The organism is Anabaena sp. WFMT (assembly GCF_051781005.1).
GTDB lineage: Bacteria > Cyanobacteriota > Cyanobacteriia > Cyanobacteriales > Nostocaceae > Anabaena.
In genome coordinates, this window is record NZ_JBPWOA010000052.1 from 1 (window position 1) to 57,671 (window position 57,671).

Here is a 57,671-nt window from a genome sequence, read left to right on the forward strand (position 1 = left end):
CAAAGAACATTTAGGATAGGAAAAAATGACATAAAATGGAATCCAACACGTTTTACACATGACATCAGACTTGTTTTGGTAAATAATCAATACTCAAATTCTCCAATTGCTAAAGCTTTCAAAAAAGTCAGTATCTATGATTTTTCTCCAGGTGATATTTCTAGACAAATTTCAACAACTCCAATGATGAAGAGAACTGGAGAAGGAATAGCTTATATTTTACTTGATATTTTATTAGCTAATCGTGAAGGTTTTGATGAGTTAGAAGCAAGATTAACAAAACTTGTTCCTAATATTAAAAAAATTGTCTTACCCCGTGGCGGAAATAACACTTTTTCTCTAGAATTGGTTGATAAATATTCAGATCATCATATTCCTGCATCGGATATTTCAGATGGTACATTAAGACTTTTGGCTTTTCTAACTGCACTGTATCAAGAAAACACTCCCAGTATTATTTGCTTTGAAGAAATAGAAAATGGAGTTCATCCTTGGCTGCTGCACAAAATGATGGAGTTGCTAAAAATTGTTTCCACTGAAGGCATAACTGGTAAACCTGTGCAGGTTTTAATTACAACCCATTCTCCTGTGTTGTTAAATTATGTTGAACCATTTCAAGTCCGTGCTGTTGAATTAGATAAAGAAGGTAAAACTCAAGTTCATAAATTACCTATAGATTCTGTCAGGTTTCAAAAAGCTTTAGAAGCTTATGATGGGGCATTAGGTGAACTTTGGTTTACAAATGTGTTTGGAGGAAATCCAGAATGAGTCGTCGGATTCGGATTGGATTAATTGCTGAAGGGGAAGCAGAACTGGGTGCAAGTATTCCTTATATTAAACCAGAAGACGGTGGTAAAGTAATTGAAAGAAATAATGAAGGCGCACTTCATACTTTAATTAGACGAGAACTAGAAAATGCTGGATTTCCAGATTGTGATTTTGTCCAAAGACATCCATCAATTAAAGAAACTCAAAAACTTACTTTACGAACTGGACATTCTATTTTAGATCCAAAATATCTAGCACAGATCGTTATTTTATGGAAGCCAGAAGAGGTAGATATGATCCTCATTGTGGTTGATGCAGATGATAAACTAGAGCAAAGACAAATTGATTTGGAAAGAGCTTTAAATAAAATTCGTGATAATCATTTAGATATTAACGAACAACCAATTAACGATCGCAGTGCGGGAGGTTTAGCAATTAGAAATTTTGAGACGTGGTTACAGGCTGATACCCAAACTGTTGCAACTGTTTTGGGTGTAGAATTTCCATCTCTGGAAAATTTAGAGGATTTAGACAAAACTAAGGACATTTTGGAGAATGCAATACAGAAATCAACGTATTTTTCTGAAGACACTAGTAATCAGCGTCCGCTACAAATTCGCTGGAACTTGGCTTTTCAGATTGATCTAGGAATAATTAAAACGTTCTGTCCTGATGGATATGCTACTTTTGCAAAAGATTTACTGGTAGCGGCACAAGCCGTTATACAGATTATTGGTATAAATTGAAAATAGAGATATATACGGTTGATACGCTGGTAGTAATAATGTGCCTGAGAAATTAATCAGCAGAAATTAACTTACATCGGCAGTGAGGAATGGTATTATTCGGTTATTACAAAAAGTAAAGGGCAATTTTACTATGACCAAAGCACCTGTTGCTCCTGTGGTGCTAGTCATTTTAGACGGATGGGGCTACTGTGAGGACAAGCGAGGAAACGCAATTGTCGCTGCTAAAACTCCAATCATGGACAGTTTATGGGCAGCTTATCCCCACACCCTCATTCGCACATCAGGAAAAGCTGTAGGGTTGCCAGAAGGTCAAATGGGCAACTCGGAAGTTGGTCATTTGAATATTGGCGCTGGACGAGTGGTTCCCCAAGAACTGGTACGCATTTCAGATGCTGTTGAAGACGGTTCTTTAGCCGCCAATCCAGCACTTGTCAAAATTTGCCAGGAAGTTCGCTCTCGCAATGGCAAGTTGCATCTCATCGGGCTTTGTTCTGAGGGAGGGGTACATTCGCATATTACCCATCTATTTGGACTACTTGACTTAGCCAAAAAAGAGCAACTTCCACAAGTTTGTATTCACGCCATCACTGACGGGCGTGACACTGCCCCATCTGAGGGTATTAAAGCAATCCAGAAACTGCAAGACTACATAGATAGCATTGGCATCGGTCAGATAGCCACCATCAGCGGTCGTTATCATGCAATGGATCGCGATCATCGTTGGGATCGAGTCCAACGCGCCTATGATGTCATGACACAAAATGGTGCGGGAAATGGACTCACGGCGGTAGAGGTCTTAAAAGAATCCTACGCCAAAGGTGTAACTGATGAGTTTGTTCAGCCAGTTCGCATTACGCCTGGTGCAGTAGAACCAGGTGATGGGGTCATATTTTTCAATTTCCGCCCCGATCGCTCTAGACAATTAACTCAAGCCTTTGTCAGTAAGAAATTTGCAGGTTTTGAAAGACAGCAAATTACACCGTTGTCCTTTGTGACTTTTACCCAGTATGATCCTGAATTACCAGTATCAGTGGCTTTCACACCACAGAATCTGAATAATATTTTAGGGGAAGTCATCGCCAATCATGGTTTAAAGCAGTTTCGCACCGCCGAAACCGAAAAATATGCTCACGTCACCTATTTCTTTAATGGGGGACTTGAAGAACCTTGTGATGGTGAAGACCGGGAACTAGTCAGTAGTCCAATGGTGGCTACCTATGACACAGAACCTGCAATGTCAGCCCAAGCAGTGACAGAAGTTGCGATCGCAGCCATTAAAAAGGGCATCTACTCTCTAGTGGTCATGAATTATGCTAACCCAGACATGGTAGGGCATACGGGACAGATAGAAGCTACAATTACAGCCATTCAAACTGTAGATCGCTGTTTAGGTCTTCTCCTCGATACCATTGGCAAAGCTGGCGGCACAGCAATTATTACTGCTGACCACGGCAATGCTGAATATATGCTAGACGAAGAAGGTAATCCTTGGACAGCACACACTACTAACCCAGTTCCCTTAATTTTGGTAGAAGGCGAAAAAGTCAAAATACCAGGATATGGCACAAATGTGGAACTGCGAAATGATGGCAAGTTAGCCGATATTGCCCCGACTATTCTGGATATTTTACAGCTACCCCAGCCACCAGAAATGACAGGGATATCGCTGCTAAAACCCGCAGAATATGACTTGAAGCCTATTCGCACTCCTGCACAAATAGGTTTGTAAAATAGTGAAAGCTTAACAGTTAACGATGATCAAGTTAACTGTTTTCTTTCTGAATTTGGCAGTTTTGAGCGATGCTTTTGGCGGGTGTAAAAGAATATGGATTAAATGAACCGCGAAGACGCGTTCGCGCAGCGTTCCGCAGGAAAGGACGCGAAGGAAGAAGGAAGAAGATAAGAATCTTACGTTAGGAAGGGGATAATAGTCCTTAGCCGTTATAATTTATATTTGGTCTGATTATTTTTGTTTTTGAATTACTTATGACACTTACTAACATCGTGCAAGGTATTTGGGCTTTTTCTGCTTTAGGTTTAATCATTCTCGTTTTACTGCATAGTCCTAAAGGTGATGGTATTGGCGCAATTGGTGGACAAGCGCAATTGTTTAGCAGTACCAAGAGTGCAGAAAATACATTAAATCGAATTACTTGGGCGCTAGTAGTAATTTTTATGGGTTTAACAGTAGTTTTAAGTGCTAATTGGTTGCCTAAATAGGTGAAAATGGGCAAAATTACCCAAATATTGATATACAAAACCCGAAATAAAATATTTTGGCGGAGGTTATTAGCAGTCCTGACTTTAATAATAAGTACAGGGCTGTTAGTTATTTTTACTAACTTTATATCCAGCGCTGCGATGAATAAATCCACCCAAAAACCTTCATTTAGTAGGGATTTTACCTTGAGAGTCTCCAAAAATGAGGTTTTGGGCGCAAAGGAAGAATTAATACAAAAACCCCATCCGTTACCCCTGACTCTCAAAAATTGGCAAGATAAAACCAATAGTAGTGATTATTTTGACCAAATTACACCCACAAAAGTTGGTTATTTAATTTGGTCACGTTTTCCTGTGCAAGTGAAGATAGACAAACCGACAGGAATGAGTGAAAAACAGGCGCAAATATGGGTTAATAGCGTTTTAGAGGCTGTACAAGAGTGGAGTATTTATTTACCTTTGCAGGTAGTGGAACAGCCAGAAGCTGATATTACAATTGTCAGAAAAGCCCCACCGCTTCAGTTGTCACCTCAAAAAATTCCCCGTGCGCGTTCTGCTTTGACTACCTTTGAGTTATACACAAGTAATAATGTGTTATCCCACCGCTTTAGGATCTTGCTAAGTCCTAGCCAAGCAGGGGAATATGTGCAGGCATCCGCACGTCATGAACTTGGACACGCTTTAGGAATTTGGGGTCATAGTCCTCTGCAAACTGATGCCCTTTATTTTTCCCAAGTCCGCAACCCACCAACTATTTCTGCTAGAGATGTGAATACCTTAAAGCGCATTTATGAACAGCCTACTAATTTGGGTTGGTAATCGGTAATTGGTCTAATTTGATCTTTCACTCGGTACTCGTTACTCGTTACTCAGCACTGTTTTAGTGATAAAGTGGCTGTTTACCTAGAACATTAAAAACAATACATAGTAGGGTGAAGATTAGTAATGGGTAAGGCTATAGGAATTGATTTGGGGACGACTAACTCTGTCGCTGCTTTTAAGTTAGCAGAAGTGGAAGTAGTAACAGCAAACGATAACACGCCTCCAGACCGGAAACTCACTCGTTCTGTGGTTGCTTATGACCAAGGTAAATTTTTGGTAGGAGATCAAGCTTACAACCAGCTACGCCACGACCCAGAAAATGTCATTATTTCTATTAAGCGGTTAATGGGTAGGGGTTTTGGTGATTTAGCAGTTCAAAAACAAAAGTCGGAATTTGGTTACAAAATTGCCAAACCAACCCAGGGAACAGACAACAGTATTGCTGTGTGGTTAGGTGAACAAGAATTGCAACCTGAGGATATTTCGACGGAAATTCTCAAAAAATTGGTACAAAATACCCAAGCTTATCGCCAAGGAATTGGGAAAACTGGGGAAATCATTGATCAAGCTGTGATTACTATTCCTGCTTATTTCAACGATAAACAACGCTATGCTACCCGCACCGCAGCCCTCAAAGCCGGACTTACTCCTTTGGAACTGCTACCAGAACCGACAGCAGCGGCGATATCCTATGGTTTTTCACCTAATAGCGATGATGTCAAGACGATTTTGGTCTATGACTTTGGCGGTGGGACGTTTGACGCTTCAGTAATTACCGCAGCGGGAACTTCATTTATTGAACAGGGTAAAGCGGGTGATTTGTGGTTGGGAGGAGATGACATAGACTCACGCTTGGTTAAGTTTGTGACTCAACAAGTTGCTCAACAAGAAAAAATTGGTGATATTGACGGCTTAATTGCTACAATGCCTTATTATCAACGGGTACGATTTAAGGCTGATTTAAAGATAGCGGTAGAACGGGCAAAGGTGGAATTAAGTAATGCGCAGTCTGCTCAAATTAACCCTTCTACTCAATTACTTGATGAGTTAGGAATTGCGATTCCGGTTGAGGTGGAAATTACTCGTGAACAATTTGAGGAAATGATTGGGGAGTTGGTAGAGAAAACACTGCAAATTTGCCGCCAAGCTTTGGAATATGCTGAATATCACCTAGAAATGGTGGATGTAGTGCTGTTGGTGGGTGGTTCTTCCCAAATTCCCTTGGTACAAAGGAAACTTAAAGAGGCTTTTGGCGCTAATAAAGTGGTTTTACATCCCCGTCCGATGTACGCGGTGGCTGAGGGTGCAGCGATTGTTGCGGCTGGACAAACAGATAAAGTGACAACGGTATCCCGCGATTATGCCATTAAGTTAGCTGACGGTAAGTATATAAAAGTGATTAATCGGGGTGATATTTTACCCGTGACAACATCCCACACTTTGAAGACTGTGGCTGAAGGACAACGGTTGATTCATTTTCAATTTTTTAGTCCTGATGAAGATAATAATTATGAAAGAATTGGGGAAATATGGTTGGGTTTAGATGAAAAACATCCAGCCGGGACGGAAATTACAGTGTATTTAGAGTTGGATGAAAAAAATAGTGATTTGCGAATGACAGCGACTTTAAAAAATGATCCGACTGTGAAAGTTAGTTGTATTTTTTCCCGTGGTCGTGCTGATGAGAAAATATATAAAGAATTAGAGGAAGCGATCGCACAACTGAATCATCAAAACCTGACTGTATTCGGTGTGGAAGAAGCTTTGAAGTTAGCAGTACCTGTTGTGCAGTCGGCTAATCAAATTATTAATCCCATCACGGGAGAAGAACGCAGCGATTTACGGGAACGTGCGGGGGAAAATCTGCAAAAATTCCAGGTATCTATGTCTCCAACCCGTCTAGAAGCTGAGACTCAGATGAATGATTGCGATCGCATTATGAAATTTTGTGATTTTATGATTCCTGAACCACAGCAAGAACGACTCCAAAGGTTGAGTCAGGAATTAAAATCTGTGATTAACACCAATAATCTCTCGGCGATGGAATATTACAGTGAAGAAGTCAGACGTGAACTTAGCAACCTACCAGAAGCAGTACAGGTAATTCAAGCTTGTATTCTCGCTATCCAAAAAGCTAAACCCGTCGCCCCCACCCAAGCAAATGCTATGTCTGACAAACTCTCCCGACTACTGATGGCGATGGAAAATGGTGATAGCAATGAAGCCGAACATTTGTTAATTGAACTGCAACCAGATGTACAGAATTGGCTCAATCAAGACTTACCCAATAACAGCATTGTCACAGGACTCACAAGATGAATACTAAAATTAATTGTCCTGTCTGTGGATATCAAGATATTGAGAGCAATATTTGTCCTAACTGTGATAGCGACCTTTCCTTAATTCGCACACTCCAAGAATTACCACAGGTAGAAAAAAAATCCCTCAAAAGAAAATTGAGCGGTTGGACATTAGCAGTAGCTTTGTTAATGTTAATTATAGGTATGGGTCTGGGAGTGGGAAGTAGTTTTATAATCGTGCAATCTGGTCTATATAATGCAACTATTTTAAACCCTAATCCAACGGTAGCTAGTAGCATTAAATCACCAATAAATAAGCCTGTCACACAACCAAATACTTACACTGTTAAACCTGGAGATAACCTGAGTTTGATCGCCTTAAAATTATGTGGTCAAGGTGGTGCTTGGAAAACTATAGTTAAAGCTAATCCCGAAATAGAAAAACGGAAAAATTACTATATAGATCCGGGGGAGGAGTTGAAAATTCCTAACTGTCAGGAGCAAACTAAATGAGTATCTTTGACAGTGTAAAGGAAGCCAGCCAGAAAGCCGAAAAATTTGCTCTCAACAAGCAACTGCGAGAAGCTGTAACTACTGCGGAAACAGCCCTGAATATGTGGGCAGAAGAACCAAGTTTTTGGGAAATGTTAGTTGGTAAGATATTAATTGGTAATCTTGTAGAGAGGTTGCAAAAACAATTAGTAGAGTGGCGTAATCAAGTCGCAGAGGCAGATAAATTAGCTGCTAGGGCTAATTTGATTTTGAGGAATGATATCGGTGATCCTTTCGTCACTCAAGGCATATCTGATGCGATCGCTCTTTATCGACTATATAGTATCATTCTTGAAGATGAGCAAGTATTATACTCAATTCAGCAATGCCAACAGGAACTGCAAAAGCGTAAGCAATTTCAGGAGTTGGTGAAACAAGCCGAGTCACAGGCAGAAAATCGCTTCTTTAAAAATGCGATCGCTATTTACCAAGAAGCTGAAAAACTATACACCACTGAATCAGTCAAACAAGCCTTTACTGATGCTTTAACCCAAGTTCCCCACGAAGAAAGTTATAATTCTGCTCTCCGCAAGGCAAAGGAAGCGGAGTCGGAAGGTAATTTACAGGCAGCAATCATACTTTTAGATTCCGCTTTGACTAATTTTCCTCGCGCTGACGGACTTGATATACTTCAAAAACTCAAAGCTACAGTCAAAGGTAGAGAGCTATTTTGTCAAGGTTTAGCAGCAGAAAAAGCAGGTGATTTCCCAGCAGCTAAATCTCTATATGAAAATGCTTACACACTTTTACCAAATCTTCAAGAGTCCCAAATCCGCTTAGGTATAGTGGCAATTAAAATGCAAGATTGGGCAACTGCACTATCTTATTTACAAGGTTTATCAGGACAACAAGCTGCTTATCTGCGTGGTTTTGCACTAGCTCAACAAGCAAATTTACAGTTAGCTTATTGGGAATGGCAAAATGTATCTGCGACATCAATAAATGAGCAACGAAAAATTATTCAGGACGTTTTTCAGTATCAATATTCATTATCTTTACATAATATTGAAGAGTTAGTCAGGTCTAAACAATGGGAGAAAGCTAAAACAGCGAGTAGGGAATTTATTCAAAAATTCGGTGCTAACGCTTTAGTCGAAACTAATCTGAAAGAACATATCCAACCAAGTTTAGAAGCCGCTGTTTGGAAAGATTCAGATTGGAAAAATATTGCTCCTAAAATGGAAAATATCTGGATTGTTAATCCCAATATTACCACATTACATAACTGGACAGTAGCAACTTATTACCATGCCCAAAGCAATCCTGAAAAACTGATTGATTTAATTATTGCTTTATCTACTGCAATAGCTAATTTAAACTCTGATTCTAGCCTCCAAAATATTCCTTGGTTGGGAAACAAAGCTGTTGATTTTAATTTTATATCTTTAGAATTAAAACGCCGTTTAGAAGCAGCAATTGATAATATCAAAAATACCAATATTGAAAATTATTTAAATTTGCGCGATTACTTACGTTGGCAAATAGTTGCTCTCAGATTTATGGGAGAACCTGCCAACTCAGGAATGCAAATTAATGATGTATTTATCACACCTGGCTGTTATCACAAATTTAGTTCTCAATGGCAGAGTACCATAGTATATAAAATACATTCTAGTCAAAAAATTCTCCATTCCCTTTATACTCATTGGGGATTAGCTGTGGCTGCTTGTTTAGAAGGAGATAGGCAAAGAGCAATTCAACTTAAACCGACAAATAACCATACTATTGAAGTTGAACAATTTGCTCACAATTTCGTTGCTTATCATGAAGGTTGTTATCATCTACAGCAACAAAAATGGCAAGCAGCAATTACTCCTTGGCAGCAAGCTAAATTAGAAATTAAAGATCATCAAGATTGGCAACAAGAAATAGATAGACTGTGTAATTTACAGCGTCAAGTTATATCAGAGTTTCAAGAACATTTAGAATTTTCTCAATTTTGGTATGATATTATTGATACTCAATCTGCTATTAGTTATTTAGCTGAGTACCAAGCAGAAGAAATTAGACAACAACTTATTAATAAACAAATTTCTTTAAAACAAGCTCTGAAAAAACTTCAGAAACTTAAAAATATTGATAGTAATAATCCTGTTGTCAATGACATGATAGAAAACGTTGAATTTGACCAGGAAATAGAAGAAATTAACCGATTATTCAAAACTCGGAAGCATGAGGAAATGGTGAGAAAAGCCAGAAATTCAAAACGTGATAGAGTTCGCTATATTGTCGCTGAATTTTTTATAGATTTATTGATTAAGGGTATGGAAGAAGGTACTTTAAATGACCCCGAAGTAATGCTACAATTAGGACGTTGGGCTTACGAAGTCTGTCCAAATGAACCGGCATTTCAAGAAATTTACCGGGGACTGAAATTTTGTTAAAAACAGCATTTATACACTTTTACTTAAATTATGGAAAATAACCCCTATGATATTTTAGGTGTATCTCAAGCCGCATCGAAGGCAGAAATTACCAAAGCCGTAGCGGTGGCTATGAAGCGCAAGCAATATCCAGTAGATGTGATCGCTAAGGCACAAAAGAGCTTGATGAAGTCAGAAGAAAGAATTATTGCTGACTATCTGCGTCCAATATTGCCGACTATTAAGCGATTTAAGTATACTGATTTGACAGTTTTGACTAAACCTGCGCCTACTCTAGTATTATTATCAGAATTTGACGGCTTAGATGAAGCGATCGCTATGTCTGCCGTTCGTGGAGCGTCTCGTAGAGAAGGCATCCCACAAGCCACCCACCAAAACAATATCAAAAGACAACCTTTACCGATTCCCTTATCACAACTATTTACAGAAGGAGTGACAGCTTGTAAAGAGGGACGTTACCTCAAAGCGATAAAATATTTAGAAGACTACTGCCAAGGTAGTAGAAAACGCAATAGCCAAAATTATCTACAAGCTACAATGTGGCTGATTAAAGCCTATCAGATGGGTGGACAATTACAAAAAGCGATCGCACTTTGTGAGTCGTTGAGTAATCATGCCCACCCCCAAGTTAATACTTGGGCTAACAAAATCTTAGCTATTTTATCTAAAGAAATATCCCGTGTCTGACTTAAATCCAACCTATTTTATCAGCCAAGAATTGCGTGATTTACTCATGCAGCAAATTGGTGAAATCAAAAAAGAAAATGTTGTTTTACAGCAATCACTAAGAGAACAACAAACTCAAACCACAGCCCAAACTGAAGATTTATTTTTAGAACTTTTAGAAGTTGCTGATGCACTAGAAGCTTTATTAACCTATCTAGAAAATAATCCCAATCCTAGTCCAGAATTTATAGAACGTTTACCCCGTTCTGTAGCCGCAGTTAATCGGAAATTTCTGAGTGTATTAGGAAAACGTCAACTTATCCCTATAGAATTACAAGCAGGTACAGAACCAGATTTTAACTTATGTCGCGTAATTGATCGAGAAGAAAGAACTGATGTCCCAGACCAAACAATTACTAAAATAGTCCGTCGTGGCTTTTGTTGGGGTGAAAAAATTCTCCGTCCCACGGAAGTAATTACCGCTAAAGTAGAATCAAATTTAGATGGTAATATAGATGAAACTATAAATTAATTCGTAATTCGTAATTCGTAATTATTTCCTCTTCCCTCTTCCCTCTGCCCCCTGCTCCCGTTCGGCTACGCTCAGGGCAAGCCTGCCCCTTCCTACTGTCACCTTTTCCCTTCTTATTTGTATGGGTTCGTACAGAAGCAAAATTACTAATAATCCTACCTTTAAAGTCACAATACTCAAGATAGTTCCAAATTTAAACTAGCTGCAAAATTCTATGAATCCCCCTGAAAATAATATTAAAGAAACTTCCACATCTTCAAAAACATGGCGTGCTTGGCAGGAAAATCTCACGTTAGTAGCGATCGCACTAACTTTAGCACTTCTGATTAGGACATTTATCGCCGAACCCCGGTTAATTCCATCAGAATCAATGTACCCCACCTTACAAACAGGCGATCGCTTAGTAGTCGAAAAAGTATCCTATCGGTTTCATCCTCCCAAAACTGGTGATATCGTCGTTTTCAAATCACCGCCAGAACTGCAACGTCGGGGATATGAAGCAAACCAAGCCTTTATCAAACGGGTAATTGGGATGCCAGGAGAGGTAATTAGTGTAGCGAAGGGAAAAGTTTACCTCAACGGTGAACCCCTACAAGAAGAATACATCGCAGAACCACCAAATCAGCCATTTCCACCAGTGACAGTTCCAGAAAATGAATTTTTTGTCATGGGAGACAACCGAAACGATAGTAATGACTCTCGCTACTGGGGCTTTTTACCCCAAAAAAATCTCATCGGTCGTGCAACTTTTCGCTTCTGGCCTTTAGACCGCATTGGGTTAATTTAGGTATTGGGGACTTGGGTGATAAGAGGCAGGGGAGCAGGGAGCAGGGAGCAAGGAGGGAAATGAGGAGGAATATATCTTTCTCCTTCTGACTCCTGACTCCTGACTCCTGACTCCTTACCCTGAGCGAAGTCGAAGGGCTGCCTCCTGCCTAAAACCGCAGATAATACATTAATTGAGCGATCGCTTCCCCAGATAATTCTAGTCGTTGCTGAAAATCAACCAAATTACGGTAAGGCCCCGCAGTGAGACGATTTTGTATTACCGCTTGAGCTAAAGATAAATTTATAAAAGGAATTTTGCTTAGACTCTCTTCCGTTGCTGTATTTGGGTTAACCAAATAAGTCGGCTGATCTATAGATTCATCGTCATAATAACTAAAATTTAGCAATGGTTTCAGTGGTTGCAATCGCTGTACTGGCACACACAAAGCGGCTGCAATATCTTCAATACAATAAAACCTCACACCAGAACGAGAAAGTTCTACTAGCGATCGCCCTTGATGAATAGACAACCCCGGTAAACGTAGCCAATCATCAACAGTTGCTTGATTAGTATCAATACGCATTCCCAACTGTGCCGCCATTTGAATTTCTTCCCCAGATTGTAAACGATAGTAGGGATCATTCAGCAGCTTAACGCGGAGTTTTTGCAATTTTAGGTTTATAGGTAGCCAGTTATTCATGTTATTGCTTGCGTCAAGAAATCTGGTCTAGCATCTGGCGGCGTTTTTGCTCAAATTCATACTCAGAAATTAAACCATCTTGGCGGAGAGCATCTAACTCACGTAGAGCATTAGCTATTGATTCTACTTGATTACTTACCTGTTGTGAAACTTTAGCTGTTGACTTACCTAAATTAAAATTCCGGTCAAAAGCTTCTTCATCTTGAGCTAAATACCAAACTCCCTCAATAGCACTAGCTACCTTAGGAATTGGTGTCCAAGATAACAAAACATACAGAATTCCCCAGAATGGTTGTCCCAGGTAAAATTTATGTAATCCTGAGATTGTCAGTGTCCCAGAAAAGGCTAAAATAGCAGCAATGCTTCGGTTTTTATGTTTAGTTAACATTATCGTTATCAATCTCCAAATTCTATAATTTCTAAGATAAGACAGCTATATTAGCAAACCTCATTAATAAATTCAGTTTGGTGTAGTATAGATGCAAAATATATACAGCAGAATTCAGGAGTCAGGAGTCAGGAGTCAGGAATAAAACTAGCTTGGAGTCTGGCTTTGAATTTAGATTCTGTACCGTTCGGCTGACGCTCAACGGCGAAGCCTCGTTGATCTGCAACCCGCTATATCTAAATCTATTGTAGGCATTAATTGTGATCTCTATCAGCTATCCCTGACGTACTAGGCACATTAAAAATACCTAACTACAGATAGAATAATTAAACGCTTTGTAGTAATTCACCCAATTAACAAAAATTCTGCATTTAGCTTTGATGATACCTTAAAGCTCTTATTTGCAAATATTAAAATGATGTCACAGAACTCCCTGCCACGAGAAGTACTTGAATTACTGATTGACCCCTATGCTGTATTGGGAGTTTCTGTGAATGCCGATGAGCGTCAGATTCTTAAGCGCTATCATGCTTTGGCGAAACAGCTACACCCTGACAACTACATCAATAGAGATAATTCAGACCGCGAATTAGCCACAATAGTATTTACAAGATTGATTAACCCAGCTTATCAGCAATTAAAGCAGGTAAAAACAAGGTTCAAAATACTAGGGGAGTTGCGATTAAAAGCCGTATCTTTGGATCAGAAGACAATTTCAGAACTCCAAGCTGCCATCAATTTGCAAATCATGCCACTATCTCTACAAGAGACTAATGCTGTTTATGAACAAGCGATAACTTCTTGTGCAGAAAACCAATATAAATCACTTCAAAAAGTATATCAAGTAACTAAATATATCATTCAACTGAATTTAGTTTACTTATCATTGCATAAAAAAAATAGCTTCCAAGCGCCACCATTGCCAACAATATCAACATCCACCGCATCCGTCTCTATTGTCCCTCGACCACGCATTCAAAAGGTAGAACTAACATTACCTAAAACCAAAGAAAAAGATTCTAAACCTGTACCCATAAATTACGCTCAACGTCATTATGAACGAGCTGTTGAATATGGACAGCAGGCAAAATGGGCATTAGCTGTACAAGAACTGCGTGACGCTATCAAGCTAGAACCAAATAATAGTGATCATTACGCTTTACTAGGTGTAATACACTTCCAACAGAACTTCCCAGGCATGGCTAAAGTTTATATACGTCAATCCTTAAAACTAAACCCAAAGCAACCACTAGCTTTGAAATACGCTGGAATACTCAAAATTAAAACCACTGATGAAGAGACTAGCCCTAAATCAATCGGAAAAGCTTTGAGTCTTGCTGCTTTATTAAGTCGGTTTATATCCGGTGATCATTCATGATTGGAGGTACAAGGACAAAAGGAATTACAATTTATAATTAATACCTGAAAAGCAAGTAATATGATTCATATCTGAAGAGTATGGGATATAAGAGATTGCAGATTAATGAGATACAGAATCAAAATTGAAACCTAGACACCAAGCTAGTTTTACTCCTGACTCCTTGCCCTGAGCGTTCACGTAGTGTGTCGAAGACAAGCCATAGGGCTGACTCCTGAATTCTGCTGTAAGAGATTGCCGTTTGGCAAAATGAATCTATTTAGCACCAACAGGGATGGGAGTCAATTGAGTTCGACGTTTCCAGAATGGGGCTTCTATCCACCGCTTTTCCATCTCATAATACATCTGTCGCATTCTTAGATAACTTTCAAAATTACGCTCTAGTCCACTCTGATACTCTTTTAGTAATCCATCTTTGTGATTGTTAAGATGCTCAATCAGCGCAACAGCAGCATGGCTTCCTGAAGTCATAGCGTGTCCTATACCCATAGATGAAAGCGGATCAAAAGCTGCCGCAGCATCCCCCACTACTATCCAGTCGTCACCAACTGCGTGATCAAGAATGTGAGAGTGTGCAGGTTTGACTACAAGAGAATCATCCAACATTCCTCCCCTGGTACGGTTACTGGTATGGTAGGCTTTAGATAATAGGCAACTCCATTGATACTCTTTGTGAAGTTGTTGCTGTCGCATAATATCTACATCTGTTATTAATACGACGCTTAACTTTCCATTTGGTAGCCACGCAGAGTACCACCATCCTTCGGGAATGGACTCAATTAAAATTTCTTCAGTGTTTGGTTTATGCTTTCCAAAATCAAGAAAAGCAGTGATTCCGACAAGAGAATCAGAGATCAGAGATTTTGCTCCCAAACGCTTGGCAATTCTAGATTGTCTGCCCGTTGCGTCAACTAAATAACGCGATTCTAGCGAGAAAGATTGACCAGAACTATGATTGAGAAAAAGCCGCCACCCACCTCCTTCTAAATGCTCACCCTCCTGGCATTTAGTTTCTAAGAAAAGCTTACCTCCTTTGTGAACAACCTGTTTTGCTAACATACAATCAAATTGTCCACGATCAAGAAGATAACCTTCACCAAACTGGCTAAATAATGAAGCTCTAGAATTCAGTGAAGAATGCCCCCAAACAGCAGAGATATTATAAACAGGTTTATGATTATCAGCTAAAAAAGACTCTTTAATTTGCAAATAATCGAGTAAAGGCAGTAAACTTGCAGATACATTTTCCCCAACACGAATAGTTTCGTAAGTTGTTTGTTCAATAACTGCGACTGTGAGTTTTGAATAGAGACAAAGCGTTAACGCTAAAGTAGTTCCTGCTACTCCTCCACCAAGAATAGCAACATCAACATTTTTTATCTGTTTCATCTAAAATCTCCTGGTTAGTTCTTCTACTTGGCCATAGTTTCGCCTGATATTATGAGTAAAATCTCCTGTTAAGTTGTTACTGAATAACAGGAGACTATCAAAATCATTTAGAAGCGAACTCGCGTACCAGAACGAGGAGTTAGCTGCCGTTCTGCTTCGACAACTTCAATCTCCCTAAATTTATCAAACTCCTTCATTGCCTCTTGAACATCCAATCTCAGCATTCGCAGTCGGGAAGCCCGTACTTCTTTTTGATCGTCAAGAGTTTTGAGATAAAATACTTGAACATCTGTACCATTGTCATCTGGGCGCTCAGTAATTTGACTAATCGGTACAGATTGGTAACTAAACATATCATTGTTCCGTTCTGTTTCCACCAAATAAGGAAACATCTGTCCGTTTTGTCCGCTATTTTTGTTACGGACGAATGCTAAATACGACCATCCTTGGTTAACCATTTGTTTGTAACTGTTAACTCCCCGAATGAAATTAACCTGTAACCCAGCGGGAATACCTGATGTTGCTTGCGCCAAAGCAGTTTCATCACCACCAATTACATCCCAAGGAGCTTGTGGTGGCCACCAGTAAGAGTAATAGGTAGGTGGTTTAGGAGCCGCAGGACTACCATCTTTATTGGTGTCAGGATCTGTAAAGTTGATAAATTGAACTGAACAATTGAAGAAATCTGCTTGCCAGGGAATTGCCATGCGCTTGGTTAAATCACCAGGCTCACATCCACCTCCTTCACACTCATCACGGCTGGGAGTCAGTCCATAGGTGTCATCAACCTGCTTCTGTTGGATCTGGTAAGCCTCTTCATAGATCACTGGATTTTGTGTTGTCCAAGTCACTTCAATTCCTGGACATTGAGGGAGTCCAACAACATTGCCAGCACTGGCACTATTTCTCTCATCAACACCAGCATAAGGTTCATAGTTGGGGTCATTGTTGAACTTGCCATCGGCCCATTGTTGGAGAAGAAAATATTGTGTTTGGGTAAGTGCTAGGAATTTTTCAATATTGACATTACTAACGGAATTGCTACCAGAGTTAAGTGGCATCATTGGTACATGGTCGTCGCTAAATAAGGTGTATTGACGACTTCCGGGAAACGTTGCAGGATTGGGAAGCTCTGGTTGCCGAAAATAGGAAAAATACTGCTGTCGATTGACCTTATTGCCATTGGAGGGATCGGAAAAGTCAAAAATGTTGGAGGAAAAGGCAATCATAGATTGAACATTGGCTACCCAATGATAACCAGAAATTCTCTGAATAATCGGTAGAATATCGCGTTGATAGTTGGCATCAAAATTTTCATTCCATGTCCCATCTTGATACATATTTGGGACAAGATTAAAGTAACGCACACCAACATCAAACATGGTGTCATCCCAGGTGGAGATATTCGTAATTTCTGGAGCAAAATGCGGCGGTCCAGTTACAACCCAGGCTTTCAAAGTATAAACTTCTTGATTTTTCAATGTGATAGTGCAAATGACTGAACCATCTGAGATATCGTCGTACCAGGTATCAGCCCCTCCATAACTAGAAAGTGGTTCATCACCTCCAGATTTGCCAAATCCTCCCAACACTACTAAGCGTCCTTCATCGTCTGTTTTCAAGTCGCCAAGCTTGTCAATAGAATAACCATACTTTGGATCTGGGGGCGGGAAATTCCCATGTACATATCCAGCAGGAATGTTGTCACGACTAATTTCAATGCTCTCGTTAATACCTGAGATATTTCGTGGACCTGGATCGATGATTAGGGTCTGGCGATCTTCAGTGTTTTTGTTCCTGAAATCGACTCCTTGTGCCTGATAGCTATTATTTTCTCCAAACAGGAGATTTCCTTTATATTCTGAAAATTGGTACCAGGCAGCTTTTTTATTGGCTAAGTGTACTGTCCATTGAATGGATTCCACTTCTTCATGGACTAAGGTAAGTTCCTCTTCATGATGGGGAAATATTGAATCTTTGCGATAGATCCGAAATTTTTGCCCTTGCCGTTTTACCTTTCCAGTCTCATCTTTAAACTCGCTAAAAGGTTCTTGCCGTTCATTGCCATAAGCATCGCACTCGATAGGCAATCCCCCGATTTTATCTGGGGCGAGGAAAAAGTCAGTGTTACTATTACCAACTCGAGCAACTCCGACTGATGGATAAATCGAATAAGTGTAGCTCATTTTACTTCGTATGGCAGTACAATCTTAAGACGCTTGTCAGGGAACATTTCTGAATTTCCAGAATTAACAAAAGTCTCAACTAAACTATTTCTGACAAAGAAAAGGGATTTTGGAATACCTGAAGTGCTTTGGCATCGCGCTCTCTACGGCATTTAACAATGGGTTATTGGTGGCTTATTAGCTAGTTCTGGTTGAGGTTCAACAGTGATAGTAGAAGATATAAAAATTAACATTCCATAATTTGCAAATTCTAGATAAGGCTCCAAATTTATTGGAGGCTTGAGGCGCAGTAAATAGGGGCAATTTGAGCTTAAAGGCTGGCTCTATTCTCATGGACAACTTTGCTACCATTCTTGGTAATAGTCGCAGTAATACTACTGCATCTAATCAAGAACAGGCTAGTATTAACTTGAACTCTCAATCTTTGATTATGCGTAATTGCAGCAACATCACTACCAATGCTACTGGTAACAATGTTATCGGTGGCAATATCACTATACTGATGTTCTAGTCGTAACAGAAAATAGTGAGATTAGAGATTTTGGAAGGTTGTTGATGTTAAAGGTCAAGTTCACTTGGTTGCTGAAGTAGCAAATGCTATTCCTCATAGTTCTGTTTTACATCTGGCTTCTTGTTCTACACATTCATGCAGATATGATTATTAATAAGGTAATATTTAAATATTTTTGTTTAGCAATATTAGTTACTTTGCTGACTATATTACAAGTAAATAAAAGTGTTTCTTTCCAACTACCTGTAGTCACAGCAGTTTCTGTAGTCACTGCTTCCCCAACTTCATTAGTAGAAGCTGGAAAGCAAAGCTATCAATCGGAAAAGTTTACAGAAGCGATCGCACTTTGGCAACAAGCCACAGAGATATTTGCTAAAAAAGGTGATACCCTCAACCAAGCAATTGTACTCAGTAACTTAGCCTTGGCATACCAACAGTTAGGTAAGTTACAACCAGCAAACGAGGCTATATCTCAAAGTATAAATTTTCTCAGTAGGGGTGGGGTTTCCCCGTCTTCCCAGTCCTTCTCCCTCTTAGCACAAGCATTAAATATCCAGGGAAATCTGCAACTATCTCATGGAGAAGCAGAAACGGCACTTAGCACCTGGGAAAAAGCCGCTGATATCTATAAAAAAGCTGGAGATCAAACGGGAGTCAACCGCAGCTTGCTGAATCAAACTCAAGCTTTGCGATCGCTGGGACTATACCCCCGTGCTAGGAAGACTTTAGAGCAAGTAACCCAAAACCTGCAAGCACAACCAGACACTATGTTGAAAGCATCTAGTTTGCTGAACTTGGGTGATACTCTGCGGGTGATGGGTGATTTAGAAAAATCCCATCAGATTTTACAACAAAGTTTAGCGATATCTCAAAAATTAAATTCCCAACCGGAAATCGCTGTCACATTACTCAGTTTAGGCAACACTGCTTTTTCTCAACAACAAAGTGCAGCAGCTTTCAATTATTATCAACAAGCAATATCTGTATCCACTTCACCTACCATAAAACTTCAAGCCCAACTCAATCAATTACGTCTTTACGTAAACACAAAAAAATGGGCAGAAGCTAAAGCTTTAATCCCGCAAATTCAGCCTCAAATAGAAAACTTAGTTCCCAGTCGCACCAACATATATGCACAGGTAAATTTTGCCCAAAGTTTGCAAAAAATTGCTCAAAAAACTGCTCAAAAACAGCTTGCTGCCAAAACTCTTGCCACAGCTGTCCAACAAGCTCAAAGTATCAGCGACACAAGGGCAGAATCTTACGCTTTGGGTTACTTGGGTGGAATGTATGAACAAAATCAACAATGGTCAGAAGCTCAAAAACTCACTGAACAAGCCTTAATTCTTTCCCAAACAGGTAATGCTGCCGAAATCAGCTATCTTTGGCAATGGCAACTAGGAAGAATTTTTCAAGCGATTGGCAACTCAGAAAAAGCTATTGGTGCATATGATGCAGCAGTTAAAACCCTGGCGTATATTCGTAAAGATTTAGTTGCTGGTAATAGCAATCTTCAGTTTTCTTTTCAGGAGAGTATAGAACCTATTTATCGAGAGTTAGTTGGTTTATTACTGCAACCTACAAAAACAAAAAATACCAAAGATATCAGTCAATTGAATTTGAGCAAAGCCCGTGATTTGATTGAATCTTTAAAAGTAGCAGAATTAGATAATTACTTTCGGGAAGATTGTCTTACAAGTCAGATTACCAAAGTTGACCAAATAGATCCGCAAGCTGCAATTATATATCCGATTATTTTGAGCGATCGCTTGGAGATGATCATCTCCGTCACGAATCAACCTCTACGTCAGTATACTACGACTATTCCCCAGCCAGAACTAGAGAAAATTTTACTAGAAATGCGATCGTCCCTCAGACCCAACTTAGGAAATCAACAACGTCTAGCGATCGCTCAAAAAGTGTACAATTTACTCATCCGCCCCACAGAAGCAGATTTAGCTGCCAGCGACATCAAAACCCTAGTATTTGTCCTCGATGGCATAATGAAAAACCTGCCAATGGCAGCACTTCACGACGGAAAGCAATATCTAGTAGAAAAATACAGCCTAGCTCAAACACCAGGGTTACAACTACTTTCTCCCCAACCCCTACAACAAAAACCCCTCAAAATACTAGTTGGTGCTATCAGCGAAGCCAGACAAGGTTTTTCCTCATTACCTGGAGTAGGTGTAGAAATTAAAGGTATCACTTCAGAAATTCCCACTCAAGTCCTATTTAATCAAACATTCACCAGCACAGATATCCAAAATCTCATCCGTGCAACACCCTTTCCCATAGTTCATCTTGCTACCCACGGTCAATTTAGTTCCAATGCACAAGATACCTTTATTCTCACCTGGGATAATCGTCTAAACGTCAAAGATTTAGGCGAACTACTGCAAACAAGAGAACAAGATACCAATAATCCCATTGAATTATTAGTTCTTAGCGCCTGTCAAACCGCCCAAGGAGACAACCGCGCCCCACTAGGAATAGCAGGTATAGCCGTTCGTTCTGGCGCACGTAGTACTCTAGCAACACTATGGTCTGTAGATGATGAATCTGCCGCTGAGTTTATGGTGGAATTTTACCGCCAATTAGCCAAATCTAAAGTAACAAAAGCTGAAGCTATCCGTCTTGCTCAATTAAAACTACTCAACCAGCCAGAATACAGAAATCCCTTCTACTGGGCCCCATTTGTGCTGTTAGGAAATTGGCTTTAATCCCAATATAGAAACTTACGCACTGTAAAAATGAATCCTAGTAAGTGCTAACGAAATTATGTATCAACTCACCCTCGTAATTTGGAGAATGTATTGGTATTGTCATTCGGAACATTCTTTCCACAGTTATGGGTAACTGCTATGTTGTACAGCTTTTACTTGAGCCTCTACCTTTTGGCATTACTCACTTCTGTTTTTATTGCCAAAAAAGCGATCGCTCAAATAGTTCCTGACAATACTCTGCCGGTTAACTCTCAAGTACAACCAGGTTGCACGGTTTGTGAAATTAACGGTGGTACAGTTAGGGGTGTCAATCTATATCACAGTTTCCAAAAATTTTCCGTACCCACAAATGGACAAGCTTTATTTAATAACAGTCCAACAATTCAAAACATCCTCACACGAGTTACAGGTAGCAGCATCTCCAATATTGATGGACTAATTCGTGCCAATGGTAACGCTAACCTATTTCTAGTCAACCCCAACGGCATTATCTTTGGTAACAATGCCAGTTTAAACATTGGTGGTTCCTTTGTAGCGAGTACAGCGAACAGCCTCAAATTTGCAGATGGTACGCAGTTTAGTACCCAAACTGTTGAAAATACATCCCTATTAACCATCACCACTCCTATCGGCTTGCAATATGGCAGCAATCCCGGAAAAATTCAAGTCCAGGCAACAAATAAATTACGGGTACAACCAAATCAAACCTTAGCTTTAATAGGTGGTGATATCACCTTAGAAGGGACAACATTAGGAACCTCAGAAGGGACAACATTAGAAACCTCTGGGGAAAGGATAGAATTAGGTAGTGTTGCTGAAGAAGGTTTAGTTAAGCTCACTGCGATTAACCAAGGATTTTCCTTCGGTTATGATGGCATCAAAAACTTTGGAGACATTCAACTAGCAGCTAGTACAATTGATACCAGTGGCATAACTGGCGGTGAAATTCGGGTACAAACACGCAATCTGCGAATGATTGAGGGTTCACGGATGACATCTTTAAACTTGGGTTCACTTCCAGGTGGGACTATGAGCATTAATGCCACTGATACTGTAGAAGTAATTGGTACTGGTAACTTTGAAAAAGCTTTTGCAGAAATTATTAATCCCAACAATCTGCGTGATAGTCGCAATGGATTTTTTGCAGTTAGTCAGGAGACTGGAAGTGGTGGCAATTTGGAAATGAATACGGGTCAATTAATCCTCAAAAATGCAGCATTTATACTTGTTTATACTGCTGGTCAAGGTAACAGTGGCAATATTAATATTAACGCCTCTAAGTCAGTGCAAGTAGTTAATTCCTTATTGGGAACAGGAAATGATTTTGATAGTACAGGAGATGCAGGTAACGTAAATATTAATACCAAGAATTTGATTCTCCAGGATAGAGCATTAGTAGGAGCGCCTAGCCTTGGTAATGGTAGAGGGGGGAATGTTAACATCAATGCTACGGAATCAATAGACATGACTGGAGGTCAACCTTTTTCAGATTCAGAACTAATTATTACTGGTCGCAGTATTAACACTAGAATCAGCTCTGAAACTTTTAGTGCTTCTGATCCAGGTAATTTGAAAGTAAATACCTCTGGTACACAACTAAATGGCTCAGATGCTAGGTCGAGTGCAACAGGAGCAGCAGGAAATATAAAAGTTAGCACCAATACCTTAAAAATTCGTGATGGGGCTACGATTACTGTAGAGGGTCGAGGAACAGAAAATGCAGGTAATGTTATCGTAAATGCTCGCTTTATTCTCTTGGATAACTCTGCCACCATCACTGCAAACACTCGTGGTGAAAACATTGAACTCTATTCAGAGCAAGCAAGTATTAATTTAAGCACTCAAAGCTTAATAATGCGTCGTGGCAGCAGCATTACCACTAACGCAACTGGTAACAATGTTAACGGTGGCAACATTATTATTAATACTGATGTTTTAGCTGCATTAGAAAACAGTGATATTAGTGCTAATTCGACTGATTTTCGGGGTGGTAAGGTAACAATCAATGCTCAAGGTATCTTTGGGACAAAATCTCGTCCACAAGCCACTCCAGAAAGTGATATTACTGCGACTGGAGCAAGTCCTGAGTTGAGTGGTAAAGTCCAAATTAACGAGTTATCTGTTGATCCCAGTCAAGGCTTAATTAATCTCTCGACAAACCTAATTGATACCGATAATGAGGTTGACCAAGAATGTGCATCTGGTAGCAAATTTGCAAGTCGAGATAATAAATTTACTATCGTTGGCCGTGGTGGATTACCATCTAGTCCTGATGATTTATTCACGGGGACGACAGCATTAGTTGATTTGGTAGAATTAGTGCCTAGTCAGGAAAGTAATCAGGATATTCAATCTGAAACTGCTACTAGCAGTTTACCAACAAAGATTGTGGAGGCTCAAGCATTGGTTGTTGATGACAAGGGTAACATTCACTTGGTTGCTCAGGTAGCAAATGTTTTACCCCACAGTCCTATTTCACCCCAAGTTTCTTGTTCTACACGTTAATGCAGAATCCTGATTGTGTAAGGCATCGCCCTAGCTACGCATATTTCCTAAGAGAACTCCACAGAAAGAAATGCCCAATGTCATTCTGTTCACGAAGTGGCGTATGACTCCTACGTCGTCACGCAAGCTATAGCCATACGAAACGAAGTGTAGTGAAGAATCCTCCGAGATGCTTCGTTCCGCTTTGCTGCACTCAGCATGACAAGACAGGATCATTTATTTTGTGGCTTACTCTAAATCGAATATAGTGTCTCAAAATAGCGGCATTTTTCCTTGCCAGATGTGGGAACTTGAGGATATATGGCTACGCCACGCAGGCTATCAGATAGCTGAAACTGTTAAGAGTTACCTATTCTCTATTTCCTGTCCTCACCTACAACTTTTATGCCTAACGGCACGCTACGCGAACAGCAAGCCCTAGTAGATTATGCTTGAATATCAAACTAACCCTTACATACACAGCCAGATTACCAACAAAGCTCATATTTTTACTTTCAGTCTGGGGTTTTTTGCATTGCTTATTTCTCCTATTATTGCCAAAAAAGCGATCGCCCAAATAGTTCCTGACAATACCCTCCCAATTAACTCTCAGGTACAACCGGGATGTAAAATCTGTCAAATTAACGGTGGAACAGTGAGAGGTGTAAATCTATTTCACAGTTTCCAAGAATTTTCCGTACCCAAAAACGGACAAGCCTTATTTAATAACAGCTTAGAAATTCAAAATATCCTTACACGAGTTACAGGTAACAGCATCTCCAATATTGATGGATTAATTCGTACAAATGGTAACGCTCACCTGTTTTTAATCAACCCCAAAGGCATTATCTTTGGTGACAATGCTTATTTAAAAATTGGTGGTTCATTCACAGCTACCACAGTTAACAGTTTAAAGTTCTTCGATGGTAGTGAATTTAGCGCTACCAATCCCCAAGCACCACCATTATTAACAGTTAATATTACGCCTGGTTTGCAATATGGTGAAAGTCCCACAGGTGCAAAAATTACAAATCTGGGCAATCTCTCAGTAGGGCAAGACTTTGATCTAGTAACAGATCAACTAGATATGCAAGGAGAATTCAACGCTGGAAATAACCTGACACTCCAGGCAACCGCAAACCTGCAAATGCAGAATAGCATCATCACTGCGGCTGGTGGAAACCTAAATATTTATGCTGGAGAACTAAACCTCATCAATACAACCATCAACAGCAACGCTAGTACCAGCGGTGGCGAAATGGCTATCCACGTCAGAGACTCTGCCACCTTGATAAATTCCATTCTGCGGATGCAAAGTATGATCGGTCAAACTCCTGGTAATATCAGCATAGAAGCTAATCAAGTGACAATTAAAGATCAGTCATTAATATATGCTGATCAGCAAGGCAGTATTACCATCAGTGCCAATAGATTATCCCTTGACAACCAAGCTCAAGTTACAGCAAATACAGTATCTGAAATCAGCGGCGATATTCAGCTACTAAACTTAAAATCTTTGCAGTTAACTAATAATAGCTCTATCTCATCTGTGACAATTAATGGCGAAGCAGGAGATATAACTATTCATGCCAGTGATTTTATTCAGCTTGATAGTGGCAGCCTGCTGGCATCTGGAGCCGTTGGTGAAGGAAATGCTGGCAATATCGCTATTACCACCAGACAATTAACCATGAATAATGGAGCAAAGGTCAACGTCAGTAGTGTAAAAAATGCAGGTCAAGTATTCCTAATAGCCGATACCGTCACTCTCGATAATCAAGCCAGCATTGATGCTAATACCTTCTCCGGCATTGGTGGAGACATCACACTGCAAGATTTAAAATCCTTACAATTGAGTAATAACAGTGCCATATCTGCTTCCACGGTTAATGGCGAAGCAGGAGATATAACTATTAATGTCAGTGATTTTATCAAGTTTGATAGTGGTAGCCGTCTGGTATCTGAGGCTGTTGGTGCAGGGAATGCTGGGTTTATAGATATTACTACCGGACAATTCACCATGAGCAATGGAGCAGATATAAACGTTAATAGTCAAGGTAATATTGCAGGCTATTTGCGTCTTTCTGCTGATACCGTCACTCTTGATGACGCGAGAATAGAAGCCAATACAGGATCTGGTATTGGTGGTGACATCCAATTAGTAGATTTAAAATCTTTGCAATTGAGTAATAACAGTTTTATTTCAGCTTCCACAGAGGATGGTGAAGCAGGAGACATTACCATTAATGCCAGTGATTTTATCAAGCTAAATAGTGCGAGTACTCTGGCTTCTGGCAGTCCTGGTCAGGGTAATGCAGGCTTCATAGATATTACCACTGGACAATTTACCATGACAGATGGCGCACGAGTAACTGTTAGCAGTAAAGATAATACAGGCGGCTATTTACGTTTGACAGCTAATAGTGTGAATCTTGATAACCAATCCCAAATCACTGGGGAAACAGCATCTGGTATTGGTGGAGATATCGAATTACTGGACTTAAAATCTTTACAGTTAAGTAACAACAGTTATATCTCCGCTTCCACAATTGATGGTGAGGCAGGAGATGTAACTATTCAAGCTAGTGATTTTATCAAGCTCGATAGCGGTAGCCGTTTAGCATCTCAAGCAGCAGATCAGGGTAATGCAGGTTTTGTAGATATCACCACTGGGCAACTTAGCATCAATAACGGAGCAAGAGTAACCGTTAGTAGTAAAAATGGTATAGGGGGATACTTAGAACTCTTAGCTAATACTGTGACTCTTGATCACGAATCCCAAATCATTGGAGAAACAGCATCAGGCATTGGTGGTGATATTCGACTGCTAGACTTACAATCCTTACAGTTAAGTAACAACAGTTCTATTTCAGCTTCCACAGATAATGGTGAAGCAGGAGATGTAACTATTAATGCTAATGATTTTATTAAGCTCGATAGTGATAGCCGCATAGCATCTGAGGTCACAGGTCAAGGTGACGCAGGATATGTAGATATCACAACTGGACAATTCACTATTATAAATAAATCAATTGTTACAGTCAGTAGCCCTTCAGGACTGGCTGGGTATCTCGCAATAACAGCAAATAATCTGTTTCTTAATCAAGGATTCTTAGCAGCAGAAACAGGAGTTGGAGAAGGAGGAGACAACGCTACTATTAATTTGTTTGTGCAAGATTTATTGCTGATGAAAAACAATACCCGGATTTCAGCACAAGCTTTTGGTACTGCTCAAGGTGGTAACATTTTTATTAATGCTCAAAGTGGTTTTGTTGTAGCGTTGCCTTTTGAAAATAGTGATATTACTGCTAATGCTGATCAAGGTAACGGTGGAAATATCAACATTACTACACAAGGAATTTTCGGGACAGAGTATCGTTTACAAAGTACGCCAAAAAGTGATATCACTGCCAGTTCCCAGTTTGGTCTTAATGGTGATGTTAGCATCAATGTATTGAGTATTGACCCCTCTCAGGGATTATTATCTTTACCTACGAGTCTTGTTGATGTCTCCAATCAGATTGCTCAAGGGTGTGCTGCGGGTAGTAAATTAGCTAGTAGTAAAAATAAATTTACTGTAGCTGGTAGAGGTGGTATCCCATCTAGTCCTGATGATTTATTGACAGGGACAACAGCTTTAGTTGAGTTGGTTGATTTAGTACCTAGTCAGAACAATCAAGAAAATATTAAACCCATTGGTGTTAATAGCAGTTCAGCAACGGAGATGATGGAAGCACAAGGATGGATTTTTGATTCCAATGGTCAAGTTCACTTAGTTGCTAAGGTAGAAAATGCTCTTCCCCACAGTCCTGTTTTAACTCTGGTTTCTTGTTCTACACCTTAATGCCGCGATGCGTTCAAAAAGGACTATATCGTAAAGAAAAATATAATCCATTTTCTTGCCATGTTCTTGGTTGTGACTCAACTGATATTAAAGGAATCCCCCAGTCTAGACGAGCGGTAAGATTGTTCTGTGTCCATTGCCAACCTATTCCTGCCGCAGCTAAGGTATTAGGTGTGGGATTATCTGTACCTGAATTATTCCAGCCGACACCGATATCTATAAAGGGTATGACCTGTAACATCCCATTCATTTTGGGTAGGCGGAGAATGGGGATGAGAACTTCAGCAGAAACCAAAGTTCCGTTATCTGTGAGTAGGTAATCTTGACGATAGCCGCGCACACTTTCTTGACCACCTAATCCAAATTGTTCTAAAGGTAGTAATGCTCTTGAGGTTAACTGTGTATTAGCACGGAGTAAAAATAAGGTATCAGGAGCTAAAAGCCTTGCCCATTGAGCTTGTCCCTGCCAAGAAAAAAAGCGGCTGTCGGGGGCGGATGTATTAATTGTAGGATTTAAGAAATCAATTCCTAGACTGAATTGCGATCGCACTGCAATTACTTGATAGCTGTTGCGAGTAGTCCATTCTTGAAAAAAGCGCAACGCAGATAACCTTGTGCGTCCTTCTTCATCTGCTCCCACCGAGGGGAAAGGAATCCGATCTCCGGGGATATAAGAAGCTTCACTTTCCCGTCGAGAAGCTGTCAAACCCAGGGTAAATTCCTGTGTGGGACTTTGAACAATGGGTTGACGAAATGTCAGTTCATAGGCACGAGAATTAGACTGAATATCGAGGATATTGAAAGGCTCTTCAATCACATTACTGGATGTATTACTAAAGCTAAAAGCTATAGTTCCATTGCGAGAATTAACAGGTAATGTGTAGTTGACATCAAGAGAATTACTGCCATCTGTATTGCTGTAAGTCAGGCTCAGAGCGTCTCCCAAGCCTAGTAAGTTAGCTTCGGATACATTTAAGCGGCGGCGAAAACTACCAACGCTAGGCGATCGGCCATTATCTAAGGTAACTTGAGAATGGAACGTTTTCGCCTCACTAATCTTCACTTGCAATATATTAGTTCCAGTCCGAGAACCAGCAGACAGTTCCGCAGACAGGTTTTCAATCAAAGGATTAAGTTGCAACAATCGCAAAGCCTCTAGTAAACGCTCCCTATTGACAGGTGCTTTTGTAGCTATTGCCAAACGACTACGTATATAACTGGGATTCAGTCGCCCCGTACCAACTATTTCTATGTCTTCTAATTTACCTTCAATTACTTGAACTTTAATCACACCAGACTGAATAGTTTGTGGAGGAATATACGCACCAGAAGTTATGTAACCATTTTTAATATATAAGTCAGTAATTTGAGAACGAGCCTGAAATAACTCAGCCAGCGAAATCGGTCGTTTAGTAAATTCAGCAGTAACTTGAGCTAACTCCTCAGGACTAAATACAGTGCTGCCAATCACTTCAAACCGTTCAACGATAATAGTTGCGGTTAAATTGCTAGGAAGTTGTTCTTGAGGTGGGGTAGTTTGCTCAGGTAGTGGAAATAGTTCTGCTGGTGGGGGTAGTGGTTGTGGTATTTCCGGTGCCGGAAATGGGGAAGGAGAAGATGGTTGTAAATCTTGAGGAGGTGGGATTTGTTGGGATAAGAAGGTATCACCCTTTGATGTTTGTCCAGTTTCTATAGTCTGCGCTTTCAGAGGTCGGGACGTTACACCATCAAGCGATACAAGTATACTTAATAGCAAGTAATAAAATGCAGTTTTTCTGTAGTACATACTATAATATTTTGCTCTCCATCAGATAAAATAATACTTCTTTGGAGGATGATTTTAAAGATTATAATGATAAATTTGTTACAAAGATTATTTCTATGATGAATAGTGAGCCAGACGCTACGAGTAGCTTACTTCCCTAGAGAGGTAAGCTCACCGCAGGCATCATGAGAATTTTCAAGCCTTTTAAAAGTTACTGTAAACTTTATCTAGGCATTCACATTTTTGTAGGAAAATATCATCATGCCTAACAAACTTAATCATTTACACATCAAGAATTTTCGCTCCCTTGCGGATGTTCATATTACACCTGATTCTCTCAACATTCTCTTTGGCCCTAATGGAGCCGGAAAATCAACATTTTTAGATACAATCTGGTTTATTAGAGATTGTGCTATCAGAGGTGTTGATTCAGCTTCCTCATTTAGAGATCATGGAATTGGTATTCTTTGGGATGGAGCTAATACAACGGACAATATATTAATTTCTATAGAAGATGAATCTGCCAAATATGAAGTTTCATTTGGTTTGTCATCTGGCAGAATAGAAGCTTTTGCAGGTGAAAAATTAGTTAATAAAGTTAATAATCAATTACTCATTGATAGAACCATCGGTAGTGACAAAGCAACATTTTATGATTTTGGTATGGGGGAGAATGAAACTACTATCACTCTCAGAGAACCAGAAAAACTTGCCCTGACTAGCTATGTAGCCTTTGGAAAAGGTGATTTTGCTGCATTAGAATTAGATAAATTACTTCGTGCTGCACGTTCTTATCACCTAAGAGGTGCTTCCCTATTTAATCTGAGAAGAGCCGGTTCCGAATCAGAACCGGGTGATAGATTACAAGATAGATGTGAAAATTTATGGTCTGTTTTGAGAAACTTACATGATAGACAAGTAATTGATGAGAGATACGATACAATCATGAAATTTATGCGCGAAAGTTTCCCCACTTTCGACGGATTGTATTTTGAGCAAACTGGCAGAAATACAGTTTATGCAAATTTTTTAGATAAAAGACGACGTAAACCAATTCAAGCTTCAGGAGTATCTGATGGACATCTTCAGATGCTTATTAATCTCACAGCTTTGTTTTCTGAAAAACCAAATGGCTATTCATTAATTTTGCTTGATGAACCAGAAATATCTTTGCATCCTTGGGCGTTAGCAGTTTTCGCTAAAGCAGTAAAACTCGCTACAGAAAAATGGAATAAACAAGTATTTATTGCCACTCATTCCCCTGTGCTAATTAGTCAATTTGAACCTAAAAATATATGGGCTACGGAACTTGATGCAGATGGAAAAACCTTGATGAAACGGGTTAGCGAAATAGCAGACATCCAGGATTTGCTAGAAGAATATGCAACAGGTTCATTATACATGGCTGAAGCCATAGCACCTCAGAGTAAATTTGGTTCTGAGGAATTAAGTCAATGAATGGAGAAAATCACACTAGCAACCAGCCATGCTACTTTTTTGAATTTGGATTATTTGTGACAGGTGAAACTGAAGAACAGCATCTACCAAATTTATTTAGCAATCTCATGGTTACTGGTATATGCAGCTTTAAATTTGTGCGCCGTATTGGTCAGCGTTCACCTAGAACTTCCCCAAAACGAGAAATGAGAATGGTTGGAACTGGTAAGATTATTCCTGATAAAGATGAGCAAGAGATTGGCATTCCAGCTAGGCAATATCTATCTGAAAATCCATGTAGATATATATTGCTGGTGGATGACTTAGAAAGAGACAGAGTGACAATAGCAGCACAAGTTTTTCAGCGATATCGAGAGGCACTGAATACTATTTTAAAAGAGCAAAAAAATCGTACTTCAGTTCATTTACTAGTGAACATGATTGAAGCCTATTACTTCGCTGACTCTCAGGCAATCAATGTAGTTTTAGGAACTAATCTAATAGATTTCCCCCAAGATGTTGAGACTATTCCCCATCCTAAAAATGAATTAAAAGCTATATATCCTGGTTTTGATGAAAAAGAAGATGGTGGGAAAATATTAAAACTCCTGAGAGTTGAACATATTTTGTCTCGTCCTGATACCTGTGCATATCTGAGAACTTTATTTTATTGGTGCTACAAAGTTTTACAAAAATACCCATATCCAGAAATTTTAGAGCAATTTCCGGCTGAACAATATCACTTTCATGATGGCATCTTAAGTGAGATCACAAAACAACAATTAGATGATATGGCGGAAAACCCTACTGCCGAACTGCCAACAGCCGCTTGCATGGATTTGTTAGACTGATAACACACCAGGATTTTTCAGTCACAACGCCAGCAGACGAGGCAATTCATGCTTACAAATACCCTACTTCTCTCGAACCAACTCCCCACCCTCCAGTATTCATCCACCTCAGAACGCTTTGATGAAACCTGGGAAGCGCCACTGGCAACCCTTTTGGGACTAGGACGCGCCGCTGGTGCTGATTTTATCGAATTCTATTTAGAACGTCGTAACTACATCAGTTGTTTAGCAGAAGACGACACCATCACCAGTATTTCACCCAGTTTAGCCACAGGTGCAGGAGTTAGAGTATTTCGTGGCAAAGCTGACTGCTACGTCAGTACCAATAACATGACATTTTCCGGGTTAAAAGCAGCTTTAGAAAAAGGTCTTTCCATCTTAGGATTACAACTACCTACAGCTAATGCTTTCATCCCCGAAATTAACCTCGAATTACTGAGAGACTACGCCACCAAACGCGGCAAAGATGGCTGGCTACCTTTGTGTAGTTCTATCCGCGAAATGGGAGAAGTTCTCCTTGATGGTACTGCCCAACTCCACAAAAAAGCTACTCACGTCCAATCACGCCGCGCTTCCTATTTCCGCGACTGGCAAGAAGTCTTAGTTGCTGCCAGTGATGGTACATTTGCCCGTGATATTCGCCTCACTCAATCAGTAGGATTTAATATCCTCTGTGCTGACGGTGCTAACCGTGCCTCCATTGCCGAACGTGCAGGTAACACCAGTGATGCTAATTTCCTGAGAACCTGGGATTATCAACAAGCGTCAGAACAAATCGCCGAATCAGCCGGTAAAATGCTTTATGCAGATTACGTAGAATCAGGAACTTACCCCATTATCATGGCCAATCACTTTGGCGGCGTAATTTTCCACGAAGCTTGCGGACACCTGTTAGAAACTACCCAAATTGAACGCAACACCACACCCTTTGCTGATAAAAAAGGCGAAAAAATCGCCCATGAAAGTTTAACAGCTTGGGATGAAGGACGTGCAGAAAATGCCTTCGGCACAATTGATATGGATGACGAAGGAATGCCGGCACAAAGAACATTATTAATTGAAAAAGGTGTTCTCAAAAACTTCTTAGCTGATAGAACTGGCTCAGTTCGCACCGGACATCCAAGAACAGGCAGTGGCCGCCGTCAAAATTACACTTTTGCCGCCGCTAGTCGGATGCGGAATACTTATATTGATACAGGCGAATACACCAATGAAGATTTATTTGCCTCTGTTGATAAAGGTATTTACTGTAAAAAAATGGGTGGCGGTAGTGTTGGTGCTACAGGTCAATTTAACTTTAGTGTTGATGAAGCTTATTTAATAGAAAATGGCAAACTTACCAAACCGTTAAAAGGCGCTACCCTGATTGGTGAAGCTAAGGAAATTATGAATAAAATTTCCATGTGTTCCCAAGATTTAGAACTTGCACCTGGTTTTTGTGGTTCTGTTAGTGGCAGCATTTACACTACAGTCGGACAGCCTCATATTAAGGTTGATTCTATTACTGTTGGTGGACGGTAAGAACTTTTAGAATATCTGTCTCACGCAGAGACGCAGAGGCACAGAGAGCAAGATTGAGTTTGAGATTGTAGGGTGGGTAATGCCCACCTATTAAGTAGTTTTGAATTTTGAGCTTTGAATTGACTATGACAAAAATACAAGAAATTGCAACTTACGCTCAAGAAAATGCCGCTAAACTGGGCATTAAAAAGTTTGATATTTACGGTTCAACTGTAGATGATACAAGTGTGCAAGTTGACCAAGGTGAACCGAAACAAGTTAAGGCTTCTAATCGTTCTGGTGTAATTGTTAGAGTCTGGAATGAAGAGAATACAATGGGTGTGACTAGCACCACAGATGTAGATCCCCTGGGATTAGAATTGGCTTTAAAAACTGCTTATGAAGCTAGTTTTTTTGGAGTGAAGGAAAACATCCCTGATTTTAGTCCAGAAGCCACTATTCCTATTGCTAATCCACGTCACGAAAAAGCACCCCAAGCTCCAGTTTCTGAACTGATAGAAAAATTATTAGTAGCTGAGAAAGAACTTCTATCTACTCATCCTGCTATTACAAGTGTGCCTTATAATGGTTTGGCACAAAGGGATAGTGACAGGTTTTATGTTAATAGTGATGGTGCTGTCAGAACAGAATCTCATTCTTTAGCTTCGGTTTATCTTTACACCAAAACTGAGGAAGAAAATAAGAAACCACGCAGTGCAGGTGCTTATCGAGTTAAGGAAAGTTTAGCTGAGTTAGATATTGCTGGTTGTATTAAGGAAACGGCTGAGAAAACTATCAGTCATTTGAACTATGAAAAAATCAAAACTGGTAAATATCGAGTTGTTTTCTCACCGGAAGCTTTCTTGAGTTTATTGGGTGCTTTTTCTAATTTGTTCAACGCTCAAAGCATTCTTGACAATCAAAGTTTATCTAAAGCTGAGGATATTGGTAAACAACTAGCTTCACCTTTACTTTCAGTTTATGATGATGCTTTACATCCAGCTAATGTTGGTGCAGAAACTTTTGATGGTGAAGGTACTCCTACCCGTCAGATAAAGTTGATAGAAAATGGTGTTTTAACCAGCTTTCTCCACAGTGCAGGAACTGCCAAAAGGTTCAATACTACACCTACAGGTAATGCTAGTATTGGCGCAAAGGTGAGCGTTAGTCCCAATTTTTACCACGTTTTTGCAGCAGGGACAACTGAGCAAGAATTGAGTTTAGAAACTGCGGAAAATGTGATTTTGATTGATGATTTACAAGCTCTCCATGCAGGTGTTAAATCCTTGCAAGGTTCCTTCTCTTTGCCCTTTGATGGTTGGTTAATTAACAAAGGTGAAAAAACCAGTATTGAGTCGGCAACGGTTGCTGGTGATTTCTTAGAAGTCTTGCAATCAATTGTTTATGTAGAGAAAGAAGTGGAGTTAACACCAGGGGGAGTTTGTCCCAGAATTTGGGTGAGTGAACTTTCTATTACTGGTGAGTAAAAGTTATGCCAATTCTCTGTGAGGTTGCGCCCAATAAATTTTGTGGAGACGTTAAGTAGGTAGGGATTCTTGGCTCTATAACCAGGAATAAAGCGCATCTATGGCTGATGTCGCTGCGCCAGCTATCTTAAAGAAACTGTATTAGTGGCAGTACTTAAATAAAAGCCCAAAAATGTTTGGTATTGCCCATTTTATGTGTTTTATCTGAGGATATGTTGGCGTAGCGTAATATCATGTCCAGAAAATCCCACTTAGCTAACTAGCAAACCCCAGTCCAATTAGCATCTTTAGCCGAGGTGAACCAGATAAGACTTTTGTTAGTAAAGGGATAACAATGGCATTGAGCCGAGATTGTCGCTAAAAGGGAAATAGAAGCTGGAGAAGCTTGTTCTATCTAGGTTTCAAACATTTGGAGAGGGAGATAAATTGCAGCTTCAAATGGGTGGGGGGTGCGACTTTTTTAGGAAGACAATTTCAATTTTTTCAGCCCTACCATTTTCTTGTTAATATTCACGATCTGTAATATGGAACTTTCTCTGAGGAACAGGGCGAACTAATCTAAGAGGATGTTTGAAAAGGGTATTTCTATGTCATATTTCACTCCGCTGCACTGCGTACCCAAAAAATTTGGGACGAGTATCATACCCGTCCCTTTGTTTATGATTATGAGGCTTGAATTGCCTGGTTTTAGGTTGTTTTTTCTAAAGGCGACACCCGGATTTGAACCGGGGGTGAAGGTTTTGCAGACCCTTGCCTTACCACTTGGCTATGTCGCCGGACTCACAATTACTAATATTACCACTATTTGCGATCAATTGCATCATCTGGCTGAAATTTTTTTTTGGACAGGCCAAAAGCCTGTCCTGCTTTGATTCAAGAATCAGAACTTATTTTGACTTCATCGGCAAAGTTGCCCCAGCGGACAAAGTAAAATGGCCCAGCAACAGAACCCCAAACGTGTTCATCTGTTTCGGGATTGCGTCCCCTGTCGCGGCTGATGAATTTTTCACCGTCAATTTCAAAATCACTATCCAAATAGGTTGTTTGACCGTTGCGGATGACCATGCAACCCTTTCCTGGCTCAACTGTGCCTTTGAAGTGATTACCAGCCCACTCTACGATCATGTTACAACCAGAAAGTTTTTCCAAGCGATCGCTCGTTAACTTATTCAAACGTGCTAAATCACGGGATGCACCAAAAAAGTCTTTTTCGTCTTTGACAGTATAGTTTTCAATATGGATTTTATCTCCTGCTGTCATCAACTTCAATACCCGTAACCGATAAGGGTCATTGAGCATATAGTCATAAGCTTGTTCCACAAACAAACTCACCCCTGATAGCAGTGAATAAGGTAGAGGACGCATACATACACGAATATGGGCAAAAAAAGCTGGATTCTCAAAAACTTGGGCTTGATTACTAAAATCAGCAGCCATCCAACGGGCTAAGGTGGCAATATCTGTAGAATGAGTCATAGCAATTTTAAATTTTGGATTTTGGACACAGGCTCAAAACCGCCTGATACAGATTTGCTCATTTTAAACCTTCCTGTGTCACTGGAACAGTGCAGAGTTCTCTTCCTGCGCCCCTATTACCTTTCACCTATTCCCTAATAACGTAGAGACTTTCCATGAAACGTCTCTACAATCTTTTTCACTCCTACGTCTAATAGACTTTGCAGAATATTCATTAAAAATTAACCTTTGTCTAACCAAAAGTTAATTGCTAGATTACCTTATCGTGTGACTTTATACATTGTACGTATGAATTTTCACTGCTTTTTCACTAAACAGAACTGTTGTTCTTTTGGAGCGATTGAGCGGAAATATTACGTCCAATAAACTAGGAGTATTTTTGTGAACAAAGTTAATATTAAGCTTAACAGCTTGAAAGCATTAGGTGTAATTTCATTAATGACCGCCACCTTGGGTGTGTCAATGTCTGCGGTTCAGTCTCAAAGTGTCAGCACAGTCAAGATAGATGGTTCCAGCACAGTTTTCCCCGTTACTGAAGCAGTAGCAGAAGAATTCCAAAAATCTCAAAGAGGTAAAATTAGAGTCACCGTTGGTGTGTCTGGTACTGGTGGTGGCTTCAAAAAATTCTGTCGCGGTGAAACAGATATCTCCAATGCTTCCCGTCCCATTCTCCAAAAAGAAATTGATGAATGTAAAAAAGCTGGTATTCGCTACATTGAAATACCAGTAGCTTATGATGCTTTAACAGTTGTGGTTAACCCAGGCAACACTTGGGCTAAAAACCTGACAGTTGCTGAACTCAAGAAAATCTGGGAACCAGCAGCCCAGGGTAAAATTACTAACTGGAATCAAGTCCGTGCAGGATTTCCTAATGCACCTTTGAAGTTGTTTGGTGCTGGTGCTAACTCTGGAACTTTTGACTACTTCACTGAAGCTATTGTTGGTAAATCCAAGTCTAGCCGTGGTGATTTCACTGCCAGTGAAGACGATAACGTACTTGTACAAGGTGTAGCCCGCGATAAGAATGCCCTTGGTTTCTTTGGTTTTGCCTACTACGCAGAAAACAAGAATAAACTCAAATCAGTGGCAGTTAACAATGTTACTCCCTCGGAAGCAACCGTAAAAAACGGCACTTATAATCCCTTATCCCGCCCCATATTTATCTATGTCAGTGACAAGGCTGCTAATAAGCCAGAGGTGAAGCAGTTTGTGCAATTTTACCTGCGGAATGCACCTAAGTTAGTGAAAGAAGTCAAATACGTAGCTTTGCCAGGATCAGCTTACACCACTGCTCAGGGTCATTTCAATAAAAAGAGATTTGGTAGCATATTCGGTGGTAAAGAGTCAGTTGGGTTAAAGATTGACGAATTAATGCGTCGTGACGCTAAAGAATAATTCTAGGATCGAATAAATCCTGTAGAGACGTTCCATGTAACGTCTCTACAATTGCGCCTATTTTCATCTATTTCTATTTTCATCTATTTAACGTCATTATCAAGCGATCGCATCTCTAGCATGAACAATGCCAAACAAAATCAGTTTTCGCCAAAGCTAACGAGAGATTTACGAGAACGGGCAATTGAGTCTATCTTGTTTCTAGCTGCACTTTCCTCAGTCGCCACTACAGCCGCAATTATTGGTATCTTACTTTACGAATCCATACTATTTTTCCAGAAAGTGTCTTTATGGGAATTTTTGACAGATACCCAGTGGACACCATTATTTGATGACAAACATTATGGTATTTGGCCACTGGTTTCAGGAACTTTTGTCACTACAGTAGTAGCCTTATTCGTCGCCATACCACTTGGTACAATTATTGCTATTTATCTCAGCGAATTTGCTCCCCCCATAGTTCGAGAAATAGTTAAGCCAGCCTTAGAACTACTAGCGGGGATTCCGACAGTAGTTTATGGTTATTTTGCATTGTTATTTGTCACACCTTTATTGCAAAAAATTCTGCCAAATCTGCCTGGTTTTAGTATGTTGAGTGCAGGTTTAGTCATTGGTGTGATGATCATTCCTTACGTTAGTTCCCTGAGTGAAGATGCCATGCGGGCAGTACCCACCCATCTGCGTGAGGGTTCTTATGCCACCGGGGCTACCCGTTTACAGACAGCATTAAGAGTGGTGTTACCAGCAGCGATTTCTGGGATAGTAGCAGCTTACATTTTGGGGATATCTCGTGCAGCTGGTGAAACTATGGTAGTTGCGATCGCAGCAGGTGGACAACCTAACCTAACCCTCAACCCATTAGAACCCGCCGCGACAATGACAGCCTATATTGTCTCCGTCAGTCTTGGTGACTTACCTCATGGCAGCCTAGAATACGAAACTATCTTTGCAGTCGGACTCACTCTAGTGCTGATGACTTTGTGTTTCAACGTCATTGGTCATTTCCTCACCAAGCGTTATCGGGAAATTTATTAATTAGGGAACAGGGAACGGGGGGAGAAGATTTTACGAATTACGAATTACGAATTACGAATTACGAATTACGAATTACGAATTATCAACATGACAACTTTGAATATTCAACAAGTCCGCAAGACTATTGCCCGTAATAAGCGGTCAGAATATATTTTCAACATCATTGGCTTTTTGTCAATGCTGATTGGTATTGCCACACTGGTGGCACTGTTATTTGATTTGGCTAGTGATGGTTTACCGCGTCTTTCCTGGCAATTTTTGACTTCGTTCCCCAGTCGTAAAGCGGAAGAAGCTGGTATTCTTTCCGCTTGGGTGGGAACACTATTAGTAATGTCTGTAACAGCATTCGTAGCGATTCCCGTGGGTATAGCATCAGGGATTTACTTAGAAGAATACGCCCGAAAAAACTGGATTTCTGATTTAATTGAGATTAACGTCACCAACCTAGCCGGAGTTCCCTCAATTATTTACGGACTTCTGGCTTTGGGAGTATTTGTCTACGGATTAAATCTTGGTCAAAGTGTTGTGACGGCTGGGTTAACCTTGGCACTCTTAGTTTTACCCGTGGTAATTGTTTCCACCCGTGAGGCTTTGCGGGCTATCCCCAATAGTATCCGTGAAGCTGCTTATGCAGCAGGGGCTTCTAAGTGGCAAATGATTTGGGATCATGTTCTACCTTACTCAACAGGTACAATTATCACTGGGATTATTGTGGCTATGGCGCGGGCTATTGGCGAAACTGCACCTCTAATTACCATTGGGGCGCTGACATTCATTGCCTTTTTACCAGAACCGCCATTTACAGGGCAGTTTCCTTATATTTCTTTTTCTTGGTTACTTGCTCCCTTCACAGTCATGCCCATACAGATGTTCGATTGGATATCTCGCCCCCAGGCTGACTTTCAAGTAAATGCAGCTACCGCAGGTGTTGTCCTCATTGTCATTACTTTAGCTATGAACTCTGTAGCTATGTATATCCGCTATCGTTTACGTAAAACAATCAAATGGTAGAAACTAAATCTTCAACTCTCAAAAGACCAATCAAAGCTGCTGTTAATTACCTCAATTTCTACTATGGTGGCAATGTTCATGCGCTGAAAGATATTAATATGTCCGTAGGTGAGAAGCAAGTAACAGCGATGATTGGCCCTTCTGGATGTGGCAAAACTACTTTGTTACGTTGTTTCAATCGAATGCACGATTTGTATCCAGGAAATCGCTATCAAGGGGAAATTGCTTTAGAACCAGATGGGATTAATTTGCTCGGTAAGAAAATTGACCCGATTGAGGTACGGATGCGGATTAGTATGGTCTTTCAAAGACCTAATCCTTTTCCGAAGTCAATTTATGAAAATGTGGCTTATGGTTTGCGGGTAAGAGGTGAATCTAGACGTGCAGTTATTGATGAAAAAGTAGAGAAAGCTTTACGCAGTTCAGCTTTGTGGAATGAAGTCAAGGATAGATTACATGATTTAGCTTTTAATCTTTCTGGGGGTCAACAGCAGCGTTTATGTATTGCTCGTGCTTTGGCTACTGACCCTGAGATTATTCTATTTGATGAGCCAACTTCTGCGCTAGACCCTATAGCTACTGCTAGTATTGAAGACTTAATTGCTGAACTTAAACAAACAGTGACGATTTTGATTGTTACTCACAATATGCAACAAGCTAGTCGTGTATCTGACTATACGGCATTTATGTATTTGGGCGAATTGGTGGAGTTTGGTAAAACTGAGATCATTTTTAATCACCCAGTCCATGAAAAAACTGCTGACTATGTAAATGGTCGTTTTGGGTGAAAATTACCAACTCAAAAAATAAATCCTGGTTTGTGCGATCGCTGTTTCTGTTAATTTAATCTAAATGACTGATCAGGCTTCAAGGCTTCCCGGTGGAGGTGTTGGCCAAAGTAAGCATAATTGATTAAATGTAAAGTTATGGCGCTCATAGTTCAAAAATACGGTGGTTCATCTGTTGGTTCAGTCGAACGTATTCAAGCTGTTGCCCAGCGAGTTGATAAAACTGTCAAAGCTGGAAACTCTGTTGTTGTAGTGGTTTCCGCGATGGGGAAAACTACTGACGGACTCGTGAAACTAGCTAATGGCATCTCTAAAAGTCCCAACCGTCGGGAAATGGATATGCTGCTTTCCACCGGGGAGCAAGTCACTATTGCTTTACTGAGTATGGCGTTGCAGGAAATCGGACAAGCAGCAATTTCCATGACTGGCGCTCAAGTAGGAATTGTTACCGAAGCTGAACATACCCGCGCCCGGATTTTACATATTGAAACCGATCGCTTGCAGCGGCAAATTAACGCAGGTAAAGTGGTTGTTGTTGCGGGGTTTCAAGGCATATCTAGCACCAGAGATATGGAAATTACTACTTTGGGTCGTGGTGGTTCTGATACTTCTGCGGTGGCTTTAGCAGCAGCCTTGGGTGCAGATTTTTGTGAAATTTATACAGATGTCCCAGGGATATTGACTACAGATCCCCGGATTGTTCCAGAAGCCCAGTTGCTGACAGAAATCACCTGTGATGAAATGCTGGAATTGGCCAGTTTAGGGGCTAAGGTACTGCATCCCCGTGCTGTGGAAATTGCCCGCAATTATGGTGTGCCGTTGGTAGTACGCTCAAGTTGGACTGAACAGCCAGGGACTTGGGTGACAACCCGGAGAACTCAAGAGCGATCGCTTGTCAATTTAGAATTAGCTCGTCCTGTAGATGCTGTAGAATTTGATAGTGATCAGGCAAAGGTATCTTTGTTGCGTGTCCCCGATAAACCAGGGGTAGCTGCCCGGTTATTTGGCGAAATTTCCCGTCAAAATGTCGATGTCGATTTGATTATTCAGTCGATTCATGAAGGTAATACTAATGACATTGCTTTTACTGTAAATACACCTATTTTAAAACGAGCAGAAGCAGTTGCAGCCGCTATTGCTCCGGCATTAAGAAATCAAGCCAACTCAGACGAAGCAGAAGTAATTGTTGAGACAGATACCGCAAAAGTCAGTATTGCCGGGGCAGGAATGATTGGCCGTCCTGGTGTGGCTGCGAAGATGTTCGCTACTTTAGCCGCAGCAGGGGTAAATATTCAAATGATTTCTACCAGTGAGGTTAAAGTAAGTTGTTTGATAGATGCGGCAGATTGCGATCGCGCTATCATTGCCCTATGTAAAGCCTTTGAAATCACTGCATCCCCTGCGAGTCCTGCATCCCCGGCTACCCATGCTACTGCCGTTCGTGGTGTCGCTTTAGATATGAATCAGGCACGTTTGGCAATTCGTCAAGTTCCCAACAAACCAGGTATGGCAGCGAAATTGTTTGGACTTTTAGCAGAATATAACATCAGCGTCGATATGATTATTCAATCACAACGCTGTCGTGTGGTTGATGGTGTAACCTGTCGAGATATTGCCTTTACCGTGGCTAGAATGGATGCCGAAAACGCCCAACAGAAATTAACCCAAGTGGCAGATGAGTTAGGATGGGGTGAAGTAGTCTTGGATAATGCGATCGCTAAAGTGAGTATAGTTGGTTCTGGAATGGTAGGACAACCAGGAATAGCCGCAAAAATGTTTACAGCTTTAGCTGAAAATAAAATTAACATCCAAATGATTGCTACTTCAGAAATTAAAATCAGTTGTGTTGTGGGACAAGATGAAGGTGTAAAAGCTTTGCAAGTTATTCATGCAGCGTTTGATTTAGCTGGTAGTGAAAAATTTGTAGTTCCTGCATAAGATTGGGTTATTTAACAATAAAAAAGATCCCCGCTTTATCAATTAAAGTGGGGATTTGATAGTTTCATATTTACTGTTTGCAATTGTCTAATACCAAATTAATATGAAGCTACATAGAATAAAATTCCAAGAATAATCGACCGCAGATAAACGCAGATAAACACAGATAAAGATGGATAAATCAAATCAATAAATTTCCAAATTCTGTATAGCCTCACATAAAATTGGAATAAGTCTATAGACATATATATTTAATATGCCTTTTGATGGAAGATCGTCATCATAAAATTATGTAGCCTCGTATATATAACACTTACTCAAAAAACTCCGTTTCATCTTATTTCTCTGTGTCCTCTGCGCCTCTGCGGTTCGTTTTAAAATTGAACTTTCCAGACTTCTAATATTGAACAAATCAAAAATAGATTATCAAAGTAATCAAACATGAACCGATTAAAAGGCAAAAATGCCCTCATCACAGGTGCAAGTTCAGGTATTGGACAAGCGATCGCAGTTCGTCTGGCACAAGAAGGTTGTAATATTGCCATTAACTACCGCAAAAGTCCTGCCGGTGCGGAAGATACCAAAGAAATGGCTTTGCAAAAAGCCTGTGCAGATATCGAAAATTGTGGTGTTAAATCGCTATTAGTCCAGGGTGATCTTTCTCAGGAAGAAGATATTATCCAGATGGTAAACACCGTGATTGAAAAATCTGGCAGTCTTGACCTTCTGATTAATAATGCCGGTATTCAAAGTGAATGTCCATCCCACGAAGTCAAAACAGAAGACTTTGACCAAGTAATAGGAGTAAATCTGCGGGGTGCTTACCTGTGTGCGCGGGAAACAATCAAACATCTTCTAGATCAAAATCGTTCCGGGGTGATTATCAATATTTCTAGTGTTCACGAAATTATTCCGCGACCAATGTATATCAGCTATTCTATCAGCAAAGGTGGCATGGCAAACATGACTAAAACCTTAGCTTTGGAATATGCCCATAAAGGTATTCGGGTTAATGCTGTAGCACCTGGGGCGACGATTACACCTATTAATGAAGCTTGGACTGAGGACTCAGAAAAAAAAGCTGTTGTAGAAAGTCATATCCCTATGGGTCGTGCTGGTACTTCTGAGGAAATAGGGGCAGCAATAGCATTTTTAGCTTCTGATGAAGCTGCATATATTACTGGACAAACTCTGTTTGTAGATGGTGGTTTGACGCTGTATGCAGATTTTCGGGAAGCTTGGTCAGCTTGAAAAATAATATCAAGTTGGGCTAATTTTAGTTCAGGAGGCAGGAGGACGAAGGCAGGAGGCAAGAGGGAATAGGATTCCTATATTCCCCCCTGTTCTAAGCTTGTTGGCGTGAAGCTTGGGCGCGTTTGTTAATCTCCGTCCAGTTGACTACATTCCACCAGTTATTTAAATAGTCAGCACGTCGATTTTGATATCTCAGGTAATAAGCGTGTTCCCAGACATCATTACCCATAATTGGGTACAATCCTTCCATGATGGGGTTATCTTGATTTGGTGTAGTGGTAATTTGTAATTGTCCTTGAGGGTTTCGTACTAACCACACCCAACCGCTACCAAAGCGATCGCTTCCCGCTTGATTAAACTGGTTTCTAAATTCCTCAAAACTACCAAAGGTTTGGTTGATTTCTTGGGCAATTTCTTCTGTTGGTTGTCCACCACCTTGAGGACTCATAATTTGCCAAAAAATTGTATGGTTGAGATGACCACCCGCATTGTTACGTACCGTTTCCCGAATATTTTCAGGAACATTATTTAAATCACGCAGCAATGCTTCTACACTTTGATTTTGCAGATTAGTTTGATTTTTTAAAGCATCATTGAGCTTATTTACATAAGCTGCATGATGTTTGTCATGGTGCAGTTTCATTGTTTCTGCATCTATGGCTTTTTCTAATGCGTTATCAGCATAAGGTAATGGTGGTAACTCGGCAGGATTTGCACTAAGTTGGCGATCAAGATAACCTACGGGGCGTGCATCAGTTACTAGTGTCGTTGTTTGTATGGGTGCTGCAATAGGAGTTGCTAATGACTCTGCTACCTGTTGTGGTTGACAAGCAAATAGGGTAAATACTAGTAAAATTCCTGTACAAAACCCAATGACTCGTTGCAGCAATAATGTTTTCATGATGTATTTTTCCTACGGATGATTAACTAGATTACTAACTAAAGTTACTACTTTTTATTCATGTAACTGATGCTACTATTCTTAATAGAATTGAGTTGATAATTGAGAGAGTGATTGAACCTAGTAAAGCACTCCAGAAACCATACCTTAAACTAAAACCTGGTACTATTGCAGCTGCCAACGCAAAGATAATGGCATTCAAAATAAAAAAGAAGAAGCCAACGGTGAGAATAATTAATGGTAAGGTAAAGAAGGTAAGAATGGGCAACAAAATAGCATTTAAAATCCCAAAAACTATGGCAGAAATTGCCGCTTTACCAAAATTATCTATTTCAATGCCCAAAAATGGCAATCTAGAAATAATCAAAAAGCTCACAGCAGTAACTAGCCAGGTAAGAATAAGTCCTGTCATAAATAATCATTCCTCTCCTTTTTTAACCATGATTAGCTATCTGGTGAAAAATTACATCTATATTAAGTACAATATTGGAGCAGGGGAAGCTCTTGGAGAATAGCTTTCCTCACATTTTGTTACCCTTCAAGCAATCCCCAAATTTTAATTGATCTGTCAATGCTGTAGCTGGCAATGAATTCATCATCATTAGTGAATCCAGTATAATATAATGGATTTAACTATGAATTCTTGGTTCTGGGTGTAAAGTTGCTAATATTTCACTTTCTGCAATTGCTAATTCATCCAGTCGTTGCATAACCTTTTCTCGCTCAAAATAAGTATCTGCTAAAACCCAATATGTCCCAAAATGTCGCGCTTCTGATGCCATTAAACCACGATAAAATTTAGCTAATTCTGGTTCTGGACAATTAGCCGCTAATAATCCTAAACGTTCGTGACTACGTGCTTCAATTAAACCAGTAACTAATAAATTATCTAAAAATTGCTCTGGTTCTTTTTTTCTTACCTGTGCTTTTAAACTTGCACCGTAGGGAGGTGCTGATAGAGGTGCTAGGGGAATGTGGCGACGTTCTAACCATTGGTTAACTAGTTCAAAGTGTTCTAGCTCTTCTCGTGCGATCGCAGTTAACTCTCTAATCATTTTAGTATTAGAGGGGTAACGAAACATAAAATTTAAGGCTACACCCGCTGCTTTGCGCTCACAGTGGGAGTGATCGAGTAAAATAATATCCAAATTAGCGATCGCTTGCTCTACCCAAGCATCACTAGTAGGTTGTTTGAGAGCATTGATAGTTGGTAACGGAGAACTAAGCACAGAACGAAAAACTCCATATTTAACACTTTCGCTGAGTATCCCAGCAACTTGATTTTAATCGTTCTGCTCCTCTCTTACCAATCAATTTGTTGACGATCTCGGAAAAATCCACCCGTAGCACTGTTCTCTGGGAGAGTCGCTAACCAAACAATAGTATCAACTCCTTGTTCTAGGGTACGTGGTGCTTCTGAACCTCCCATATCTGTTTTTACCCAACCAGGACAAACGGAATTGATCAAAATATTTGTACCTGCCAATTCACTAGCAAAAATCCGTGTTACTGCGTTTAAAGCAGTCTTAGAAATACGATATCCTGGAGAACCACCTTCCATATCAATTAATTGTCCCATTCCTGAAGAAACATTCACAATACGTCCATAATTCTGTTTTTTCATCAGGGGAATTAATACTTGAGTTACTCTTAAAGCACCAAATAAATTTGTGTCTAATGTTTGTTGTAAAGTTTCTAATTTAACATTGACAATAGTATTTTCTTCGCCTTTTCCATCAATATATATACCCGCATTATTGATTAAACTATCGACTTTGCCAAACTGCTGTTTGAGAAAATCAGCTAATTTATCAACACTTTCTCCATTAGTCACATCTAGATGATGAAAATTGACATTTAATCCTTCATTTTGTAACTGAAGTGCAGCTTTTTCTCCTTTGACTGCATCTCGACTAGTGAGAATTACCTGATATCCCTGTTTCCCTAATTGTCGGGAAGTCTCAAAACCTAAACCACGGTTTCCACCTGTAACTACGGCAACTTTATTTGTAATATTCATTTGTATTTGCTCCTGTTTTCAATTATTGAACTTAATTATTTTAGTGTATAATCTGCTTGATATTCAACTAACTCAATTTCATTATTATCTGAGTCATTGACATATATTCTGTGTTTGGTTTCTTCCGCAGTCATTGTATAATATTCAATGCCTTCTTTCTCTAGTAAATTTTTCATCGCTTCACCATCTTTAATCACGAAACCAACGTGGTTAATCCCAATATTTTCATATATTTGATGTACCCGCTTTTGGTCAGGAGTTTCATTCAGTGCTAGATAAAATTCATTGTTGCCTAAATGTAGCCAAGGACGACTATCAAATACACCTTCAGCCCTAATATACCAATCAGGAAATAGAGTTTGGTAAAACTTTTTAGATACTTCGATATTTTGGCACGAAATGTTGATATGTTCAAAGCGCATAAAATTCATATTCTTATACCTTTTTTTAGCTTTTTTAGCCAAACATTTATCTATCTCAGAGATGAAATTTGCTCATAAGGGACTTCCAGAAAATAAATGATCTTATCTTGTGGGGTAGGCATCCTGCCTGCCCTTGATAATTTGCGGGCAAGATGCCCGCACCACAAGAAATATTTGTATATTTTTTTCTTTGGAAGTCCCTAAAACTATTTTTTGCTGCTTACCTGAATTAATCATACTCGAAATGACTATGAGTTGACTGGATTTTCCATAAAAAATCGCAGACTTTTAAACCTGCGAATGACCGTTATAAATATTACTTTTAGTCTACTTATGTCAACAATTATTCTAACTCCTGACTCCAGAAATCTTGCCTTTTGTTTAAGTGCGTCGATTGACTAAAGTTGCACTGGCTTGGTCAACTGGCATTAATATCACTTCGTTAATATTAACGTGGGGCGATCGCGTGGCACAGAAAAATATGACATCAGCTACATCATCAGGAGTAAGGGGAGTCACACCTGCATAAACCTTTTTAGCCCGTTCTGTATCACCATGAAACCGGACTTGACTAAATTCTGTGTCTACCATGCCAGGGTCAACAGAAGTCACCCGCACTGGAGTTCCTAACAAGTCTTGTTTTAAACCTTCAGAAATGGCTTTAACAGCGGCTTTTGTAGCACAATAAACATTACCACCGGGGTAAGTTTGATGTCCTGCTATAGAACCTAGATTGATGACATGACCACGACCACGGGCAACCATTCCCGGTACAACATAGCGGGTGAGATAAAGCAAACCCTTAATATTTGTATCAATCATTTCTTCCCAGTCTTGAATATCGCCTTCATGCAGCTTATCTAAACCGCGACTCAAACCAGCGTTGTTGATTAAGATGTCAATATTTGACCAATCTGGGGGTAAATTAGAGATAACTGACTCAACTGAAGAGCGATGCCCTTGGCTGGCTACGCCTACGCACACATCAAGTTGCAATAAATGGATTTTGTCAGCAGCCAGATTTAAAGTCTCAGCTAACTCTTGCAAACGTTCCCACCGTCGCGCGGCTAAAATGAGTTTTGCACCTGTGGGAGCAAAGACTTGAGCGCAAGCTGCACCAATTCCGCTACTAGCACCTGTAATTAAGATAATTTGATTTGCAAGGGAAAGCATTTTTAGTGATGAGTATTTGTATAGGCTTGACCAAATAATTACTAATTCGTAATTCGTAATTAAAGAGGGTACAAGCCCCCACTAAATCTTGGATTTAGTGGTCTACAATCAGTGGTAGGTTCAAGCCTCCACTGATTGCAATTACGAATTACGAATTATCAATTACGAATTATTTTGACACTTTACCAGAGAAATTTCCTGAATCCAAGCGTGTTGACTGACATCGTGCCGCCAGATTATTTAGAATAAATAAGAAAAGCAAACATTTATAACAGTCATCAAAATCAATGGGAATATTCGGATTTGGTAAAAAGTCAGGTATGCCTGCACCTGAGCAAGCTTTGCCAGGAAGAACAGAAACTATGCCCGTACCCGCAAAGCATCACGTCAATAGTAATCCTCTCAAGCCTCCTTTTCCTGAAGGTTTAGAAACAGCAATGTTTGGCTTAGGCTGTTTTTGGGGTGCTGAACGGAAGTTTTGGCAACTAGAAGGAGTTTACACCACTGCGGTAGGTTATGCGGCTGGTTACACACCCAACCCCACCTATCAAGAAGTATGCAGCGGTATGACTGGTCATAATGAAGTCGTGTTAGTTGTCTTTGACCCTCAAGTAGTTAGTTATTCTCAACTGCTGAAAGTATTTTGGGAAAGCCACAACCCCACCCAAGGGATGCGTCAAGGTAATGACTCTGGCACTCAGTACCGTTCGGGAATTTATGCCTATTCTAAAGCTCAAAAACAACTAGCCGAAGCATCACGGCACGCTTATCAACTAGCACTAAATGATGCAGGTTATGGGCAGATTACCACAGAAATTTTAGATGCACCTGAGTTTTATTATGCTGAAAACTACCATCAGCAATATTTAGCCAAAAACCCAGGTGGTTATTGTGGTTTAGGTGGTACTAATGTTGCTTGTCCTGTGGGTATTGCTGAAGCTCCTGTAAGCTAGATATAGCAACGGTTAGGAGTCAAAAGAGGCAAGGGAGCAGGGGGCAGGGGGAAAGACTGAGACTGAGCTTGTACTCAGCCCCATATAAGCATCCTAAAAGGACAAGGCTTGTACCCATGTTCCGCCCCGCTCCACGCAGGGAGAAAAGGCTTGCTCCCCCTGCTCCCTGCTCCTTTTCCCCCTGCCTCTTCCGGTCAGAAGGGGCGTATTGCCATACGCCCTGAAATTGGAAATCAAATCCCCAACATTGATTTGAGAACTACGATCGCACCACCCCAAAATAGAATACTCATAGGTACACCAATCATTATCCCAGCGATCGCCCAACCTCGTTGATGTTCTTTAAATTGTTTAATGCTACGCCAACGTCTACTCTTCCAAGCCCAAGCATTACCATTGGCTCCGAGTGCGATCGCCATTACCCACCCAAGGTAGGGTATAAAAGAAACCAATCCATACAACCAAACATAATTAGGCCAAATCCAAAACCAAGGCATCAGAAATGCGCCCCAATTCCAACCTAAAATTTCCTCTGGAACTGCCTCTGAGCTATTAAAAACACCACATCCTGAATTATTGATAAATTCTTCTTTTTCTAAAACTTGATGCTTTGGCGCTGATTTAACAATCTGGCCGGATTTGAGAGCATCCAGTGCTTGACGAGCATCAGAAAAACGCTGTTCTGGTGATGGTTCTGTCAGTTTTTGTAACCAACTGGCAAAACTAGGACTAATATTAACTCGGTCAGCAAATTGCAAACGTAAATCTTTTTGAGGTAAATCTGCGGGTGCAAGACCAGTTAACAAATGAATTAAAGTTGCTCCCAAAGCATACAAATCTGATGCAGGAATCGCCCGACCCCCGAATTGTTCTATAGGTGCATAACCATAAGTACCCACCACAGTAAAAGTCACACCTTCCTTAGCAGCTTTATCTTGAACTGCACCAAAATCAACTAAATAAATCTGATTATCTTCACCCCAAATTAAATTACTCGGTTTAATATCTCGATGTAAAACCCCTGGATTTAACTCGTGTAAATAAATGAGAATTTTCAGAATTTGATTGGCAATTCTCAAGGTTTGTTTTTCACTAAACCTGTTCCCATCTGCAAGTTTTTCTTTGAGTGATTTACCAGGAATATATTCTTGGACTAAGCCAAACCAGAGATTGCGATCATCAATGCAAAAATAATCAATATACTGAGGAATGCGGTCATGATTTAGCTGTTTGAGAATCTGTGCTTCCCGTTCAAATAATTTCAGGTCATCCCACTGAACACCACCACCAAAAGCCAAGAGTTTGACTACCACTAACGAATCTTTTTCATCCGCAGCTTGTAAATCCTGAGCTAACCAAGTTTGACGAATTCCATTATTACCAAGTTGGCGTTCAATTTGATAGCGGTCTTGTAATATGTGGTCTACTTGCAGCATCTAGCACCTGCTGGCCATTTACATTCAGTTTATTTTCTTACTATTTCAGGATAATCAATTTAATCAGAAAATGGTAAATGAGTCAGGAAGGGTAAAGGAAGATAGGAGAACAACATTCTTCTTCCTTCTTCCTTCTCCCTTCTTCTTTCTTTCTCCTGACTCCTGACTCCTGACTCCTGACTCCTGAATTCTTACGAATTACGAATTACGAATTATCAAGTTCTCTGAGCTAAATTAGCAACTACCGCTGCTAACTCCGTCGGATTTACTGGTTTGGGAATATGTAACTGAAATCCAGCTAACAAAGCTTGAGTCCGGTCTTCTGCTCTAGCATAAGCTGTCAGCGCGACTGCGGGAATTTTTCCGCCTTCATCACTAGGAAGAGTTCTAATTCTCCGAATTAGTGTATAGCCATCTTCTTGGGGCATACCAATATCACTAACTAATATATCTGGGTGAAATTCTGGTAAAGCTGTGATTGCTTCGGGAGCAGAACTAACGGCCATGACTTGAGCGCCATATTGTCCTAAAATTGTGGTCAGCAAATGCCGAGCGTCTGCTTCATCATCAACAATCAGTACTCGCAAACCTTCCAGAATGGATAATTGGTGATTCACAAAATTACCATTCTTCATCGGTGAAAACTGTTCTGGTTTATTGCAGTCTATAGCAACAGCTTTCATGGGTAAATTGACAATGAAAGTTGCCCCCTGTTCAATTCCTGGACTTGTTGCAGAAACTGTACCGCCGTGTAATTCTACCAAATGACGGACGATCGCTAATCCTAATCCTAAGCCACCATGCGATCGCGTAGTTGAGCTATCAGCTTGGCAAAAACGCTCAAATACATGAGGTAAAAAGTCGGCAGAAATTCCACCTCCAGTATCACTAACTTGAATTTGCACACGGGAATTAATCCGCTCTATTTGTACCTTAACTCTTCCCCTCTTGGGTGTGAACTTGACAGCATTGGAGAGCAAATTCCATACTATTTGTTGCAAGCGGTTGGCATCACCCGTCACAGTCCCCACTGCTGGGTCAAATTGAGACTCGATCACAATTTCTTTAGCATCTGCGGCCGGACGCACAGTCTCAATAGCCGTTTCCACCACTGGGACAAGTTCCACTGGTCGCAGATTTAATTGTAGTTTGCCGCGAATAATCCTTGATACATCCAAAACATCTTCAATTAATTGTGCTAAAGCGTAGCTATTGCGGTCAATTGTTTCCAATCCCCTAATAGTCGTGGTTTCATCAAACTTGCGGCTTTTGAGTAGCTGTGTCCACCCCAGTATGGCATTGAGGGGGGTACGGAGTTCGTGGGAGAGTGTGGCTAAAAACTCATCTTTGATGCGGTTAACGGCCTCTGCCTCCGCCCTAGCGGCTTTTTCTCGCGCTAGTAATTGTTCCCGTTCTTGTTCTGCTTGCTTGCGTTCAGTAATGTCAATCATGAACCCATGCAGTTGCTTTGGTCCATCTTCATCCCGTACCACATTCACAATGTCATACAACCAGACAACTCTGCCATTTGCGGCTAACATTCTATATTCAAATTCATAATTGTCCAGTGATTGTGAGCATTGGCAGCAATAGTTAATTGCCCACTTTTGGTCTTCTCGGTGGATATGTTCTGCCCAAAAATTGTTGCTGTACCAATCATTTAAAGGATAACCGAGAATCTCTTCAGTTTGCGGTCCAACGTAAGTCATATTTCCCATTGTCGGATCTGCTTCCCAAGGAATTACTCGGACTTTTTCTGTCAGTTTTCTAAATTTTTCTTCACTGTCTTTGAGGGCAGCTTGTGCTTGTTTCTGCTCTGTAATATCTCTAATTAGAGCAACGAATCCTTCAACTTTATCTTGCTGATTGAATTGAGGAATATAAGTAATGCTGACATCATGTTGTGTACCATCTTGATGAAATAGTTGGGTTTCATAGCTTACTTGCTTTCCTGATAATACTGTTTTTACATAGGGATAAATTGACTGATAAACTGACTCACCTAAAAATTCTTGCAGGTGCTGTCCATAAATTTCTGATGTGGGTACACCGAACCATTCCTCATATCCTTTATTATTAAAACGATAGTGCTGTTGAGCATCAACATAAGAAATATTCACGGGCAAAGAATTTGTAATTAAGCGCAATTCTTCTTCCCGTTGACGTAAGGTGTTCTCAACTTCTTTGCGTTGACTTAAATCTATAGCAAATCCGATTACTTGTTCTGATTTTTTTTCTAATAAAGACAAACCCATAAGAATACTAATGCGACTACCATCTTTACGGATATATTCTTTCTCGAAAGGTTGATAAAATCCTTTATTTTTTAGTTCTATTATTATATTCTTGCTTTGCTCTAGATATTCTGGAGGTGTCATTTCTTGCCAGTTTACTTTTCCTGACAATAGTTCTTCTCTTGTATAACCAACTATATTTAAAAAAGCATCATTTGCTTCTAATATGCTGCCATTTATTTCAGATATAATCACCCCAATAATATTAGCATCTTTCAATCGGCTAAACTTTAATTCACTGGCTGCAAGTTGCTGGACACTCCTATTTAAATTCTGTTTAGCAGTACGTAATTCTGAGTTTAACCAGCTAATAAATATTGTAACTAGCAGAAATAAGACTAACCTAATAACACTATCTTGATTACCAAGATAAAATGAAAATTTGGGATCTATAAAAAAGTAGTTAACAGCTATAGTAGACAAAATAGTAGCTAATATCCCTGGCTTGATACCACCATACCAAGTACTCATTGCTACGGCAACATAAAATAGCATGAAAATAGCAGATTGTAGTACTGGTTGTAACACCGCTGTTAGTAGCAAAGCAATACTAACAGATACAATAGCTACAATATACTCGAATATTAGAGAAACTCTTGCTTTCAATATGGCATCTCCTTTGCGGTTAACGAGCTATTTGAAGTTATCCTTAAATTAGTTAAACATGATGCTATAGCTCCACACTTATTATGCAACAGAGGAATACACAGCGTACATTTGCTGCTTAGGAATCTATCTAAAGTAGTAAAGTTAAATGCAAAAAAACTTTACATAGTAAAATACAGCAGATTGCAGATTAATGAGGCTTCCGTGAGCGTCAGCGGCTCACGGCGAAGCCTGACTCCTGATAGCGTGGCGTAAGCCATATTCTGCTGTATAAGTTGCTAGTTAATAATAGAATTCCTTTGCAGTCTTGATCAAGAAAGCTGATTACTGTTTAATTGTTTTTGTGCCTAAGAGTAAATAAGTATTCATTTCCCCTTTACCTTTAACTTTAATTAAGCCGCGTTTTTCCAGGTAATACTTTTCTTTTAACAGATCATAACTAGCTTCACAAACTTGGATACTACCTGCAATACCATGAGATTCCATTCTACTAGCAGTATTCACTGTATCTCCCCATAGGTCATAGGCAAACTTTTTTAACCCAATTACCCCTGCGACTACTGGTCCGGTACTAATACCAATGCGGATACGAAACGATTGGTTTTGTTCTTGGCTAAACTGAGCCAAAGCCAGTTGCATATCCAATGCCATATCAGCTATAGCTATGGCATGATCACTACGGTGATTGGGTAAACCAGCAACAGCCATATAGGCATCACCAATGGTTTTGATTTTTTCTACTCCATGACGTTCTGCTAATTCGTCAAATAGGCAGAATATTTCGTTTAAAAATTCGACTAGTTGGGGTGGTGAAGTCTGGCTAGAAAGTTCTGTAAATCCCACAATATCAGCGAATAAAACTGTGACTTCTAAAAAGCTATCAGCAATTGTAGTAGTATGTTCCTGTTTGAGTTGTTCAGCAATCACTGCTGGTAAAATATTTAAAATTAGTTTTTCTGATTTTTGCTGGGCTATTTCTAATTCTTGTCTAGCTCTAAACTCCTGTTTTTTTAATTTTTCATATAAATAAACAGAAAATACACAAATTATTCCTGTCCAAAATAAATAAATTCCATTCTCTACATAGAAATATAATGGATACCTAAATTGTGGACGATAGATCAGATATAATCCTAAATAAAAGACAACTGTACCAAGTTGCGATATAAGATGACTTCGCCATAATACGGGAATAAGTGTTGCTTGAGTGATAAACATCAAACTCCAAATATTAGTAAAAGGCTCTACAAAATTAAAAAGAACTGCCGTATAAATTTGGACAACGCAAGTTACAGACCAAGATAAACTTAAAAAAAATATATGTGGGTAACGACGACCAAGAGGTGTTTTGCATAACAACGAACAAACTAAAATGAAAAATTCAATTAAGAAACCAATTTTAAAGGCGTAGATTTTTTCCTGTGGTTGCTGATTTACCCAAATAAAAAAAGCAGTCAGTGTTAACCCTGCAATCAGCATGATTTTAGTTTGCAGTTGTAGGCGTTTAAGCAGGAACTGCCGTCGCTGTTCTCTGTAGGATGTGACAAAGCTTTCATCTATTTGCCAGTCGGATATCCTTGGGGTAAATAACGCGTCTATTTGAGTTCTGCCAAAATCTCTTTTGGGAATCATGCACTTTTTAAGTTATTAGTAGTTAAATGTGAACAAGCTGGGAGAAAACCTAAATGGGTCGCAACCCCACCTTAACTTTTGATCGTGGCACGTTAATTTTACACCCACCACCACGCAGCAAAGCTTGGATAGATTATGCGACATGGGATGATAGAATCGAAAAATTTCGGATTCCGGCGATTAGATACCGGTCTTTAGTCGAGGCAATGCAAGAGTCCGAGACGGACTTTATTGATGAGGCTAAGGGATTTTATCCTCTAGATTTGGTTGCCAGTTTAGAAATGACTCCCTATCCCCACCAAACTGAGGCTTTAGCAGCCTGGAAATTGGCAGGAAGGCAGGGGGTTGTGGTGCTACCCACGGCAGCGGGTAAGACTTATTTGGCACAAATGGCGATGCAAGCGACACCACGGACAACGTTGATTGTCGTCCCAACTTTGGATTTGATGCATCAATGGTATGCACACCTAACAGCGGCATTTCCTGATGCGGAGTTGGGGTTGCTGGGTGGTGGTTCACGGGATAGAACACCGATTTTGGTGGCTACTTATGATAGTGCGGCAATTCATGCGGAAAGTTTGGGTAATAAATATGCTTTAATTATCTTTGATGAATGCCATCATTTACCGACTGATTTTAATCGGGTAATTGCTGAATATGCGATCGCACCTTATCGACTAGGATTATCTGCCACACCAGAACGCACAGATGGCAAACACGCTGATTTAAACATTCTCATTGGCAGAGAAGTTTATCGCAAACGAGCTGAAGACTTAGCAGGTAAGGCTTTAGCAGAACATCAAATTGTGCAAATTAAGGTGAAGTTATCTCAACTTGAGCGAGAAAGGTATAACAATTTAATTCAAACCCGCAATGATTTTTTGAAACAATCACGGATTTCTTTGGGAAGTCTGCAAGGTTGGCAGATGTTTGTGCAAATGAGTGCGCGATCGCAAATCGGACGCAGGGCAATGTTAGCACATCGGCAAGCCAAAGAAATCGCTCTGGGGACTGATGGTAAAATCAGAATTCTTGTGGATTTGTTAGCAGAACATTACCCAGCACGAATTTTGATTTTCACAGCCGATAATGCCACGGTTTACCGCATTTCTCAAGATTTGTTAATTCCAGCTATTACTCATCAAACTCCTGTGAAGGAAAGGCATCAAATTTTAACTAAGTTTAAGGAGGGTGAATATAATACTTTGGTTGCTTCTCATGTCTTGAATGAAGGGGTTGATGTTCCTGCGGCCTCGATAGCAATTATTTTGTCGGGTACTGGTTCCGCGAGGGAATATATTCAGCGTTTGGGGAGGGTTTTACGAAAAGGTAATATTGAAAATAAACAGGCGATTTTATATGAAGTCGTGGCTGAGGATACTAGTGAGGAAGGAACTTCGGCTCGGAGGAGGGGGGAAAAGATTAACGAACCGCGTTCGCGTAGCGTCCCGCAGGGAAGAAGCGAAGAGCGCGAAGAGAAGAAAGAGAAGAAAGGGAATTTAAAGGTTGTTTATGGGGGTGGGAAAGAAAGAGATTTGAAGGCGGCAGAACAGTTAGAGATTAATTATTCAACCCAGAAGAAAGATGTTACCAACGGAGTTACTGATTCATCGTCAAAACGGGGAGGAAATTATCCCGAAGAGACTGAAACTTGATGATAAGCATTTGAAGTTAACGACTGATTTAATTAATTTTTTTCAGGAGGCTGTAGGGAAAACTCAAGGTGTTCTTGAAGGTCAATTATCAGATTTTGAAGGTGATACTACAGATTATAGAATGAAGCGGGGTTTGGCTTATATTCTCAAGAGTAGTTTCTGCACTTTTGAAGTTGTGAGTCCTTTGGAACCACCAATGTTAAGGGAACGGGTTTTTGCTTTAGCTGCAAAATCTGTTTCTAGTCGGGAAGCAACGGAGGTAACTTTAACCCAGGTTGCTGATGAGTTAAGTCAGGAATTACAGCAAGAAGTTCTCCCAATTCAAGTCCGTCATGGACTTTATGCTGATTTATCTGAAAATAAGATTTTAACTGCTTTTGATGCCCCAAAACCAGAGGAGGTATTACATAGATATAATTTGTCTCAGGTGCAAGGTGTCTTTTATAAAGCCAGTCAATTGGTGTTAAATGCTCACCGCAATGTCCCAGGAGAATATAAGTTGTTATTTCGCTATTTGAAGTTGTTTCAATTAATGGCTTATATTGAAGGTGATGCTGACCACGGTTTTACAATTAGCATTGATGGACCGACAAGTTTATTTACTCCTAGTACTCGTTATGGTTTATCAATAGCAAAAATGATTCCCGCTTTACTTCATGTCACAAAATGGAGTTTAGCAGCAACTTTACAAACAAGAGACTTTTATACAAATGAATGGAAAACAGGAAGATTTACCCTCAATTCAGAATGTGGTTTAGTCTCGCACTATCCACCCGGTAAACCTTATGATAGTATGTTAGAACAGTCATTTGCTGATAAATGGGATGGGTTAAAAAGTGGCTGGGTATTAGAACGAGAAGTTGATTTAATACCTATTCCTGGCAGTGTGATGATTCCCGATTTTCGCTTAGTACATCCCGATGGCCGTAGTTTTTTATTAGAAATTGTTGGTTATTGGCGACCAGAATATTTACAAAAAAAGTTTTCTCAGGTTAGACGTGCAAATTGCGATAACTTAATTTTAGCAATTTCCGAAAGATTGAATTTAGAAAAAGCCGGGGTAAAATTAAATGATGTACCTGCAAGAATAGTTTGGTTTAAAGAAAAGTTATTACCAAAAGCAGTATTGGCTGTAATGGAATAATGGATTTTGGTAATTGGTAATTGGTAAAAATAAATTAGCAGCTACACTAGTTATGGCGATCCTAAATAAAACGTATTCGTTTAGCGAACCGTAAGCATAACATCTCTGTTTTCTCTTCCTCTGCGCTCTC

At 40.0% G+C, this 57,671-nt stretch carries 44 protein-coding genes and 1 tRNA gene; 29 read left to right on the forward strand and 16 right to left on the reverse strand.

Annotated features, from left to right (window positions below):
* The 11 genes from ACSQ6I_RS24690 to lepB all read left to right on the forward strand — a co-directional run.
* Nucleotides 1–768 (forward strand): AAA family ATPase (locus ACSQ6I_RS24690; RefSeq protein ID WP_438892875.1); only part of this gene is annotated, 768 nt, incomplete at its 5' end.
* Nucleotides 765–1,514 carry a hypothetical protein gene (locus ACSQ6I_RS24695; RefSeq protein ID WP_438892876.1) on the forward strand — a complete coding sequence of 250 codons (750 nt, stop codon included), beginning with the start codon at nucleotides 765–767 and terminating at the stop codon, nucleotides 1,512–1,514. The genes ACSQ6I_RS24690 and ACSQ6I_RS24695, both read left to right, overlap by 4 nt.
* Nucleotides 1,515–1,647: 133 nt before the next feature.
* Nucleotides 1,648–3,246, forward strand: a complete 1,599-nt coding sequence (gpmI, locus tag ACSQ6I_RS24700; protein ID WP_438892877.1) for a 2,3-bisphosphoglycerate-independent phosphoglycerate mutase — start codon at nucleotides 1,648–1,650, stop codon at nucleotides 3,244–3,246.
* 257 nt (nucleotides 3,247–3,503) lie between these two features.
* A complete protein-coding gene (secG, locus tag ACSQ6I_RS24705) occupies nucleotides 3,504–3,737 on the forward strand; it encodes a preprotein translocase subunit SecG (RefSeq protein WP_015216141.1) in 234 nt (77 codons plus the stop codon).
* A gap of 6 nt (nucleotides 3,738–3,743) precedes the next feature.
* Nucleotides 3,744–4,556, forward strand: coding sequence for a peptidase (locus ACSQ6I_RS24710; RefSeq protein WP_438892878.1), 813 nt, complete (start codon nucleotides 3,744–3,746; stop codon nucleotides 4,554–4,556).
* 126 nt (nucleotides 4,557–4,682) lie between these two features.
* Nucleotides 4,683–6,878 carry an Hsp70 family protein gene (locus ACSQ6I_RS24715; protein ID WP_438892879.1) on the forward strand — a complete coding sequence of 732 codons (2,196 nt, stop codon included), beginning with the start codon at nucleotides 4,683–4,685 and terminating at the stop codon, nucleotides 6,876–6,878.
* Nucleotides 6,875–7,372 carry a LysM peptidoglycan-binding domain-containing protein gene (locus ACSQ6I_RS24720; protein WP_438892880.1) on the forward strand — a complete coding sequence of 166 codons (498 nt, stop codon included), beginning with the start codon at nucleotides 6,875–6,877 and terminating at the stop codon, nucleotides 7,370–7,372. Before ACSQ6I_RS24715 ends, ACSQ6I_RS24720 begins: the two co-directional genes overlap by 4 nt.
* Nucleotides 7,369–9,795 (forward strand): peptidase M, neutral zinc metallopeptidase site, encoded by a 2,427-nt coding sequence (locus ACSQ6I_RS24725; RefSeq protein WP_438892881.1) that lies wholly within the window; start codon nucleotides 7,369–7,371, stop codon nucleotides 9,793–9,795. The genes ACSQ6I_RS24720 and ACSQ6I_RS24725 overlap by 4 nt, the downstream gene beginning before the upstream one ends.
* Before the next feature lie 30 nt (nucleotides 9,796–9,825).
* Nucleotides 9,826–10,482, forward strand: a complete 657-nt coding sequence (locus ACSQ6I_RS24730) for a molecular chaperone DnaJ (RefSeq protein ID WP_438892882.1) — start codon at nucleotides 9,826–9,828, stop codon at nucleotides 10,480–10,482.
* Complete coding sequence (locus ACSQ6I_RS24735) at nucleotides 10,475–10,993, forward strand: nucleotide exchange factor GrpE (RefSeq protein WP_438892883.1); 519 nt, start codon at nucleotides 10,475–10,477, stop codon at nucleotides 10,991–10,993. The genes ACSQ6I_RS24730 and ACSQ6I_RS24735 overlap by 8 nt, the downstream gene beginning before the upstream one ends.
* Before the next feature lie 214 nt (nucleotides 10,994–11,207).
* Nucleotides 11,208–11,780 (forward strand): signal peptidase I, encoded by a 573-nt coding sequence (lepB, locus tag ACSQ6I_RS24740; RefSeq protein WP_438892884.1) that lies wholly within the window; start codon nucleotides 11,208–11,210, stop codon nucleotides 11,778–11,780.
* 148 nt (nucleotides 11,781–11,928) lie between these two features.
* Here the strand turns inward: lepB and ACSQ6I_RS24745 are convergent, their stop codons facing one another.
* Together ACSQ6I_RS24745 and ACSQ6I_RS24750 are read right to left on the reverse strand one after the other, a co-directional pair.
* The gene (locus ACSQ6I_RS24745) at nucleotides 11,929–12,462 is read right to left on the reverse strand and encodes a ComEA family DNA-binding protein (RefSeq protein WP_438892885.1); all 534 of its coding nucleotides are present in this window, start codon (nucleotides 12,460–12,462) and stop codon (nucleotides 11,929–11,931) included.
* A 13-nt stretch (nucleotides 12,463–12,475) separates the two neighbouring features.
* Nucleotides 12,476–12,850 carry an NINE protein gene (locus ACSQ6I_RS24750; RefSeq protein WP_438892886.1) on the reverse strand — a complete coding sequence of 125 codons (375 nt, stop codon included), beginning with the start codon at nucleotides 12,848–12,850 and terminating at the stop codon, nucleotides 12,476–12,478.
* 418 nt (nucleotides 12,851–13,268) lie between these two features.
* On the opposite strand from ACSQ6I_RS24750, the gene ACSQ6I_RS24755 reads away from it, so the two are divergent.
* On the forward strand, nucleotides 13,269–14,228 hold the full coding sequence (locus ACSQ6I_RS24755; RefSeq protein WP_438893051.1) for a J domain-containing protein: 960 nt from the start codon (nucleotides 13,269–13,271) through the stop codon (nucleotides 14,226–14,228).
* Between the two features lie 255 nt (nucleotides 14,229–14,483).
* Here ACSQ6I_RS24755 and lodB read toward each other — a convergent pair whose 3' ends face one another.
* On the reverse strand, nucleotides 14,484–15,617 hold the full coding sequence (lodB, locus tag ACSQ6I_RS24760) for a lysine-epsilon-oxidase maturase LodB (RefSeq protein ID WP_438892887.1): 1,134 nt from the start codon (nucleotides 15,615–15,617) through the stop codon (nucleotides 14,484–14,486).
* A gap of 107 nt (nucleotides 15,618–15,724) precedes the next feature.
* Entirely contained in the window at nucleotides 15,725–17,803 is a 2,079-nt protein-coding gene (gene lodA, locus ACSQ6I_RS24765; RefSeq protein ID WP_438892888.1) for a CTQ-dependent lysine 6-oxidase LodA, read from the reverse strand.
* Nucleotides 17,804–18,134: 331 nt separating this feature from the next.
* Here lodA and ACSQ6I_RS24770 point away from each other — a divergent pair, with 331 nt between their 5' ends.
* From ACSQ6I_RS24770 to ACSQ6I_RS24785, 4 genes are all read left to right on the forward strand, one after another.
* On the forward strand, nucleotides 18,135–18,314 hold the full coding sequence (locus ACSQ6I_RS24770) for a hypothetical protein (protein WP_438892889.1): 180 nt from the start codon (nucleotides 18,135–18,137) through the stop codon (nucleotides 18,312–18,314).
* 143 nt (nucleotides 18,315–18,457) lie between these two features.
* Nucleotides 18,458–21,037, forward strand: a complete 2,580-nt coding sequence (locus ACSQ6I_RS24775; protein WP_438892890.1) for a CHAT domain-containing protein — start codon at nucleotides 18,458–18,460, stop codon at nucleotides 21,035–21,037.
* 141 nt (nucleotides 21,038–21,178) lie between these two features.
* Entirely contained in the window at nucleotides 21,179–23,545 is a 2,367-nt protein-coding gene (locus tag ACSQ6I_RS24780; protein WP_438892891.1) for a two-partner secretion domain-containing protein, read from the forward strand.
* Nucleotides 23,546–23,972: 427 nt separating this feature from the next.
* A complete protein-coding gene (locus tag ACSQ6I_RS24785) occupies nucleotides 23,973–27,368 on the forward strand; it encodes a two-partner secretion domain-containing protein (protein ID WP_438892892.1) in 3,396 nt (1,131 codons plus the stop codon).
* 13 nt (nucleotides 27,369–27,381) lie between these two features.
* Here the strand turns inward: ACSQ6I_RS24785 and ACSQ6I_RS24790 are convergent, their stop codons facing one another.
* A complete protein-coding gene (locus ACSQ6I_RS24790) occupies nucleotides 27,382–29,154 on the reverse strand; it encodes a ShlB/FhaC/HecB family hemolysin secretion/activation protein (protein WP_438892893.1) in 1,773 nt (590 codons plus the stop codon).
* A 240-nt stretch (nucleotides 29,155–29,394) separates the two neighbouring features.
* Here ACSQ6I_RS24790 and ACSQ6I_RS24795 point away from each other — a divergent pair, with 240 nt between their 5' ends.
* From ACSQ6I_RS24795 to ACSQ6I_RS24810, 4 genes are all read left to right on the forward strand, one after another.
* Complete coding sequence (locus ACSQ6I_RS24795) at nucleotides 29,395–30,591, forward strand: AAA family ATPase (RefSeq protein WP_438892894.1); 1,197 nt, start codon at nucleotides 29,395–29,397, stop codon at nucleotides 30,589–30,591.
* A complete protein-coding gene (locus tag ACSQ6I_RS24800; RefSeq protein ID WP_438892895.1) occupies nucleotides 30,588–31,421 on the forward strand; it encodes a hypothetical protein in 834 nt (277 codons plus the stop codon). The genes ACSQ6I_RS24795 and ACSQ6I_RS24800 overlap by 4 nt, the downstream gene beginning before the upstream one ends.
* 48 nt (nucleotides 31,422–31,469) lie before the next feature.
* Complete coding sequence (locus ACSQ6I_RS24805; RefSeq protein ID WP_438892896.1) at nucleotides 31,470–32,942, forward strand: TldD/PmbA family protein; 1,473 nt, start codon at nucleotides 31,470–31,472, stop codon at nucleotides 32,940–32,942.
* Between the two features lie 125 nt (nucleotides 32,943–33,067).
* A complete protein-coding gene (locus ACSQ6I_RS24810; RefSeq protein WP_438892897.1) occupies nucleotides 33,068–34,408 on the forward strand; it encodes a TldD/PmbA family protein in 1,341 nt (446 codons plus the stop codon).
* Between the two features lie 705 nt (nucleotides 34,409–35,113).
* On the opposite strand, the gene ACSQ6I_RS24815 is transcribed toward ACSQ6I_RS24810, so the two are convergent.
* Nucleotides 35,114–35,184 (reverse strand) — tRNA-Cys (locus tag ACSQ6I_RS24815).
* A gap of 97 nt (nucleotides 35,185–35,281) precedes the next feature.
* Nucleotides 35,282–35,884: a chromophore lyase CpcT/CpeT gene (locus ACSQ6I_RS24820; RefSeq protein ID WP_438892898.1), complete on the reverse strand. Its 603-nt coding sequence runs from the start codon at nucleotides 35,882–35,884 to the stop codon at nucleotides 35,282–35,284.
* A 381-nt stretch (nucleotides 35,885–36,265) separates the two neighbouring features.
* On the opposite strand from ACSQ6I_RS24820, the gene ACSQ6I_RS24825 reads away from it, so the two are divergent.
* The 6 genes from ACSQ6I_RS24825 to ACSQ6I_RS24850 all read left to right on the forward strand — a co-directional run bounded on the left by ACSQ6I_RS24825 (nucleotide 36,266) and on the right by ACSQ6I_RS24850 (nucleotide 43,302).
* On the forward strand, nucleotides 36,266–37,279 hold the full coding sequence (locus ACSQ6I_RS24825; protein ID WP_438892899.1) for a PstS family phosphate ABC transporter substrate-binding protein: 1,014 nt from the start codon (nucleotides 36,266–36,268) through the stop codon (nucleotides 37,277–37,279).
* 120 nt (nucleotides 37,280–37,399) lie between these two features.
* Complete coding sequence (pstC, locus tag ACSQ6I_RS24830; RefSeq protein WP_438892900.1) at nucleotides 37,400–38,314, forward strand: phosphate ABC transporter permease subunit PstC; 915 nt, start codon at nucleotides 37,400–37,402, stop codon at nucleotides 38,312–38,314.
* Between the two features lie 87 nt (nucleotides 38,315–38,401).
* Nucleotides 38,402–39,325, forward strand: coding sequence for a phosphate ABC transporter permease PstA (gene pstA / locus ACSQ6I_RS24835; protein ID WP_438892901.1), 924 nt, complete (start codon nucleotides 38,402–38,404; stop codon nucleotides 39,323–39,325).
* Complete coding sequence (gene pstB / locus ACSQ6I_RS24840; RefSeq protein ID WP_438892902.1) at nucleotides 39,319–40,113, forward strand: phosphate ABC transporter ATP-binding protein PstB; 795 nt, start codon at nucleotides 39,319–39,321, stop codon at nucleotides 40,111–40,113. Before pstA ends, pstB begins: the two co-directional genes overlap by 7 nt.
* A gap of 138 nt (nucleotides 40,114–40,251) precedes the next feature.
* Nucleotides 40,252–42,051, forward strand: coding sequence for an aspartate kinase (locus ACSQ6I_RS24845; protein ID WP_438892903.1), 1,800 nt, complete (start codon nucleotides 40,252–40,254; stop codon nucleotides 42,049–42,051).
* Between the two features lie 441 nt (nucleotides 42,052–42,492).
* Nucleotides 42,493–43,302 (forward strand): SDR family oxidoreductase, encoded by an 810-nt coding sequence (locus tag ACSQ6I_RS24850; protein WP_438892904.1) that lies wholly within the window; start codon nucleotides 42,493–42,495, stop codon nucleotides 43,300–43,302.
* A gap of 94 nt (nucleotides 43,303–43,396) precedes the next feature.
* Here the strand turns inward: ACSQ6I_RS24850 and ACSQ6I_RS24855 are convergent, their stop codons facing one another.
* From ACSQ6I_RS24855 to ACSQ6I_RS24880, 6 genes are all read right to left on the reverse strand, one after another.
* Nucleotides 43,397–44,206 (reverse strand): superoxide dismutase, encoded by an 810-nt coding sequence (locus ACSQ6I_RS24855; protein ID WP_438892905.1) that lies wholly within the window; start codon nucleotides 44,204–44,206, stop codon nucleotides 43,397–43,399.
* A gap of 58 nt (nucleotides 44,207–44,264) precedes the next feature.
* Nucleotides 44,265–44,618: a phage holin family protein gene (locus ACSQ6I_RS24860; protein WP_438892906.1), complete on the reverse strand. Its 354-nt coding sequence runs from the start codon at nucleotides 44,616–44,618 to the stop codon at nucleotides 44,265–44,267.
* 217 nt (nucleotides 44,619–44,835) lie between these two features.
* A complete protein-coding gene (locus tag ACSQ6I_RS24865; RefSeq protein ID WP_438892907.1) occupies nucleotides 44,836–45,435 on the reverse strand; it encodes a tRNA-(ms[2]io[6]A)-hydroxylase in 600 nt (199 codons plus the stop codon).
* A gap of 74 nt (nucleotides 45,436–45,509) precedes the next feature.
* Nucleotides 45,510–46,226 (reverse strand): SDR family oxidoreductase, encoded by a 717-nt coding sequence (locus ACSQ6I_RS24870; RefSeq protein WP_438892908.1) that lies wholly within the window; start codon nucleotides 46,224–46,226, stop codon nucleotides 45,510–45,512.
* 35 nt (nucleotides 46,227–46,261) lie between these two features.
* Nucleotides 46,262–46,657, reverse strand: a complete 396-nt coding sequence (locus tag ACSQ6I_RS24875) for a VOC family protein (RefSeq protein WP_438892909.1) — start codon at nucleotides 46,655–46,657, stop codon at nucleotides 46,262–46,264.
* A 372-nt stretch (nucleotides 46,658–47,029) separates the two neighbouring features.
* Entirely contained in the window at nucleotides 47,030–47,821 is a 792-nt protein-coding gene (locus ACSQ6I_RS24880; RefSeq protein ID WP_438892910.1) for an SDR family oxidoreductase, read from the reverse strand.
* 287 nt (nucleotides 47,822–48,108) lie between these two features.
* Between ACSQ6I_RS24880 and msrA the strand changes: the two genes are divergently transcribed.
* Nucleotides 48,109–48,774, forward strand: a complete 666-nt coding sequence (gene msrA, locus ACSQ6I_RS24885) for a peptide-methionine (S)-S-oxide reductase MsrA (protein ID WP_438892911.1) — start codon at nucleotides 48,109–48,111, stop codon at nucleotides 48,772–48,774.
* 233 nt (nucleotides 48,775–49,007) lie between these two features.
* Here msrA and ACSQ6I_RS24890 read toward each other — a convergent pair whose 3' ends face one another.
* From ACSQ6I_RS24890 to ACSQ6I_RS24900, 3 genes are all read right to left on the reverse strand, one after another.
* Nucleotides 49,008–50,210, reverse strand: coding sequence for a serine/threonine protein kinase (locus tag ACSQ6I_RS24890; RefSeq protein WP_438892912.1), 1,203 nt, complete (start codon nucleotides 50,208–50,210; stop codon nucleotides 49,008–49,010).
* 215 nt (nucleotides 50,211–50,425) lie between these two features.
* Nucleotides 50,426–53,110 (reverse strand): PAS domain S-box protein, encoded by a 2,685-nt coding sequence (locus tag ACSQ6I_RS24895; protein WP_438892913.1) that lies wholly within the window; start codon nucleotides 53,108–53,110, stop codon nucleotides 50,426–50,428.
* A 324-nt stretch (nucleotides 53,111–53,434) separates the two neighbouring features.
* A complete protein-coding gene (locus ACSQ6I_RS24900) occupies nucleotides 53,435–54,742 on the reverse strand; it encodes an adenylate/guanylate cyclase domain-containing protein (protein WP_438892914.1) in 1,308 nt (435 codons plus the stop codon).
* Nucleotides 54,743–54,795: 53 nt separating this feature from the next.
* Between ACSQ6I_RS24900 and ACSQ6I_RS24905 the strand changes: the two genes are divergently transcribed.
* Complete coding sequence (locus ACSQ6I_RS24905) at nucleotides 54,796–56,397, forward strand: DEAD/DEAH box helicase (protein ID WP_438892915.1); 1,602 nt, start codon at nucleotides 54,796–54,798, stop codon at nucleotides 56,395–56,397.
* Nucleotides 56,327–57,541 (forward strand): DUF790 family protein, encoded by a 1,215-nt coding sequence (locus ACSQ6I_RS24910; RefSeq protein WP_438892916.1) that lies wholly within the window; start codon nucleotides 56,327–56,329, stop codon nucleotides 57,539–57,541. The genes ACSQ6I_RS24905 and ACSQ6I_RS24910 overlap by 71 nt, the downstream gene beginning before the upstream one ends.
* Nucleotides 57,542–57,671 lie beyond the last annotated feature (130 nt).

What these genes read in the sequence shown, in the direction of transcription:
- ACSQ6I_RS24725 (WP_438892881.1), top strand. Translation starts at nt 7,369, where the DNA reads ATGAGTATCTTTGACAGTGTAAAGGAAGCCAGCCAGAAAGCCGAAAAA.
- ACSQ6I_RS24890 (WP_438892912.1), bottom strand. Translation starts at nt 50,210, where the DNA reads ATGCTGCAAGTAGACCACATATTACAAGACCGCTATCAAATTGAACGC.
- ACSQ6I_RS24795 (WP_438892894.1), top strand. Translation starts at nt 29,395, where the DNA reads ATGCCTAACAAACTTAATCATTTACACATCAAGAATTTTCGCTCCCTT.
- ACSQ6I_RS24785 (WP_438892892.1), top strand. Translation starts at nt 23,973, where the DNA reads ATGCTTGAATATCAAACTAACCCTTACATACACAGCCAGATTACCAAC.
- ACSQ6I_RS24910 (WP_438892916.1), top strand. Translation starts at nt 56,327, where the DNA reads ATGTTACCAACGGAGTTACTGATTCATCGTCAAAACGGGGAGGAAATT.
- ACSQ6I_RS24850 (WP_438892904.1), top strand. Translation starts at nt 42,493, where the DNA reads ATGAACCGATTAAAAGGCAAAAATGCCCTCATCACAGGTGCAAGTTCA.
- ACSQ6I_RS24820 (WP_438892898.1), bottom strand. Translation starts at nt 35,884, where the DNA reads ATGACTCATTCTACAGATATTGCCACCTTAGCCCGTTGGATGGCTGCT.
- ACSQ6I_RS24790 (WP_438892893.1), bottom strand. Translation starts at nt 29,154, where the DNA reads ATGTACTACAGAAAAACTGCATTTTATTACTTGCTATTAAGTATACTT.
- ACSQ6I_RS24720 (WP_438892880.1), top strand. Translation starts at nt 6,875, where the DNA reads ATGAATACTAAAATTAATTGTCCTGTCTGTGGATATCAAGATATTGAG.
- ACSQ6I_RS24715 (WP_438892879.1), top strand. Translation starts at nt 4,683, where the DNA reads ATGGGTAAGGCTATAGGAATTGATTTGGGGACGACTAACTCTGTCGCT.
- ACSQ6I_RS24800 (WP_438892895.1), top strand. Translation starts at nt 30,588, where the DNA reads ATGAATGGAGAAAATCACACTAGCAACCAGCCATGCTACTTTTTTGAA.
- ACSQ6I_RS24875 (WP_438892909.1), bottom strand. Translation starts at nt 46,657, where the DNA reads ATGAATTTTATGCGCTTTGAACATATCAACATTTCGTGCCAAAATATC.
- ACSQ6I_RS24805 (WP_438892896.1), top strand. Translation starts at nt 31,470, where the DNA reads ATGCTTACAAATACCCTACTTCTCTCGAACCAACTCCCCACCCTCCAG.
- ACSQ6I_RS24695 (WP_438892876.1), top strand. Translation starts at nt 765, where the DNA reads ATGAGTCGTCGGATTCGGATTGGATTAATTGCTGAAGGGGAAGCAGAA.
- ACSQ6I_RS24710 (WP_438892878.1), top strand. Translation starts at nt 3,744, where the DNA reads ATGGGCAAAATTACCCAAATATTGATATACAAAACCCGAAATAAAATA.
- ACSQ6I_RS24810 (WP_438892897.1), top strand. Translation starts at nt 33,068, where the DNA reads ATGACAAAAATACAAGAAATTGCAACTTACGCTCAAGAAAATGCCGCT.
- lodA (WP_438892888.1), bottom strand. Translation starts at nt 17,803, where the DNA reads ATGAGCTACACTTATTCGATTTATCCATCAGTCGGAGTTGCTCGAGTT.
- pstB (WP_438892902.1), top strand. Translation starts at nt 39,319, where the DNA reads ATGGTAGAAACTAAATCTTCAACTCTCAAAAGACCAATCAAAGCTGCT.
- ACSQ6I_RS24880 (WP_438892910.1), bottom strand. Translation starts at nt 47,821, where the DNA reads ATGCTTTCCCTTGCAAATCAAATTATCTTAATTACAGGTGCTAGTAGC.
- ACSQ6I_RS24730 (WP_438892882.1), top strand. Translation starts at nt 9,826, where the DNA reads ATGGAAAATAACCCCTATGATATTTTAGGTGTATCTCAAGCCGCATCG.
- ACSQ6I_RS24780 (WP_438892891.1), top strand. Translation starts at nt 21,179, where the DNA reads ATGTTGTACAGCTTTTACTTGAGCCTCTACCTTTTGGCATTACTCACT.
- ACSQ6I_RS24755 (WP_438893051.1), top strand. Translation starts at nt 13,269, where the DNA reads ATGTCACAGAACTCCCTGCCACGAGAAGTACTTGAATTACTGATTGAC.
- lepB (WP_438892884.1), top strand. Translation starts at nt 11,208, where the DNA reads ATGAATCCCCCTGAAAATAATATTAAAGAAACTTCCACATCTTCAAAA.
- ACSQ6I_RS24775 (WP_438892890.1), top strand. Translation starts at nt 18,458, where the DNA reads ATGATTATTAATAAGGTAATATTTAAATATTTTTGTTTAGCAATATTA.
- ACSQ6I_RS24745 (WP_438892885.1), bottom strand. Translation starts at nt 12,462, where the DNA reads ATGAATAACTGGCTACCTATAAACCTAAAATTGCAAAAACTCCGCGTT.
- secG (WP_015216141.1), top strand. Translation starts at nt 3,504, where the DNA reads ATGACACTTACTAACATCGTGCAAGGTATTTGGGCTTTTTCTGCTTTA.
- pstA (WP_438892901.1), top strand. Translation starts at nt 38,402, where the DNA reads ATGACAACTTTGAATATTCAACAAGTCCGCAAGACTATTGCCCGTAAT.
- msrA (WP_438892911.1), top strand. Translation starts at nt 48,109, where the DNA reads ATGGGAATATTCGGATTTGGTAAAAAGTCAGGTATGCCTGCACCTGAG.
- ACSQ6I_RS24845 (WP_438892903.1), top strand. Translation starts at nt 40,252, where the DNA reads ATGGCGCTCATAGTTCAAAAATACGGTGGTTCATCTGTTGGTTCAGTC.
- ACSQ6I_RS24855 (WP_438892905.1), bottom strand. Translation starts at nt 44,206, where the DNA reads ATGAAAACATTATTGCTGCAACGAGTCATTGGGTTTTGTACAGGAATT.
- gpmI (WP_438892877.1), top strand. Translation starts at nt 1,648, where the DNA reads ATGACCAAAGCACCTGTTGCTCCTGTGGTGCTAGTCATTTTAGACGGA.
- ACSQ6I_RS24770 (WP_438892889.1), top strand. Translation starts at nt 18,135, where the DNA reads ATGGACAACTTTGCTACCATTCTTGGTAATAGTCGCAGTAATACTACT.
- lodB (WP_438892887.1), bottom strand. Translation starts at nt 15,617, where the DNA reads ATGAAACAGATAAAAAATGTTGATGTTGCTATTCTTGGTGGAGGAGTA.
- ACSQ6I_RS24900 (WP_438892914.1), bottom strand. Translation starts at nt 54,742, where the DNA reads ATGATTCCCAAAAGAGATTTTGGCAGAACTCAAATAGACGCGTTATTT.
- ACSQ6I_RS24860 (WP_438892906.1), bottom strand. Translation starts at nt 44,618, where the DNA reads ATGACAGGACTTATTCTTACCTGGCTAGTTACTGCTGTGAGCTTTTTG.
- ACSQ6I_RS24870 (WP_438892908.1), bottom strand. Translation starts at nt 46,226, where the DNA reads ATGAATATTACAAATAAAGTTGCCGTAGTTACAGGTGGAAACCGTGGT.
- ACSQ6I_RS24750 (WP_438892886.1), bottom strand. Translation starts at nt 12,850, where the DNA reads ATGTTAACTAAACATAAAAACCGAAGCATTGCTGCTATTTTAGCCTTT.
- ACSQ6I_RS24905 (WP_438892915.1), top strand. Translation starts at nt 54,796, where the DNA reads ATGGGTCGCAACCCCACCTTAACTTTTGATCGTGGCACGTTAATTTTA.
- pstC (WP_438892900.1), top strand. Translation starts at nt 37,400, where the DNA reads ATGAACAATGCCAAACAAAATCAGTTTTCGCCAAAGCTAACGAGAGAT.